This is a genomic window from Methanosarcina sp. MSH10X1, assembly GCF_004099695.1.
Classification (GTDB): domain Archaea; phylum Halobacteriota; class Methanosarcinia; order Methanosarcinales; family Methanosarcinaceae; genus Methanosarcina.
The window spans coordinates 1-49125 of record NZ_SCHL01000022.1 but is presented as its reverse complement, the minus strand read 5'-3'; the positions used below and the strand labels follow the sequence as shown (position 1 = coordinate 49125).

General features: G+C 42.7%; 49 protein-coding genes and 1 pseudogene. 19 read left to right on the top strand and 31 right to left on the bottom strand.

What is annotated here, in order from left to right; genetic code table 11:
- The 3 genes and pseudogenes from EQO05_RS13505 to EQO05_RS13495 form a co-directional block, all read right to left on the bottom strand.
- A partial coding sequence (locus tag EQO05_RS13505; RefSeq protein ID WP_205793824.1) for a DUF169 domain-containing protein occupies nucleotides 1-158 on the bottom strand: 158 nt, incomplete at its 3' end.
- Between the two features lie 33 nt (nucleotides 159-191).
- Nucleotides 192-542, bottom strand: a complete 351-nt coding sequence (locus tag EQO05_RS13500; RefSeq protein ID WP_128507354.1) for a NifB/NifX family molybdenum-iron cluster-binding protein — start codon at nucleotides 540-542, stop codon at nucleotides 192-194.
- Between the two features lie 243 nt (nucleotides 543-785).
- Nucleotides 786-1088: pseudogene (locus EQO05_RS13495) on the bottom strand (DUF134 domain-containing protein); the annotation flags it as partial.
- A 236-nt stretch (nucleotides 1089-1324) separates the two neighbouring features.
- Here EQO05_RS13495 and ftsA point away from each other — a divergent pair.
- Entirely contained in the window at nucleotides 1325-2683 is a 1359-nt protein-coding gene (ftsA, locus tag EQO05_RS13490; RefSeq protein ID WP_128507352.1) for a coenzyme F390 synthetase, read from the top strand.
- Nucleotides 2684-3084: 401 nt separating this feature from the next.
- On the top strand, nucleotides 3085-3507 hold the full coding sequence (gene nikR, locus EQO05_RS13485) for a nickel-responsive transcriptional regulator NikR (protein ID WP_128507350.1): 423 nt from the start codon (nucleotides 3085-3087) through the stop codon (nucleotides 3505-3507).
- A 130-nt stretch (nucleotides 3508-3637) separates the two neighbouring features.
- On the opposite strand, the gene EQO05_RS13480 is transcribed toward nikR, so the two are convergent.
- The 3 genes from EQO05_RS13480 to EQO05_RS13470 form a co-directional block, all read right to left on the bottom strand.
- The gene (locus EQO05_RS13480) at nucleotides 3638-3994 is read right to left on the bottom strand and encodes a helix-turn-helix transcriptional regulator (RefSeq protein ID WP_164888561.1); all 357 of its coding nucleotides are present in this window, start codon (nucleotides 3992-3994) and stop codon (nucleotides 3638-3640) included.
- Nucleotides 3995-4121: 127 nt separating this feature from the next.
- The gene (locus tag EQO05_RS13475; protein WP_128507346.1) at nucleotides 4122-5846 is read right to left on the bottom strand and encodes a flippase-like domain-containing protein; all 1725 of its coding nucleotides are present in this window, start codon (nucleotides 5844-5846) and stop codon (nucleotides 4122-4124) included.
- 125 nt (nucleotides 5847-5971) lie between these two features.
- The gene (locus tag EQO05_RS13470) at nucleotides 5972-8137 is read right to left on the bottom strand and encodes a DUF2298 domain-containing protein (RefSeq protein ID WP_128507344.1); all 2166 of its coding nucleotides are present in this window, start codon (nucleotides 8135-8137) and stop codon (nucleotides 5972-5974) included.
- A gap of 378 nt (nucleotides 8138-8515) precedes the next feature.
- On the opposite strand from EQO05_RS13470, the gene EQO05_RS13465 reads away from it, so the two are divergent.
- Entirely contained in the window at nucleotides 8516-9946 is a 1431-nt protein-coding gene (locus EQO05_RS13465) for an aldehyde dehydrogenase (RefSeq protein WP_240664694.1), read from the top strand.
- 122 nt (nucleotides 9947-10068) lie between these two features.
- On the opposite strand, the gene EQO05_RS13460 is transcribed toward EQO05_RS13465, so the two are convergent.
- Entirely contained in the window at nucleotides 10069-10344 is a 276-nt protein-coding gene (locus EQO05_RS13460; RefSeq protein WP_128507340.1) for a DUF3303 domain-containing protein, read from the bottom strand.
- A gap of 422 nt (nucleotides 10345-10766) precedes the next feature.
- Complete coding sequence (locus EQO05_RS13455) at nucleotides 10767-12101, bottom strand: NAD(P)/FAD-dependent oxidoreductase (RefSeq protein WP_128507338.1); 1335 nt, start codon at nucleotides 12099-12101, stop codon at nucleotides 10767-10769.
- Between the two features lie 221 nt (nucleotides 12102-12322).
- Here EQO05_RS13455 and EQO05_RS13450 point away from each other — a divergent pair, with 221 nt between their 5' ends.
- Entirely contained in the window at nucleotides 12323-15082 is a 2760-nt protein-coding gene (locus tag EQO05_RS13450) for a cation-translocating P-type ATPase (protein WP_305036004.1), read from the top strand.
- Nucleotides 15083-15138: 56 nt separating this feature from the next.
- On the opposite strand, the gene EQO05_RS13445 is transcribed toward EQO05_RS13450, so the two are convergent.
- The 3 genes from EQO05_RS13445 to EQO05_RS13435 all read right to left on the bottom strand — a co-directional run bounded on the left by EQO05_RS13445 (nucleotide 15139) and on the right by EQO05_RS13435 (nucleotide 18648).
- The gene (locus EQO05_RS13445) at nucleotides 15139-16308 is read right to left on the bottom strand and encodes a cation:proton antiporter (protein ID WP_128507336.1); all 1170 of its coding nucleotides are present in this window, start codon (nucleotides 16306-16308) and stop codon (nucleotides 15139-15141) included.
- 86 nt (nucleotides 16309-16394) lie between these two features.
- Nucleotides 16395-16940, bottom strand: coding sequence for an HPP family protein (locus tag EQO05_RS13440; RefSeq protein WP_240664693.1), 546 nt, complete (start codon nucleotides 16938-16940; stop codon nucleotides 16395-16397).
- Nucleotides 16941-17019: 79 nt separating this feature from the next.
- Complete coding sequence (locus tag EQO05_RS13435; RefSeq protein ID WP_128507334.1) at nucleotides 17020-18648, bottom strand: flippase activity-associated protein Agl23; 1629 nt, start codon at nucleotides 18646-18648, stop codon at nucleotides 17020-17022.
- Nucleotides 18649-18728: 80 nt separating this feature from the next.
- Here EQO05_RS13435 and EQO05_RS13430 point away from each other — a divergent pair, with 80 nt between their 5' ends.
- The 4 genes from EQO05_RS13430 (at nucleotide 18729) to crcB (EQO05_RS13415) (ending at nucleotide 21259) form a co-directional block, all read left to right on the top strand.
- On the top strand, nucleotides 18729-19019 hold the full coding sequence (locus tag EQO05_RS13430) for a ubiquitin-like small modifier protein 1 (RefSeq protein WP_128507332.1): 291 nt from the start codon (nucleotides 18729-18731) through the stop codon (nucleotides 19017-19019).
- Nucleotides 19020-19042: 23 nt separating this feature from the next.
- A complete protein-coding gene (glp, locus tag EQO05_RS13425) occupies nucleotides 19043-20236 on the top strand; it encodes a gephyrin-like molybdotransferase Glp (protein ID WP_128507330.1) in 1194 nt (397 codons plus the stop codon).
- 264 nt (nucleotides 20237-20500) lie between these two features.
- Complete coding sequence (gene crcB, locus EQO05_RS13420; protein WP_128507356.1) at nucleotides 20501-20881, top strand: fluoride efflux transporter CrcB; 381 nt, start codon at nucleotides 20501-20503, stop codon at nucleotides 20879-20881.
- A 21-nt stretch (nucleotides 20882-20902) separates the two neighbouring features.
- Nucleotides 20903-21259 carry a fluoride efflux transporter CrcB gene (crcB, locus tag EQO05_RS13415; RefSeq protein WP_370273835.1) on the top strand — a complete coding sequence of 119 codons (357 nt, stop codon included), beginning with the start codon at nucleotides 20903-20905 and terminating at the stop codon, nucleotides 21257-21259.
- 177 nt (nucleotides 21260-21436) lie between these two features.
- On the opposite strand, the gene EQO05_RS15640 is transcribed toward crcB (EQO05_RS13415), so the two are convergent.
- On the bottom strand, nucleotides 21437-21610 hold the full coding sequence (locus tag EQO05_RS15640) for a DUF5350 domain-containing protein (protein ID WP_164888560.1): 174 nt from the start codon (nucleotides 21608-21610) through the stop codon (nucleotides 21437-21439).
- A gap of 459 nt (nucleotides 21611-22069) precedes the next feature.
- On the opposite strand from EQO05_RS15640, the gene EQO05_RS13410 reads away from it, so the two are divergent.
- The gene (locus EQO05_RS13410) at nucleotides 22070-22786 is read left to right on the top strand and encodes a YkgJ family cysteine cluster protein (RefSeq protein ID WP_128507326.1); all 717 of its coding nucleotides are present in this window, start codon (nucleotides 22070-22072) and stop codon (nucleotides 22784-22786) included.
- A 220-nt stretch (nucleotides 22787-23006) separates the two neighbouring features.
- Here EQO05_RS13410 and EQO05_RS13405 read toward each other — a convergent pair whose 3' ends face one another.
- From EQO05_RS13405 to EQO05_RS13390, 4 genes are all read right to left on the bottom strand, one after another.
- Nucleotides 23007-23696 (bottom strand): 2,5-diamino-6-(ribosylamino)-4(3H)-pyrimidinone 5'-phosphate reductase, encoded by a 690-nt coding sequence (locus tag EQO05_RS13405; protein WP_128507324.1) that lies wholly within the window; start codon nucleotides 23694-23696, stop codon nucleotides 23007-23009.
- 176 nt (nucleotides 23697-23872) lie between these two features.
- Nucleotides 23873-24727: a CBS domain-containing protein gene (locus EQO05_RS13400; protein ID WP_128507322.1), complete on the bottom strand. Its 855-nt coding sequence runs from the start codon at nucleotides 24725-24727 to the stop codon at nucleotides 23873-23875.
- A gap of 85 nt (nucleotides 24728-24812) precedes the next feature.
- Nucleotides 24813-25265 carry a universal stress protein gene (locus tag EQO05_RS13395; protein ID WP_128507320.1) on the bottom strand — a complete coding sequence of 151 codons (453 nt, stop codon included), beginning with the start codon at nucleotides 25263-25265 and terminating at the stop codon, nucleotides 24813-24815.
- Nucleotides 25266-25283: 18 nt separating this feature from the next.
- On the bottom strand, nucleotides 25284-26393 hold the full coding sequence (locus EQO05_RS13390) for an amidohydrolase family protein (protein ID WP_128507319.1): 1110 nt from the start codon (nucleotides 26391-26393) through the stop codon (nucleotides 25284-25286).
- A gap of 757 nt (nucleotides 26394-27150) precedes the next feature.
- On the opposite strand from EQO05_RS13390, the gene EQO05_RS13385 reads away from it, so the two are divergent.
- Both EQO05_RS13385 and EQO05_RS13380 read left to right on the top strand, forming a co-directional pair.
- A complete protein-coding gene (locus EQO05_RS13385) occupies nucleotides 27151-27468 on the top strand; it encodes a DUF167 domain-containing protein (RefSeq protein ID WP_128507317.1) in 318 nt (105 codons plus the stop codon).
- Nucleotides 27469-27619: 151 nt separating this feature from the next.
- Nucleotides 27620-28048 (top strand): toprim domain-containing protein, encoded by a 429-nt coding sequence (locus EQO05_RS13380; RefSeq protein WP_128507315.1) that lies wholly within the window; start codon nucleotides 27620-27622, stop codon nucleotides 28046-28048.
- Nucleotides 28049-28154: 106 nt separating this feature from the next.
- On the opposite strand, the gene EQO05_RS13375 is transcribed toward EQO05_RS13380, so the two are convergent.
- Nucleotides 28155-28571: a DUF356 domain-containing protein gene (locus EQO05_RS13375; RefSeq protein WP_128507313.1), complete on the bottom strand. Its 417-nt coding sequence runs from the start codon at nucleotides 28569-28571 to the stop codon at nucleotides 28155-28157.
- Nucleotides 28572-29738: 1167 nt separating this feature from the next.
- On the opposite strand from EQO05_RS13375, the gene EQO05_RS13370 reads away from it, so the two are divergent.
- The 3 genes from EQO05_RS13370 (at nucleotide 29739) to proC (ending at nucleotide 33544) form a co-directional block, all read left to right on the top strand.
- A complete protein-coding gene (locus EQO05_RS13370; protein ID WP_128507311.1) occupies nucleotides 29739-31127 on the top strand; it encodes a glutamate-5-semialdehyde dehydrogenase in 1389 nt (462 codons plus the stop codon).
- A gap of 137 nt (nucleotides 31128-31264) precedes the next feature.
- The gene (proB, locus tag EQO05_RS13365; protein ID WP_128507309.1) at nucleotides 31265-32422 is read left to right on the top strand and encodes a glutamate 5-kinase; all 1158 of its coding nucleotides are present in this window, start codon (nucleotides 31265-31267) and stop codon (nucleotides 32420-32422) included.
- A gap of 303 nt (nucleotides 32423-32725) precedes the next feature.
- Nucleotides 32726-33544: a pyrroline-5-carboxylate reductase gene (gene proC / locus EQO05_RS13360; RefSeq protein ID WP_128507307.1), complete on the top strand. Its 819-nt coding sequence runs from the start codon at nucleotides 32726-32728 to the stop codon at nucleotides 33542-33544.
- A 374-nt stretch (nucleotides 33545-33918) separates the two neighbouring features.
- On the opposite strand, the gene EQO05_RS13355 is transcribed toward proC, so the two are convergent.
- A complete protein-coding gene (locus EQO05_RS13355; protein ID WP_128507305.1) occupies nucleotides 33919-34608 on the bottom strand; it encodes a peroxiredoxin in 690 nt (229 codons plus the stop codon).
- Between the two features lie 358 nt (nucleotides 34609-34966).
- Nucleotides 34967-35653, bottom strand: a complete 687-nt coding sequence (locus EQO05_RS13350; protein ID WP_128507303.1) for a peroxiredoxin — start codon at nucleotides 35651-35653, stop codon at nucleotides 34967-34969.
- A 444-nt stretch (nucleotides 35654-36097) separates the two neighbouring features.
- Between EQO05_RS13350 and EQO05_RS13345 the strand changes: the two genes are divergently transcribed.
- The 3 genes from EQO05_RS13345 (at nucleotide 36098) to EQO05_RS13335 (ending at nucleotide 38643) form a co-directional block, all read left to right on the top strand.
- Complete coding sequence (locus EQO05_RS13345) at nucleotides 36098-37081, top strand: DUF523 and DUF1722 domain-containing protein (protein WP_128507301.1); 984 nt, start codon at nucleotides 36098-36100, stop codon at nucleotides 37079-37081.
- Nucleotides 37082-37117: 36 nt separating this feature from the next.
- Complete coding sequence (locus EQO05_RS13340) at nucleotides 37118-38209, top strand: hypothetical protein (protein ID WP_128507300.1); 1092 nt, start codon at nucleotides 37118-37120, stop codon at nucleotides 38207-38209.
- A gap of 245 nt (nucleotides 38210-38454) precedes the next feature.
- On the top strand, nucleotides 38455-38643 hold the full coding sequence (locus tag EQO05_RS13335; RefSeq protein ID WP_128507298.1) for a PspC domain-containing protein: 189 nt from the start codon (nucleotides 38455-38457) through the stop codon (nucleotides 38641-38643).
- Nucleotides 38644-38789: 146 nt separating this feature from the next.
- On the opposite strand, the gene ftsY is transcribed toward EQO05_RS13335, so the two are convergent.
- The 9 genes from ftsY to EQO05_RS13290 form a co-directional block, all read right to left on the bottom strand.
- A complete protein-coding gene (gene ftsY, locus EQO05_RS13330) occupies nucleotides 38790-40058 on the bottom strand; it encodes a signal recognition particle-docking protein FtsY (RefSeq protein ID WP_128507296.1) in 1269 nt (422 codons plus the stop codon).
- Nucleotides 40059-40171: 113 nt separating this feature from the next.
- On the bottom strand, nucleotides 40172-40603 hold the full coding sequence (gene pfdA / locus EQO05_RS13325) for a prefoldin subunit alpha (RefSeq protein ID WP_128507294.1): 432 nt from the start codon (nucleotides 40601-40603) through the stop codon (nucleotides 40172-40174).
- Nucleotides 40604-40608: 5 nt separating this feature from the next.
- A complete protein-coding gene (rpl18a, locus tag EQO05_RS13320; protein WP_048109172.1) occupies nucleotides 40609-40785 on the bottom strand; it encodes a 50S ribosomal protein L18Ae in 177 nt (58 codons plus the stop codon).
- Between the two features lie 52 nt (nucleotides 40786-40837).
- Complete coding sequence (locus EQO05_RS13315) at nucleotides 40838-41497, bottom strand: translation initiation factor IF-6 (RefSeq protein ID WP_128507292.1); 660 nt, start codon at nucleotides 41495-41497, stop codon at nucleotides 40838-40840.
- Between the two features lie 31 nt (nucleotides 41498-41528).
- Complete coding sequence (locus tag EQO05_RS13310) at nucleotides 41529-41798, bottom strand: 50S ribosomal protein L31e (RefSeq protein WP_128507290.1); 270 nt, start codon at nucleotides 41796-41798, stop codon at nucleotides 41529-41531.
- An 18-nt stretch (nucleotides 41799-41816) separates the two neighbouring features.
- Nucleotides 41817-41972, bottom strand: a complete 156-nt coding sequence (locus EQO05_RS13305) for a 50S ribosomal protein L39e (protein ID WP_082086800.1) — start codon at nucleotides 41970-41972, stop codon at nucleotides 41817-41819.
- A 273-nt stretch (nucleotides 41973-42245) separates the two neighbouring features.
- Nucleotides 42246-42848 (bottom strand): asparagine synthase-related protein, encoded by a 603-nt coding sequence (locus tag EQO05_RS13300; RefSeq protein ID WP_128507289.1) that lies wholly within the window; start codon nucleotides 42846-42848, stop codon nucleotides 42246-42248.
- A 5-nt stretch (nucleotides 42849-42853) separates the two neighbouring features.
- Nucleotides 42854-43222 (bottom strand): DNA-binding protein, encoded by a 369-nt coding sequence (locus EQO05_RS13295; RefSeq protein ID WP_128507287.1) that lies wholly within the window; start codon nucleotides 43220-43222, stop codon nucleotides 42854-42856.
- 96 nt (nucleotides 43223-43318) lie between these two features.
- Nucleotides 43319-43768 carry a 30S ribosomal protein S19e gene (locus EQO05_RS13290; RefSeq protein ID WP_128507285.1) on the bottom strand — a complete coding sequence of 150 codons (450 nt, stop codon included), beginning with the start codon at nucleotides 43766-43768 and terminating at the stop codon, nucleotides 43319-43321.
- A gap of 655 nt (nucleotides 43769-44423) precedes the next feature.
- Between EQO05_RS13290 and EQO05_RS13285 the strand changes: the two genes are divergently transcribed.
- Nucleotides 44424-45104, top strand: a complete 681-nt coding sequence (locus tag EQO05_RS13285) for a phosphoribosylanthranilate isomerase (protein ID WP_240664690.1) — start codon at nucleotides 44424-44426, stop codon at nucleotides 45102-45104.
- 815 nt (nucleotides 45105-45919) lie between these two features.
- Here EQO05_RS13285 and EQO05_RS13280 read toward each other — a convergent pair.
- A complete protein-coding gene (locus EQO05_RS13280) occupies nucleotides 45920-46297 on the bottom strand; it encodes a hypothetical protein (protein ID WP_128507283.1) in 378 nt (125 codons plus the stop codon).
- 619 nt (nucleotides 46298-46916) lie between these two features.
- On the opposite strand from EQO05_RS13280, the gene EQO05_RS13275 reads away from it, so the two are divergent.
- Nucleotides 46917-47198: a helix-turn-helix domain-containing protein gene (locus EQO05_RS13275; protein WP_128507280.1), complete on the top strand. Its 282-nt coding sequence runs from the start codon at nucleotides 46917-46919 to the stop codon at nucleotides 47196-47198.
- A gap of 316 nt (nucleotides 47199-47514) precedes the next feature.
- Here EQO05_RS13275 and EQO05_RS13270 read toward each other — a convergent pair whose 3' ends face one another.
- Nucleotides 47515-47907, bottom strand: a complete 393-nt coding sequence (locus EQO05_RS13270) for a VOC family protein (protein ID WP_128507278.1) — start codon at nucleotides 47905-47907, stop codon at nucleotides 47515-47517.
- A 25-nt stretch (nucleotides 47908-47932) separates the two neighbouring features.
- Nucleotides 47933-48142, bottom strand: coding sequence for a hypothetical protein (locus tag EQO05_RS13265; RefSeq protein ID WP_128507277.1), 210 nt, complete (start codon nucleotides 48140-48142; stop codon nucleotides 47933-47935).
- Nucleotides 48143-49125: the final 983 nt, after the last annotated feature.

Genomic DNA, 49125 nt, shown 5'->3' with positions numbered 1-49125 from the left:
TCAACCAGCTGGCAGTGTCTCATAGCCTCATCTACCCTGTTAATCCCTTCCGGAATTTCTCCTCCTTTAGGAATCAGCTTTACTGCAACCGGAGAAGTCGTGAGTTTAAGGCACTCTACTATTTCCTGTCCATATTTGTTTATCTCTTTTATATCCATATTATCAACTCCAGTTCTCAATTATCACTCACTTCAGTGATGAGAGCAGCTGCAAGTCCCGTTAGTAGATAACTGCTGCAGCAACCCGCTGTTGTAATCCTGAACCGCATCGGATACCTTACCCGTAGCGCCTGCAAATACCTTTATCTCCTTTTCCACCAGTGATATTAATGGTCTTCCCCCGATGCCTGAAACGAGAACAGTATCAACATTATGTGATTTAAGAATTATCGAAGGTGCAGTGCAGTTATGCTCGCCGTCAGGTGATAGGTTGCTTATCGCCTTAACGCCTGCAATAGTTTTTTCCTGTATGTCTACAATGGTAAAATATTCGCATGAGCCAAAGTGAAAACAAACATCGGATTCCAGTCCACTGTTATTCATTGATGGTATAGCAATTTTTGTCACTTTCTACACGTCCTGCTTCAGGGTTTTAGTGCCGCTTTTCCCTTGCTTTTGGGGCAGCAGTAATTGTTCTCGATGAGCCTCTATCCTCTCCCGCCATTGCCGATTCGGTAAATTGCCTCATAATCGCATATCGGACAGCTGGTGGGGCTTTACTCGTTGTGTTGTAATTCCCAACGAATGCTCGCATCCTTTACAATGGAACCCAACTCTACACTCACCGCTATTCAAATATTCTCCTGCGGAGATCTTGATTCCTTTGCCGTTGACAGGGGCACTAACCACTTTCTGTCGGGTTTTTTGCAGGTCGTTCCAGAAGGTTTCTCTGGAAATGCCCATCATATCTGCGGCCTCGTCCTGCTCAACACAAAGGAGATCGCAAAGGCGGATAGCCTCAAGCTCTTCTACGGACAAGTCAATAATTTCAAGGTCACAAAGAGGAACCTCCCTGGGCTTGTAATATGTGGCTTCTGGGAGGCACGATACCCTGCGCTTAACTCTGTGACCAGTAATTAAATTACACATATGAGATATATTATATATAGCTTGTTAATTCTGCATACAGGATATGAGATATTTTCACACTAATGCTGGTCAAGTTCCTGACAAATACTTAGATGGAAAACCCTGGCTATGATATTGCTCCTTCTTATGCCGGAAAAAGGTTGAAAATCACGATTTTCCCAAAAACGTTTCATGTTTAAAATCAATAGATAACAGGCTTTTGGTATGTCTTAATACTCTAGGCGGCGGTGTTTCATATGGACAACTCAGGAACCTATTTTAACCCGGAAATAGAAACTATGGACAGGGGAGAACTTGATGCTCTGATAGAGGAGCGGGTGCGGTATACGGTAAAATATGCGGCAGAAAATTCTCCCTTCTACAGAAAATGGTTTGAGAAACAGGGCGTCGACCCGGCTGAGATAAAAAACCATGAAGATCTTCTGGATCTTCCCATAATTTCGGGTAACACTATTCGCGAAAATCAGCCTCCGGAGATGAAGGAATTTATGTTCCGTAGTGTTGCCTGGGAGAATGTTTTCACAGTTCATGAAACCAGCGGAACCAGCGGAACTCCTAAAAGCTTTTTCCTTACGTGGGAAGACTGGGAACGATACTCTGAAAAATACGCCCGGATTTTCAGGTCACAGGGTTTCGGCCAGGGAGACAGGGTTGTTGTCTGTGCTTCTTACGGGATGAATGTAGGGGCAAATACTATGACCCTTGCGGCCAGGCAGCTTGGTATGAGCATTATTCCTGAAGGAAAATGCACATTTCCCCTGCGTGTTATCGAAGCCTACAGGCCTACAGGCATAGTAGGCAGTGTCTTCAAGCTCCTGAACCTTGCCAGAAGGATACGAGCCGAAGGTTCTGACCCACAGGAATCAGGCATAAATAAACTGGTCGTAGGAGGCGAAGCCTTTGCTGAAGAGTCCAGGAATTACCTTTCTGAAATCTGGGGCTGTCCCGTGTACAACACTTATGGGAGCACGGAAGGCACTATGTGCGGGGAATGTAATGAGATCTCCGGGTTGCACGTGCCTGAAGATTTTGTCCATCTTGACGTTTATGATCCTCACATAGAGAATTATGTACCTGAGGGAGAATGCGGAAGGGTTATCCTGAGTACGCTGCTGCCTGTTGGGGCAAAAGCAGGAAACCTTTTATTAAACTATGATACCGAAGACACCACTGTAGTGCTAACACGTAAACAATGCCCCTGCGGAAGAACTCACATGAAAATTATGACTCCTCAGCGGGAAGCTGAAACGGTATGGGTGGAAGGAGCTCCCTTTAACCGCGTAGATGTTGAAAAGGGTGTTTTCCAGCGTGAAAATATGGACTACCTGACAGGAGAATATGAGGCTTTCCTTTATGGCGAGGAGGACGAGGGAGAGACCATACTCAGGGTCAGTATGGAATGCATAAATCCTGATACGTGCGACCGGGATCTTATAAAAGAAAACTTTATCCGGGCTTTTCTGCGGTATAAGCCTCCACTTTCCAGGGCTCATGGAGAAGGCACTTTCAAAATCTTATTCAACTTCACAGGCCCTATGGGGCTCGAGTTGCACAGGATAAAGGGCAGGCCTAAAAGGCTTGTAGACAGGCGATAACAGCGCAACGACACCATGTACAGGACTATTTCCGTGTCTGGATTATATTCTCAATGGAGACCTCGTATAAGTCCAAAAATTGCGTCTATGCTGCGAAATATACACGTGTCAGGAACGTGTGTTCAGTACAATTTTGGAAAAGTCTTGTTTAAAAAAAAGCCTGTTAAGCCTTTCTTTTCACCTTTTCTATATTTTTATATTATTTCTTCCCAATGAGAGAATCCATTCATTTTCCTTATGGCAAGTGTAAATCATTCACAAAGATTAATATTACTGAAGAATAATTATTTGTTAACCAACTCTTTTATATTAGTGGTTAAGTGAAAAAAACATATATAGTGCTACTTACAATAAGCTAAAGTATTATCTTGTAGATAAATCCAAGATTACCTGGTGATACGATGGAAACAGAACTTATGAGGATAGGGGTTTCCCTTCCCGATACCCTTCTGGGTAAATTTGATGAGATTATTGAAAAAAGAGGTTATTCTTCCCGTTCGGAAGGCATAAGGGACGCCATCAGGAGTTATATTTCCTATTACGAATGGATGGGTGACATTAAAGGCCACCGTGTGGGAACAGTCGCAGTCATTTATGACCATACGAAAAGAGGACTTTCAAATGCCCTTGCAGATATCCAGCACCACTATTCTCACCTGATAAAGTCTTCAGTGCATATCCACCTTGATCACGACAACTGCTTTGAAGTAGTCGTTCTGGATGGAGACGGCGAAGAGATTAAGGAACTTGCCGAAGCTATAATGGCGCTCAAAGGGGTAAAATTCTCAAAGCTAACCACTGTAGCCTCAAACGAAAGAATCTGATCTTCCCCTGCAGGGCTAACTTAAGAAAGTAAAGGAAATCAAACTGGATAAAAGAAGCTTTCCGGAGAGGATAGAGTTCTAAAGGGGAAAGAATCTCAAAGAGAGAAAAAACTTCCCCATTTTCCTGGATTTAAGTTTTTTCAAAGTGATTTTCAATATGCCTCAGGAGTAAACTCCCGAACTCCGTGAGGTAGTAAATCTGGAAACTGCGCTCTCTTCTCGAGTCTACCAGACTTGCTTCTTTTAACAGCTTAAGATGATATGAAAGAGCTGAGTGCTTCTGATCCGTGCATTCTACAAGGACACAGACGCAGAGGCTCTGGACTTCTAAAGCTTTGAGAATCCTGAGCCTGGTAGGATCTGCAAGCACCTTGAACAGGCTGACAATTTCTTCCACATCTTCCTTCATTGCCGTATTAACGGACTCAAGCACATCTTCCGGAAGACAATATGCATCCTTTACCTCTATTATTTTTTTCTCAGATATTTCTTCCACTTGACCACCAGTTCGAATAAAGCATGTAGTTATTACTTTAATTCTTTGCGTTAAAGTTTCCAGTTATCTTTCGAATTCCCGGTCTAAGAATCTCAGCCTTAATTTCTATTATTCTGGATTATCCTTTCAAAATATCCTTATCCGTGCAAAGTACTTCCTTCCACCTTAATCCGAGACCTGAAAGGGCAAAGCCGCCTCCGATTAAAGTAATTGAGTTTTTTATAATATGATCAAGCACTGCAACCGTAAACCCTATCTCCGGTTCGATTCCCCCAAGTGCGAAGACTGCAGTAAGGGCAACTTCATATGTTCCTATGGCTCCAGGCGTTACAGGAAAGATTTTTGCAATATTTCCGAGAGCTACAGCCAGGAAAATCAGGGATATCATATACGTGGATGAGAGACTTACCCCTACTGCCTGAAATGATTTAAGGACCAGGAAGCAGGTGAAAATATCTATTCCCCATATAAGAAGAGAAGATGCGGTCACGGCCAGAAATGAGCTCGGACGTACGGCAACAACGCTCATCTGGTGGAGAAATGTGGATGTGAAGCCTTTTATCTTGCCAGAGAGCCCGTTTTGGAGTTTTTCTCTTTCCAGTGTTGTTTTAGTGTGGCTCTCCCGGAGCGATGCAATAAACAGAATTGAGAAGAAAAGCACTACTGCAAGTCCGGACAGCTTTATCAGAGAATCCATCCAGGGAGCAAGCTCAAAATGGGAAGCTGCGCCTGAAGATGCAAGTATTGCTATGGAAGTAATTGCAACTATATCAAAGACCCTTTCTACGGTCAGCGAGGAGAAACTCGTTGTAAGGGAAAGGTCTTTGCTTTTTTTCAGGATATACATCCTGCTCAGATCTCCTATGCGTGCCGGAAGGATTACATTTGCAGACTGGCTGATAAAGATACTGCCTGTAAGAAATCCGAGCCCGTACTGGTTTCCGAGTCTTTTAAGGATCTGCTGGAAGCGCATTCCCCTCAAAGGCCAGGAAATACAGTACACCAGAGAAGCAAGCACCAGAGTCCTGAAGGACGCATGCTTTATATTTTCCAGAATGTCGGATGTACCAAGGAAGGTTGCAACAAATGCAAGGATCAGGATTGCAAGTCCGGTTGTGAAAAAGATTTTCCCTCTTCCTGAAACAAAAAGAGGAAATGAAAGTTCCCTCCAGAGCCGGAATATTTCTGACCCCATTCCTTTAACATCTTTTGCCAGATTAACCTTGCTTGATCCCCCATGCCTCCAGTAAACCGGAAACTCTATAACTTTGTATCCTCTGTGCTGGGCTCTTACTAGTACTTCAGTATCCCAGAACCAGTGCTCGTTTTCTATCTCGTCGAGAAGTTCAAAAAGAGCTTCTCTTCTGAAAGCCTTAAAACCGCACTGATGATCACAGAGCTTTGAACGCAAAAAAAGCCTCACCAGAAAATTATATCCCCTGCTTGCGAATTCCCGCTTGAAAGGTCTTTTTGCATCGCTCTCACACATCATTCTCGAGCCTGTGGCAAAATCATAGCCCTCAGTGCTCACAGCCCTGACCAGTTTTTCCAGATATTTCATATCCGTTGCGAGATCCACATCAATATAGCAGAGGACTTCTCCTGAGGCAGATTTAAAAGCCCTGCTTAGAGCTTTTCCCCTGCCCTGCCTTTTATCCGAATGCATGTGAACAACATAAGCATACTGTTCCGAGAGCCTGGAAGCTATCCGGTCTGTACCGTCCGTGCTGCCATCTTCTGCTATAATTATCTCGAAATGGTCAGTTATTTTATAAAGTGTTTCCGCTGTGACAAAGACAGCTTTTTCGAGATTCGCTGCCTCATTATAAGCTGGTAAAACCACCGAAACGCTGGTAATGGATAAAACCCCTCAATCTTCATTCCAGTATTAGGAGCGAATTTACGATTTTTATAAATTGAGTTTTATACGAATCCGAGTTTAAGGTCCCCCCTAAAAACCGAAAACCCTCAGAATTCATTTTTTACTTTATAAATCCGGACTGAGCCCTGGTAAACCGGTTCAAAATAAGTTTCGTCCTCGAACTTATCCGTCTTTATATAGTACATCTGCCTTTCAAGTTGACCGATATAAACATAGCTTACGTTATATTTATTCATGAGCTCAAGAGCTTTTTTTTTACTGCCGGTACTGTATATAGAATTTACGTCTTCAAGTCTCGTCATAATTTCTTCATGATCCCTTCCCCAGAACCTTTCATGCCTTGCCCACCCAACAACCGTTGGAAGCCCGGTATTTGCCGAGACACGCGAGATATAGCTATAACTGCTGTCATCTGAGGAAGCTTCAAGAATTACCGGAGTCCCTTTGATATTTTTCTGAATCCACCTTATGGCATCGTAATCTCCCCTATCCAGTCCTTTCATGTATTCCATGCCGTCAAGAGCAGGTTTCGCATTCATATCCTCAATTCTCGTAAAGGTTGCTACTACAGGAAAAACGCTGCACGAGAGAACCAGGAGTAAAAGCGCGACCATCCAGAATTTTTTCCCATAACCCCTGTTCGAAGGAAAGTGACTCACTGACCGAGCCCCGTAACGGTGGTAGAGCTGAGAGTATGAATAGGAAGCTGCAATAGCCAGGAAAACCCATAAATGCATGTAAAATTTGAAAACCGTATTCATACGGGCAAAATTCCCTGAAATGGGATCATCAAGGAAGATAACTTCACAGAGAAGTGCTGCAACTACAGCGGCTGTTATAAGAAGAGATACGAATCCTGCACTGCTCCTTTCCGGAAGGTCTTTCAGGAATGAATAAAGTGAAAGGGCAAGTAAGGGGAGAAGGATTACAAGTAGGGGAATTGACCATTCTCTGGCGAGGAATGCAGAGATTCCTATCCACAGAATAAAATATTGTATTTTTCGTCTGGATTCCAGCCGGGTCATAAGGAACGAAAAGGTAAGAAAGAGAAAAAGGCTGAACAGGATCAAGAATTCCTTAATTGTTGTCCGTATTTCCGGCGGAACAAAGTCAAATCCACCAGCTGCTTGCGGTTTAAATGATAAGTAGAAGGGCAAATACGGAAGAAGGCTGAGAATGGAAACCAGAAAAATTGTTCCCAAAAAGCCTGTAACGGAGCCAGGTACGCTCTTATTGCGGATATAATGCCCGTAGTAAAAAGCAAAAACAACCGCAAACGTCAGGCTGAGATACACCGGGAAATCCCAGGAATTCAAAGGGAATAAAAAGCCGAATGATACTGAAAATATCAGAAGTTCAGGTACACTTTCAAAGACCCGTTTGCTGTCTTTCCTTAAATATATATTTAGCAACAAGGTAAGTACCAGTAGCTGGAACGGAATTGCAAGCACATGGGAATGCAGGTCCCCGTGTATGAAACTGAAATAAGGAAATTCATTTATTGTATAGGGGATGACTCTCGAACTGCTCCAGTAGTATCCCCTTGAAACCGTCTCGTTGATGAAATATACGGATATGAACTCTCTAAGTCCCTGCAAGTTTCCGAGCAGGATCACGGACAGGGCAGTCAGAATTCCGTACCTGGCTTTTCCATGAGTAAGATTATATCCGAATCCGAAAAGAAGATTGACTGAAAGTGCAAAAGTGAGTGCAATGGCCAGATTGAAAAGCATTGAAGGCTCGACAGAAAATAATTTTCCGGGAACTCCCACAGAAAAATAGCCCAAATAATAATAAAAGTCAAGGGACCCACCCGCAAACCAGGGATCTGCCGGGGGAAAAGAAGAAGTCCCCATCACCGCGTTTAGAAAAGCAAAGTCCATAAATTTCTCATGCCCGTAGATCTCAGGGAGATACATGCGTATAAACAGGAAGAAAAAAAATCCTGCCGCGAATACGAGCTCGTTTGATAGCAGGACCTTTTTTTCTGGTAAAATCCTTTGTTTTCGATAGACGATTCCCGAAATAAGGCAAAGCATGAGTACTGAAAGCAGGACTGTGCTCCGGCTAAAACCCCATATGTATGAAAAAAGCCAGGCCATGTAGGTAATAAGCACTATTCCCAGAGACCTGGCTGCAGAATACCCTCTGTCAACAAGCTTGTTTCCAGCTATTCCGGCAAGAGGAATGGAGATCAAGCCCAGAATTTCGATAAAAGCAAACCAGAAAATCACGTGAAGATACTCTAACACAGCTCTCTTCCCTTCAAAATCGATTATTTAATAAGCACATTCCAGAGCCCCGCTCTCTTGAAGTGTACTTTCTATGCATAAAACCTGTACTCGGAGCCAGGTTTTATAATTCCGAAAGGTTACGACGGTTCCTGCTGGTTCCTGAAGGTTATTAAACTCCTTCGAAAATTCCCCGCAGCCAGCACTCCTGCGACCTCAATTTTTATTTGGCTGACAGAAGTATCGATAATATGTATTTTGTAAATACGTTTATATTTTTATCGTATGAAAAAATTACTTCACTCTCACTTTCATTTCACCTTTCACTGAATTTTAGATTATTGTTTCCAGGGCATTGGCTTGTTATCTTAAAATAGAGCTTTGCAGATAGTGATAAATATGAAAATGCAGATTGGCGGAAAAGCTGTGGATGCATGCAGTGGTGAGTTTTCCGATATTATAAACCCGGCAACAGGTGAGCTTATTGACAGGGTTCCAAGAGGGACTGAGGATGATGCGGCAATGGCCGTTGAAGCTGCATCGTCAGCCTTTAGTGGCTGGGCAGCCACATCTCCCCAGCGGAGAGCCGGGATTCTTTACAGGGCTGCGGGGACTGTAAGGCAGAAAAAGGATGAGCTTGCTGTCTTGCTGACCAGGGAGCAGGGGAAACCTCTTACCGAGGCTAAAAATGAGATAGAAGGTTTTGCAAATGTCCTTGAATATTATTGCGGGCTTGCGAGCAGTTTCCACGGAGATTTCATTCCGGTCCCTCAGAACGGATACGCTTTTACTATAAAAAAACCGCTAGGAGTCTGCACAGCCATAATTCCCTGGAACATGCCCGCTCTTATTATGGCATGGAAGATAGGGCCTGCCCTGGTCTCCGGAAACACGCTCGTTCTGAAACCTGCAAGCAGTACTCCCCTTACTAATTTAACTCTAGCTTCTGTCCTGAGTGATGCAGGTCTGCCTGCGGGTACGCTCAATATCGTCACAGGCCCTGGTGAGATTGTGGGGGAATCGCTGGTTAAAAACTCTAAGGTAAAAAGGATTTCCTTTACCGGAGAAGCCGGGACCGGGAAGCGGGTAGCGGAACTTGCAGCCAGCGGGATGAAAAAAGTAACCCTTGAGCTTGGAGGAAGTGATCCTATGCTGGTCTGTGATGATGCTAACCTTGAAGCCGCAGTTGCAGGAGCCCTTAGAGGAAGATTTTACAATTGCGGACAGACCTGTACTGCCGTAAAAAGGCTACTTGTTTTTGAATCTATAGCTGAAGAGTTCATAAAAAAACTTGAAGCAAGAGTACGGAACTTAAGAGTTGGAAACGGAATGCATGAAAATATTGATATGGGACCACTTAACAACCGCAGGCAATGGGAGTATATAAAAGAGCTTATCGCAGGCATTGAAGAAAAGGAGGAAGGAAAGATAGTTACAGGGGGCAGAGTTCCAGAGGGTAGCGCCTGTAGCAGGGGATATTTCTTCGAGCCCACGCTTGTTGCAGATGTACCAGAAGAGTCCAGGCTTTTGAAAGAAGAAGTATTTGGTCCGGTGCTGCCTGTTGTCAGGGTAAAAGATCTTGATGAAGCAATCGAAGAAGCAAACAATACCTGTTATGGCCTCGGAGCATCTATCTGGACAAACAGTATTGACAGGGCGCGTATAGGGTTCGAGCAGCTAAACGCAGGAATTATATGGCTAAACCAGCATCTTAAGGTCGCTCCTGAGGTTCCTTTCGGCGGTACAGGGGAAAGCGGAATCGGAAGGGAGAACGGACCTGATGCTCTTTCCGAATATCTTGATCTGAAAACAGTAATGATAAAAACCTGATGCACTGAGTAAAAATAAGGTATGGGAAATCCCTGAGATTTAAGAATGATAAAATAAAGATTTTTCGATGAGCCAGTTAATTTGCAGCTCATCGGCAGTTTTTATAATGCCTTGCAGATAGTTCAGACCTTCTTTTGATATTTCGGCAGAAGCTGCATGAATTCGGAAGCTTCCATAACTGGCACGCTGTCAATTACGCAGACATCCGACCAGGGCAGATTGAAAGCTCCGTAGGCTTCGGCACTTTCGGCTTCATAAAGGATATAATAGCGGTTTCCTGAAAGATCAACCCACTGGTTAATGACATCGATCCCGTCTGGAATCTCCAGTTTCTTAAAATGCTCAAGGATTCTATCGCGGTTCGAAGGGTCCCAGGTACTAACATCCATGAATAACATCTTTTACCACTCCTCTTTATTTCTACGCTGCCAACACCCCTTCCCGGAAGCCAGGGCAGCTTTTTTAAGAGCATCCGGGATCTCTTTTTGAGGGTCAAGCCTTAAGGGAAAACATATCTATCCTCAGCTATCATCTCCGCAGATGCGGGTTTGACCAGCATGCCCCCAAAATGCCGACTAACGGCAGAAGTCCAGATTTTTTAGATTTTCACTATCTCTTCCTTTTTCATCATTGCTAAAATCCCCATGAATGAGAAATCCGGAAGGACAGGTATCATGCAGAACTTATTTCTGCATGTAGCTACAGACAGTATATTATCATCCCTTAGGCTATATAATAGTTCGTCCTGAAAGACTATATTAAGTCAGGTAACTTCTTCAGGTGTACAAAAACTTTAATGAAAATACAGGATACGGTTTTCTCAGTCGAGCCAGCAGACATCACATTTTTCTTCTTTTTTCGTGAAAAAATCTGCAGATTCAAACCCGGCTTTTACAGAGCCGTTCATGCTTCTTTCCGGGTAATTGGTTGAGGAAAACATTCCTGCCAGGTAAAGTCCCGACGGGCCCGGAGCAAACGGCAGAACCTTTTGAAGATACCCCTGTTCATACACAGGCGCAGTATCCATTCTGCGGAAGAGTTTCGCCCAGCGTATATCGGTCCTTTTGAAATCAGGAAACATCTTTTCCAGACCCTTCAGGTAAGAATCCAGGACTTCTTCTTCCTTTTTCACCCAGCGGGAATCATTTTCATTCTGAAAATAAGAAGTTATATAAACCAGGTGTTCTCCGTAATCCTCGAAAGGCATGAAATTGGTGTGCTCAATTACAGCCCCAAAAGGCACTTCAGCTTTTATATTCAGCCAGTAGTTCCCATCTTCCATAAGCCTTTTTTTAAGCCCTATCAGAGCACATGCTGTCCCCTGGTAACGGATGCTTCGAAGGGTCTCGTGAAGAGCTCCAAGCTTGCCTTTAGTGAGTGTATCCAGTTCCCTGGGCTCAATAGTTGAAATCACGGCATCACAGGGTATAAATTCCCCGTCAGCAACCACTCCCTGTACTGCGTTATCTTCAATTACGATTTCCGTTATCGCTTTATTTTGCAGGATCCTGCCTCCCTGTGCAGTGATTTCTCTTGCCAGAGCCTCTATCAGGGAGTTGAACCCTCCTCTCAGGTACCCCAGTTTCTCCCCTTCTTTTCCTCTATCTGATCTTATTTTCACACGCCCTATAAGCCAGGCTGCAGAAACATTTTCGGCATTCTCACCGAATTTGCTTTTCATGAGAGGAGCAAAAAAGTTTTCATACACGGATTTTCCAGCAGTATCAAGAATCCAGTCTTTCGCTTTTATTCTGTCATAGGAAGTCGTATCGTTTATCAGCTTAATTCTGAACACCAGCAGCCCAAGTTTTACCAGGTCCGTAAAAGAAAGCGGATCAAACCTTAGAATTTCTGCAGGAGTATTCATAGGATAGTTTTTACCCTCTACGAAATAGGCATTTTTTCCCTTAAGCCACAGCATCCGATCTTCAAGCCCCAGCTCCCCTATCAGGTCAAGAAGTTCCGAATCACTCCTGAATATATGGTGGTAATACTTTTCTATAAAATACTTCTTTCCGTCACAGTCCTGGCAATAACTTGCAGCCATTCCCCCTATTTCCGGATCTTTTTCAAAAATAACGATCTCATTTGATTTGCAGAGCTTATATCCGGCTGTAAGTCCTGCAACCCCACTTCCTATTATTATGATTTTCATACCCAATTTTCCCTTACCTGTTTTAGTTTTTAATCAGAAGCTTATTACCCCTTAATATTTCAAACCCCGATCTTGATATAAAAAAAGCTTAAGTCTTATATCTCTTTTTCCACAAAGGTACGTTATATAATCGATATCCTCAAAATCTCCTGACATATCGGTTTGCTGACTGCATTACACATGCCTTGAACTAACTTATATTGGAGAAGCGAATATATTAATTGAGGGATACAGGGGTGTATTACGACCAGGAAATTAACTCCGTTTTTAAAGAGCTTGGGGTGTCAGAAGCGGGTTTAAGCTCTGAGGAAGCTGAAAAGAGACTTAAAGAGTATGGCGTAAACGAACTTAAAGAAAAAGAAAAAGCCTCCGCTCTTCGGCTCTTTGTCTCACAGTTTAGAAGTGTATTGATTCTCATCCTGATAACCGCCTCTATTATTTCAGCCCTGCTCGGGGAGCTGATTGATGCGGCAGTGATTCTTTTTACGGTTTTTCTTGCAGGTGTTCTGAGTTTTGTGCAGGAATACCGAGCCGAAAAAGCAATTGAACTTCTAAGATCCCTTACCTCACCGGAAGCTACTGTTATAAGGGAAGGAGCCGAAAAAAAAATTCCCTCAAAAGAGCTCGTCCCAGGAGACCTTATTCTTATCCAGACAGGAGACCGTATTCCTGCCGATGCCAGGATTATTAAAGAATTCAATCTCAAAACTGACGAGTCTTCCCTTACAGGAGAATCTCTTCCTGTTAAGAAAAGCTCCGAAGCCCTGCCCTCCGAGACTCCTGAGGCTGACAGGACGAACATGGTCTATACAGGAACTGCAGTTGCTTATGGAAGAGGCTGTGCCGTTGTCACGGCAACCGGAATGGAAACGGCTTTTGGAGAACTTGCAGGGCTCCTCGGAACGATAGAGAGATCCAGAACTCCCCTGCAGGAAAGTCTTGATAAATTCGGCCGATGGATTGGGATTGCAACTCTTATAATCGTGGCTTTTGTCGCAATGCTTGGGGTTCTTTATGGCTTTCCTCTTTTCGATATGTTCCTCTGGGGAGTAGCCCTTGCAGTCGCTGCCATTCCTGAAGCCCTTCCCGCAGTTGTTACAGTAGGGCTTGGGCTTGGGGTAAGACGTATGGTCAAGAGACATGCCCTGGTAAGAAAACTGCCATCCGTAGAAACTCTTGGAGTCACAAACGTTATCTGTTCGGACAAAACAGGCACACTTACGCAGAATAAAATGACGGTTGAGAAACTCTGTGTCAATGAACAGGTTTTAAAAGTTACGGGGGTTGGATATTCCCCTGAAGGAAATTTTTTTAAAGGAGAAACAAAAGTTTCGGTCGACGATGTTCATCTTCAGGCTCTCCTGCTGGGGGCGGTGCTCTGCAACGATGCTGGTATTTTTAAAGAGGATGAGAAATGGGAGATTAAAGGAGACCCTACCGAGGCAGCTCTTATGGTTGCTGCCGCAAAGGCAGGACTTCATAAAACCGAGCTTGATAAAGAGTATCCACGGCTTGCGGAAATCCCCTTCTCCTCTGAAAGAAAAAGAATGACTACCCTCAACAAAGTGGAAGCTGATGCCGACAACTTTCCTTTAAATGGACTCGTTGCTTTCTCAAAAGGCGCCCCTGAAGTTATTCTCGGCTCGTGTACGAAAATTTTTCTTGACGGTGAAATAAAAACTTTATCCCCTGAAATAAAACAGTTGATTTCAGGGAAAGTGAGGGAAATGGCTGACCAGGCTCTGAGGGTCATAGCCCTTTCATTCCGCTCCCTGGCTGAGGATATCTCCCCTGAAAAAGTCTCTTCCGGAGGGCGCCCTGCAGAGGAAATTGAGGAAGATATGGTTTTTTCAGGCTTAATGGGCATGAGAGATCCACCCAGGGAAGAAGTAAAAACTGCAATTCAGAAGTGTGCAGATGCAGGTATTAAAACCGTAATGATAACAGGGGATCATAAGATTACGGCGTCTGCAATTGCAAAGGAACTGGGGATTTTAAAGGAAAATGATCTCACTCTTACAGGATCGGAACTTGATAGCCTTGGAGATGCGGAGTTTGAAGATAAGGTTGAAAGGATTTCGGTTTATGCCAGGGTCTATCCTATCCATAAATTGAGGGTAATAGATGCTTTTAAGAAAAAGGGCTATGTCGTGGCAATGACCGGTGACGGGGTAAATGACGCCCCTGCCCTCAAAGCTGCAGATATGGGAATAGCTATGGGAATCACAGGCACGGATGTCAGCAAAGAAGCCTCAAGCATGATTCTCACGGATGATAATTTTGCGTCCATTGTTGCAGCGGTTGAAGAAGGGAGAAATATATTCAAAAACATTAGAAACTTTATCACTTACGGGCTCTCAGCTCATATCGGCGAGGTACTCATAGTCCTTATTGCGATCCTGGGATGGCGAATCCTGCCTCTTCTTGCGGTTCAAATCCTCTGGATTAACCTGATTACAGACGGGCTTCCTCCAATGGCCCTGTCAGTCGAGCCCCCTGACAGCGGTGTCATGAGGCAGAAGCCAAGAAATGTCGAGGAAGGAATCGTCACCCGCAGGGAAATTGCAGCCGGGCTTGGAATAGGAGGGCTGATTGCTCTTCAGGCTCTCATTATTTTAACCTGGGCTCTTGATAGAGGCTTCTCCATTGAGAAATTGCAGACTCTCATTTTTACGTTAGTGGTATTCTCAGAAATGTTCAATGCCTTCAACTGGCGTTCTGACAGGTACTCGATCTTTTCCCTGGGGCTCTTTACAAACAAACCCCTGGTTTATGCAGTCCTGACAACGATAATCCTGCAATTGATAGTAATTTATGTCCCTCTTTTCCAGACTGCATTCAGGACCGTCCCGCTTTCTCTTTCGGAATGGGGAGTAGTACTGGCGCTTGCTTCGACAACGCTTATCTCCATGGAGCTTGTAAAATATTTCTCAGGGAGAAGTCACAAGAAAAAAGGTTACGGAAAAATAAATTCTGGCTGAGTTAAGGGTTTTAAGACAGGTTTAATTTTCTGATCTATTTTTAATTCCCGGACCCATCACTGCCTCCCAGCCTTTCGTTGCCTTACCTGAATAGCCCATTTCATACATGCGGGTGAAATAAGGATAGATATAACCACCATCAAGACCATTGCCGAAAATATCTCCTGGTTGATTATCTGCAGTTCCCTTCCTATAGTAAGTATCACAAGTTCGATCCCTGCCCTTGGCATAACCCCTAAGCCAAAGATCAGGCTTTCGTAAAAGTCAAAGCCTATAGCTCTTGATCCGACAAAGCCTCCTGCTAATTTTCCTGAAAGCGCTGCAAGGATAACCAGGAGAGTAAAACTGCCTGCGTTTCTCAGCGCATACGGATCAATTAAAAATCCTATAAATGCGAAAAAAAGGGGAATCAAAATTCCGTTAGCCAGCCCATTGACTTTGCTCTGGATATCCGGGAGCTTGGCAAGAGGGATTTCCGAAACCAGTACGCCTCCAGCAAATGCCCCTATTGTCGAATGCAGTTCGAATCTCTCCGCAAGATAAGCTGAGAGGAGAGCTATTACAACTACCAGGGAAAATACGGCTTCTTTTGTATGCATTTTTTCGGCATAAGTAAAAAGTTTCGGAAACAGATACTTTCCAGAAACGTACATTATCAGCAAAAAAAGCAAAATTTTTCCTGCGATAATCAGAATTGTCTGAGCCGGGGGGATACGGTTAAAACGGGCAAAAGTAACGACGACGGAAAGGAGAAAGAGCGCTATAATGTCATCAAGAACCGCAGACGAGAGCATTGCCGTTCCGGGCCTGCTGGATAGGTAATTAAGGTCTATGAGGGTTCTGAGCACCACTCCGATGCCTGTGGGGCTGAATGCTACCCCCATGAAAAGGCTTTGAAGAATACTAAATTCGAAAATTCTTCCAAGCGCGAAACCGAAGGCAAAAGCAAATGCTATCTGGGAGAGTGTGGGAATAAGTGCGGGAATCGATTCGGACTTGAGACTCCTGAGGCTCACATCTTTATATCCGGCAGTGAATAGCAGGAAAATCGATCCCAGCTCGGCAAAGAAGATTATTATGTCGGTTTCTAAATCATGAAAAAATACTATGAGTGAAGCCCCAGCCAGGATTTCTCCCATAACTGAGGGAATACCGATTCGTTCTGCGGCTTCCCCGAGAATCTTGACACTAAATATCAAGAACAGTAGCTGAAGTAAAGCACTCACTACTGCTAGCCCCCACATTTGCTTTTTAATACTCTTTTTCCCGGAAAGTTACAGCTCAGTTCCTGTTTTACAGGACAACCCGGATTTTAATCGGTTTTTTCTTTCAGTTTTTCCTTCTTTCTTCTTCTGCAAATTTCTTCTACCAGGTCTCTTTTGGATACTGTTCCTGCCAGTTTTCCATTTTCAATAACACATATATGGTCAAGCCTGTACTTCATCATGAGGTCAGAAGCATCTTTAAGTGTGGCGTTCAGAGAGATTGTTACGGGATGGGGAATCATAATCTCTCTTGCAGTTGATCCAAGCGACCGGATTGCAGTAAGCGGGGTATATTTTTCCCTGGGTACCAGGCACAAAAGCAGTATTTCAAGAACAATGTCGAGATCGATAATACCCACAAGCTTGTTTTTGCTATCCACTACAGGCAGGGTATAAAAGTGATATTTGCCATAGAGCGAAAAAACTTCCTCTACAGGTGTGTTCTCCTGCACTGTTACGACATCTCTGGTCATGAGTTCGTCAATTGTCATCCAGAGACACGTCTCAGGTCTATCATCTCCTGGTTCGGAAGGAGGACCGGATTCGGGAGAATCCTGGTACTTGCCAGACCGTTTTCCTATCATTCTGTCCATATAAATTCCACTTAAAAATTACTCCCTTTACATACTATTATTTCCCTGGTATTAAAATGCGGATCCCTTTCCCGGCTTATCACTCGCCTTTTTCAAGGGTTTTGTCGTAATAAAGGGTAAGCTTCTTTCCGGGACGCAGGGAAAAATTATATGAGGCGTACCGTTCCTCCGGAATTGCATTATACATCCGGTACGCCGCAGGCACGATTATTGCGTCGTATTTCTCGTTCCCGGGAGGAGATATATAGTATTCTGCTTTTTCATAGTCCCTGAAGTACCACGGCAGGGGCCAGTAAAGATTTTCGGGGTCTACAACCGCTATTCTCAGGTTTTCAGAGTCGTGATCGAATCCATCTATTTTCTCCATAAGTTCCCTGATATCCTGAGGAGACTGCGAATACGTCATCAATTCGTCATGTTCCATGCTCCTGTAAAAGTTTATGGAAATGCACTGAGCCAGCGATATTATCAGGGTAAGTGCCAGAATCCCCGTTACAAGGGTATGGGTACTGGAACGTCTCATCCCGGAAACGGATTTTCTCTCGGTTTCGAAGCTCACATCTCCCGCTCCAGGAGAATTCTCCTGTTCTCTGCCAGATGATCTGGAGAGAAAATTCCCTAGATAAGCCCCTGCCAGAATTCCGAAAGGCAGGATAATGTGCACAACAAGCCAGGGGACTTTTTCTTGAAGATAGGAATAGAGCAGCAAACTTGCAATCGCCCAGTAGGAGACAAACAGGAAAAAGGAAAAATTTTTGCCTTTCTTTCTAAGGAAATGGACAATACCTGCAGTCCCAAAGATCAGAACAGGGCTTTCATACACAAGAAGGATAGGAATATAAAAATAAAAAGGACCCCCAATGCGTTCAGTTCTGTGCATAGCCATCCAGTGTGAGAAAGCTCTCTCTACAATTGAAAAAGGGGTTTCCTGGAACCTGAAAAAGCTTGTGTAGAATAGCATTACAATAAAAATAAAAAGTAAGCCTGATAGCAGTACTTCGGGAAGAAACGGAGAAATAGCCGCGACTTTAAGTGAGAGAGTCTTCTTAAGGCTCAGTCTTTCTCTTTTCCAGCTGGAATAAAGTCTGTATAGAGAGTAAAACCCTGCATAGGCTCCGAACATGAGAATGATAAGATAGGCATTTTCTTTCGAGGATACGGCAAGGGCAAGGGAGGAAGCAGCAAGGATAAGATAAGGATATCTCTTTGGGCTGTGGAGGTTCTCATGGTAGCGGATCACCCCTATAACGGCAGCCAGGGTACAGAAAACAATGATCAGATCATTCCTGAAAAATCTTGAGAAATATACCATGCTCGGAGAAAAAGCAAGCAAGAACGCCGTCCAGAGTACACCTCTTTTCCCGAGCTCCTTCTTGAGCAAAAAGACCAGCAGGATTGTGGCTACTCCGAAGAAGACAGGAATCAGGCGTGCAGTAGTGTCGTTTATTCCCAGGAAGTGAAAGACCGCAGCCGTAGAGTGGAAAAGAAAAGGGCCGTGATAAGCTGGATTATACCTGTATTCCCCGGCTTCCAGAAGCCTTAGAGTGAAACTGGCATGCACGCTTTCGTCATGATGAAAAACTCGTTCTCCCAGGTCAAACAGTCTTATTAAGAGGGCAAAAAGAATAATCAGAATTCCTGATGTCTTATATTTTTTCTCAGAAAGCCCTGGTGAGTTTTCTATAGTGTAATCCTGAACCTGCTGCATTATTCCCCAAACCTTCCAGCATAGCTGTTTCTTAATAAGGCATAGGTATATTTAAGGAATAGGATGAAATACTCTCTCTCATGGCTGAGGTAAAAATCAAGTTATTTGCAAATTTGCGTGAAAAGGCAGGCATCTCGGAACTGCAATTATCGGGAGAAAATGTTCTTGATGCTCTTTTATCCCTTACTGAAAAATATCCCGATTTAAAGTCTCTTATTTTTGAGAAACCTGAAGAAAGTGAAACTCCTGTTATGTGCAGCTCAATTAATGTTCTTATAAACGGAAACAATGTCCGGCATCTTGAGGGACTTGATACGCTTCTTTCGGATACCGATGAGCTTGCAGTCCTACCTCCTGTTTCAGGAGGATAATTCTCTTTTCAGGAAGGTAGACAATGGGCAGAATATTCAAAGAGCGAACTCCGGTCGATGAAGCTTTAAGACTTTTTCTTGAGAATATTTCCACTCTGAAGAAAACAGAGGAAATCCCACTCGAAGCCTGCGCAGGCAGAGTGCTGGCAGAGGCTGTAACTTCGGAAAGGGATGTGCCTCACTACCGGCGTGCTGCTATGGACGGGTATGCGGTAAGGGCCTCTGATACTCTGGGAGCTTCCCCTGCGAATCCCGTAATGCTGCAGCTGTCTGACCGGATAGAGGAAGGGAGCTCGGGCTGGGTCCACACCGGAGCCGCGGTGCCGGAAGAAGCCGATGCTGTCGTAATGGTCGAGGATACAGCTACTGCAGGAAATTTTGTTGAGATCAGGGCTCAGGTCTACCCGAGCAGGAATGTTGGACAGGTCGGAGAGGACATAAGAAAAGGAGATCTTGTTTTTGAAAAAGGTCACCTGCTTCGCCCGTGCGATGCAGCCGTACTGGCATCCCTCGGGTCTGGCAGCGTGAGAGTTTTCAAAAAGCCTGTTGTTGCAGTTATTCCTACAGGAGACGAGCTTGTAAGCCGTAAGAAAAGCGCGGACGTACCTCCTCCGGGCAAAGTGCTTGAAACCAATGGGCTGATGACGGCTCTTTATGTGAATAAATGGGGTGGGATTCCCCGATGTACTGAAATCGTACCCGATAATCCTGAAAGCATCAAAAATGCCGTAGAAACAAATCTGGACGCCGATATGATCCTTCTTTCAGGCGGAACTTCGGTAGGAAAAAGGGACCATGCCCCTGAGGTCGTGGCAACCCTGGGAAAACTGCTCGTACACGGTATAGGAGCCAGTCCCGGAAAACCGGCAGCCCTTGGGATTATAAATCACATTCCTGTCGTCTGCCTGCCCGGCTACCCTGTTGCCGGACTCGTTGCTCTCTATTTCTTTGTCCGGCCCGGAATCAGGAAACTGGCGGCAACTCCGGAAATTCCCGAACTTATTCTTAAAAGGCGATTGGCTGCGAAGATCAGTTCGAAGATAGGATACATTAATTTTATCCGTGTAGTTTTTGAGGGGGATAAAGTTCGCCCACTTACAGGAGCCGGAGCAGGGGTACTTAGTTCGGTTGCAAAGGCTGACGGGTATGTGCTTGTGCCCGAAGATATTGAAGGGTATGATGAAGGAGAAGAGGTGGATGTCTTCTTAATAGAATGACAGTCCCATATTCTCCCAAAATGCCTTTTTTTTAAACATATTTTTAACTAAAAAATGCTGCAGTAAGCTTATTTTACTTCTTTTAAGCGAGCAGGGGGTAAATGCTATCCTTCTGTATCCTCCGGAATCGAGGAAGATGTCTTCCCACCTTATGAGATATAATTTTATACTTCGAGAGCTAATCAGGTTGAGAACCCAGAGCTAAATTCTTAATAATAAACTCCAAAATCATATAAATTTTAAATTGATCTCAAAGTGAAAACAATGCCTTCCGGATATAACGATATGGACAAAATCTTTCTCATAGGAGCCGGTGGGTTCCTGGGAGCTATTTCCCGGTTTTTACTCTGTGAGCCTCTGGAAGCGCATCTCGGCACTCTCTCGGTAAATGTGCTTGGGAGTTTTATGCTCGGGCTGATAATGTACGATACTGAATACCTCGGATTTATAGGCCCAAAAGGAAAGCTCGCATTCGGAACCGGATTTATGGGAGCATTTACAACATTTTCGACATTTGCAGTCCAGTCTTTCACCATGCCGCTTTTCCCTGCCCTGGGAAATATCAGTGCCAACCTGTTTCTTACCCTGGTCGGCGTGTTTATGGGCAGGAGTGTAATAAAGGCCCTTTCAGATAAGGAGGAATAAACGATATTTCCTTTTCCGGATATGGGAAAACTCTTTTTGATAGGTGCAGGCGGTTTTATAGGGGCATGCCTCAGGTATACGGTTTCAAGCCGGGTTCCCAGAATTAAAAGTATCCCAGCAGGCACGCTTACGGTAAACCTTTTAGGGACTGTTGCACTTGCCCTTCTTACTTTTTCTTCTGAGCCCGAATCCTTGATTTATCTGGTAAATATAGGAATTTTAGGCTCCTTTACCACGTTCTCTACCTTTGCATATGAAACCTTCAAATTGCTTGAGGAAGGCCAGAACCTCCACTTTTTCCTGAATATCTTCCTAAATGTTGCACTCTGCCTGGCAGGGATAAGCATTGCATATCTTGCCCTGAATTTACGGGCTTGAAACCGCCCTGACTCGCTAGGGAATCCCTGAGTATGCACGGTAAGCCGTATCTAAAAGAATGCCTGAAAGAAGAAACCATGTTCAAAAATGGCTGTCTGACGGATGAAATCAAAGTTAAAAATAGATTTCTGATTACTTAAAAATAGATTAAAAAAGTTAATTAAAAAGCCCTTAGAATCACTTCACAAGGGCTTTTGCAGATCTTCTGATGAAGCGCCTCTTGTGTCCTGAAGAAGTGAAGCGCTGCGCAGGTCCTGGGTGTGCTTTTTGAGCCTGTGATTTCTGGACCTTGATTACTTTGCCTTTTCTGCCTTTTACCTTTACCCAATCAATGCTACCGGTTTTGCCCATTATCATTCCTCGTTAAGTTTTAATTTTAATTTTAATTTTTCTCTGAATTTATTTCTGATTTATCACGTGGTATATCCAAGTATTCGCTTATTGCTGGATACTGCCGGTTGCCGCGGATTTTTCTCTCCCCGGCAGCATCCCAATAAACAGGTATTCAAACAGGAATTCCCTTACTCGTTAAGGTTTAATCTATAATTCTCGATGATATTGATAAATATCTGATATTCCTTGAAGCCTGAACGTGCGAAATTATAAATGTCATCAAGCCTTGGGTTTATCATAAAGAGAAATGCTAGTAGTTAAATGTTACGGACATTGGATTAGAATAAGACGAAAGTTGTAATTAAACCATTCGCCGTCTTATCATGCCTGATAGAGGCTTTGGTCAAGCTTTCCGTCGGAAAGGTTGCGGTCAAGCCCTCTTTTAAAAAGGTTTGTGAAAGGCTTGTTTCTTAAAAGGTGATTAGCGTAAAAAAGGATAATATTGAAGCAAAACTCGCAGACGCAAGAGAAGAACTTGCGGGCGTAAAGAGATTTCCGAATCCTGAATTCGCAGGTATAATTAAGGAACTGGGGTTCAGGTGTGAAATGTGTGCACGTTGCTGCACTAAAGAGTTTAACGACCACGTTTTCCTGCTAGATGCAGACCTGGACATTATAAGGGAGATAGATCCGGACTCGATTACTCCGGCTCCCTACTACGAGTTCTGCGATCAGAAGGGCAGGTTTTATGTTTCAGGCTACGCCCTGAAAACAAAGCCTGACGGTTCCTGTGTTTTCCTTGAGAATAAGCGCTGCAAAATTTATGGCAGCCGCCCTTCAATCTGCAGGGTCTACCCTCATATGCTCCATAGGGAAGCCGACGATTCTGGCAGGGTTGACTGGCGCCAGATTAGCGGCTTAAATGAGCATGGTAGTTACAATTCCAAACTTGACAATTCTGAATGTGAAGCAGTTGCGCGGGAAACCCGAGCTTACGAAGAGGCTTACCTTACGCAGATGATAGGTTTTTTTGAAGGTGTAAAGGCTCACTTCAGAAAAAACAGCCTGAAACATGTCCAGAGTATATATGACCGCAAGATGCGGGAGTTCCTTAAAGGCAAGTGCGAACTCGAAATCCTTGTATATTATCAAGGTGGATTTGAAAAATGTACTCTCAAGCCCGATGCCGATTAACAATGCGGTCAAATCCGACTGGCAATCCTATAAAGCGATAAAATCGGAAAAAATAAAAATAAGTAAAAGTAACAATAAGTAAAAGTAACAATAAGTAAAAGTAACAATAAGTATGGTAAAATTGATTAAAAGTAACAATAAGTAAAAGTAAAAATCAGGAAAAGTAAAGATTGGGTCAGCTGTTTACGGAAAAAGGAAATACGAACGGCCGTTTAGTTTTTTATCTTGTTTTTTCGTCTCTGACCTTCCATTTAAGAAGTACTCCATCTTCAATTTTTTCGGCCGAGAACAGTTCAAGTTTGAGGATATCAGCCTCCGAGAATCCTTCCCCGTCAGCAAAAGTTGGGGATATAGCGCCGCCTATAATAAGATTTCCTACAAAAGTATAGATCTCATCAACAAGATCTGCGGAGAGCATACCCCAGTTGAGGGTTGCCCCTCCTTCTACCATGAGCGTGTTTATGCCCATTTCCTTTAATTTTCTTACAAGCTCCGGAAGGTCAACTTTCTCGGTGCCTGTCCTGATAACAACAGCTTTTCGTTCCAGCTTCTCTACTTTTTCGGCAGGCGCAGATTTTGAAACCGCAATAATTCTTATTCCTTCCCCTTTTTTAAAAACATCAGCATCCAGCGGAGTCCTTGCTGAACTGTCCACAATAACTCTTGCCGGGTTCTCGGTTTTTCCGGCGGCTTTCCTGGCTGCCTTTCTCTCAGGAGACTTTACGGTTAAGCTTGGGTCGTCTGAGAGGACAGTCCCTATCCCTACCATAATTGCATCTGATCGGGCTCGGAGCTCATCTACTCTCTCAAAATCAAGTTTTCCGGAGATCCTGACCTGTTTCCTTTCCTTTGTTGAAAGTTTGCCGTCGGCTGACATAGCAGAATTAATAAAAATAAATGGCCTGTCCATTTTTCTGGCTCCTTAAAAAAGTATTTATTGGAGGCATTTTTCGGGAGAGTGCCTCCTGAAGGAAAAATTTCTGAGAAATTTAATGTCTCTTAATTCCTTTTTCGCTTATGTTAAAAGGTTTAACGGTTACGTTAAAAGATTTAACAATTTTTCAGAAGCGGGTTGTTAAATTGAGTTTACTCGATTTCTATCAGAGGTTTAAGAAGATCATGATCCCTCAAAAGCCCCTGAAGCTTGCGGTTTGAGTTGATAATTGGAATCTGATCAATCCTGTTTCGCTTCATCTTTCGTGCACAGTCACTGACAGATGCAATATATGTGGCTGTGATTGGCTCTCGGATCATTATATCGCTTCCGATCAGGTTGGGAACCTTTATCCTTGACACACTGTAATAGATGCTCATGGTGTCTCGCATTGATTCCCAGGTCCAGGCATCGTCATCCAGACCTGAAGACATGTCTGACATCTCTACACTGTCTTCAATTATGCTAGCAGCTATAACGTCTCTATCCGAGATTATTCCTACGAGCTCAAGGCCCGCATCAAGTACAGGGACAGCTTTGACGGCTGAAAGCTCCATAATCCTGGCGACAACAGGCAGGGGGGTCTCACTGTAAATCGCAACGACTTCCTTCTCTACATAGTCCTTTATCGGAATATCGATGTTCATGTCTGCGATCGTGCCCACAACATCTGCCACGGTAACAAGCCCTACAAGCTTTCCGTCATCTACTACAGGAAGCCTTCTGATGCCGTGTTCAAGAAGCAGTCTTGCTGCGGTTTGCAAATCCGATCCGGAAGATATTGTTATCGGATCCCGTGTCATTAGAAGAGCCAGTTGTTCTTCTTCAGGGTTCTGTAAGAGGTTTGTCCTGGTTACGATTCCTACTACTTTGGAATCTTTAAGTACCGGAACTCCTGAGATGTGTTTGTTCTTAAGAATTTTAAGAACCTCGTCCCTTGAACCTGGAAGGGTTGCACTTGCTACGTCCCTTACCATGATATCTTCAATAAAGATGTTTTTTGGCATGCTATCTACACCTTTGTATATTCTGAATCCTGGTTTTCTTTCTCTATATCTCTATTCTCAAAAGGCTTCCAGTTGACAGAAAGTCTTAACTCTGTTTTTCACTCCGGACTACCAGGACCGGGACTTTTGAGCCTCTTACTACTTTCTCTGCAACGCTTCCCATCAGAAATCTGTCGAGCCCTGTTTTACCGAGGGTGCCTACAACTATCAGGTCAGCACTATTGTTCTCTGCAAAATCTGTAATCTCATTGCTTGGATGGCCTTCCAGTAGAACTTCTCTTACTTCAACCCCTGAGACCTCTCCGCGTTTCTTAACCTCGGAGATGGCTTTCTCCCCCTCCCTTCTCAGGGTTTCATACATTGCTTCCCAGCCCGCATCCATAGGTATTGAGGAAAAAGAAGTTGTATCTACTACGTAAAGAGCGTGAACCGTGGCTCCGCTGAGTTTAGCAATCTCAATACCGTAAGATACAGCTCTCTGGCTGTTCTCGGATCCGTCTGTTGCAATCACTATATTCCGGTAAAATTCGCTCACCATATTTGTTCTCCATTTGCTTTACGAATGAAGTACCGATAGTATATCATCGGGTCTTGCCCGCCTTGTGATTCCACTTATGGGGTTCTTTATCCCTGCAAGATTATTTGAATTTCCATTCAGGATCATGATATTAGCTTTATTCCCCTTTTGTATCGAACCAGTAGAATCAGGCCCCATTACAAAAGAACCATTAAGTGTGCAAATTTTAAATACTTGCCTATCATCAATAGAGAAAATCTTTGACATAAATTCCATTTCAGCAAACATATTTACAGAATTTAACATTACATTATCCGTGCCTGCCGCAACTCTTATTCCGGTTTCCAGCATCTCGGCAATAGGCGGCATTCCGGCTCCTGTAATAAGGTTAGATCTGGGACAGACAACAACCGGAATCTTTGCATCAGCCACGTACTCAAGATCCCTTTTCGTAGCATTTGTCAAATGAATCAGGAGATCAGGTTTGAGCGATAATGCTTTTTCTATATCGCTAGTATCTTTTTCTCCGGCATGTATTGCGAAGAATTTTTTATACTGCCGTGTGCAGGCAGCAATATTTTCCAGTAGTCCGAGATCAAGGTCGTTCGTCCCGCTCATTCCGAGTCCATTTGAATGCAGAAGAGTTCTTCTTACTTCAGCCAGTACTACCTGAAGAGGCAGTTCAGGCTCAGCAGGTCTACCCAGTACCATGGAATGAAGTTTAAGTCCTTCAAGAGCTTTATTCAGGGCTGCTACTCCCACAACCCCCCCTTCCCTGAAATCCGCAAAGGCACAAGTTCCGGTTTCTATCATATCCAGTAGAGACCTTCTCATGCATTCTATCAGGGTTTTGTATGGCGTTTCTCTTAGAATTCTGTGCTTTAATCCATCAGGAGGTTTTACAAGTGCATCCAGGTCTCTTTGAGTCCGATATCCGGAAACTTTTCCCAGAGGAGGATCCTTGAATACCGAATCTCCGAGGTGGGTGTGAGCATTGACAAAACAGGGAGCTATTATGTTGGTAGAATGTGTACGCTCCTCTCCAACCTCCGTAATTACTCCTCTCTTTATGCATACATAACCTTCGACAGGTTCCAGCTCGGAGCCTGCGATAATTGTCCCGGAAATTATCTGTTCAGTGCCGTACATAATACGCACCTCTGGTATTCGCTAAATGCCTGTGCTCAGTTTGCGGAAGAGCAAACATAAACATAGTATATAAGTTTTTAAGTTTTCCTTCAGATTTTATTATTTAAACAATTTGTTTGAAGATGTAGTCTTTTTGAAGATAAGATTACTGAGGCATTTTTTCATTTTTGAATCCTTTTTAATGAATGAGCAACAGATTCTGTAATTTTGCAATCAGCCCTGTATTTTCTCCAGGTCACCTTTCCGTACTCCCATGCCGTATCTATTGCGGTTACAGTAGAAATCATTTTTTCTTAAGAGAAATGAGTTTTTACTATAAATGTATCTTATAATTATTTATGCAGTAGAGTGAATCTATTGCTCTCCGATATTTTTATATATTAGTATGTATATAATATGGCTTCGTCGCATTGTATAGGTCCTTGCACGAGATAATGGAAAATCCTGACTGTGAGTGTATAGACAACCCCAATGCGGTACATCAATAGTGTGATACTGCCCGGCACGAGGGTAACTGAAAGTGACTGCGGATAACCAGAGGATGAACTTTCGGAGTTAGTGCGCCCGGGCTACAGCACTATTCTCTGCTGATTTTAAAACTCTTGTTTACATATTCTTTGAACAATTAATCTATATTTTGTCTTAAATCCTATTGGAAATTTTTTATTCCATCTTATAAACTTCTCATTTCCTATTCTTTGCTTTTGCAGGTCGATTAGTTATTGATTTATAGAATACTTCCAGAAAGGTAAAACATATGTCTTTTGAAGAGGCAATCAAAGATCTGGGTTCTGGTATAATTATTGATATCGAAGTCACTCCCGGTTCCAGGTCAGTCTCGGTTCCGAGCGGTTATAACGAATGGCGCAAAAGAATTGAAGTAAAACTAACAAAAAATGCCCAGAAAGGAAAGGCAAACGAGCAGTTGGTTGAATGCCTTGCCGAACTCTTCGGAATTAGCAGTTCTGATATTCTTATAAATAGCGGGGCAACGAACAGTAAGAAATCATTGTTGTTAAAAGGAGTCTCATATCAACAGGCGATTTCAATTTTTGGAGCCCGTTTAAAGAAATAAAACAGGAATTTAAGTACCCAGAATTTTAATAAAGGATTTGAGTAAGAACCGGATTTTAAAAGTAAATTTTTCCTCTCCTGAAAGGTAAACTGCAGTTTTTCCAAAAGTGCAGTTCTTTAAAATCCAAATTAATAACAGGGTTGCAGACAACGTGACTGATATTGAAATCTACAGAAAAAGGCTTGAAAGAATTGAAGAACTGCTCTCCGAGCTCTCTGAATATTCATTAAGAGGAGCAATTATCATTGTTGAAGGAAAAAGAGATGTTCTTTCACTGAAAAGGCTTGGAATTGAAGGCAATTTTGAACTTGCAACCCGGCATTCTCTTTTCAATTTCTCAGAGAGGATTTCCCAGCTTGGCTGCGAGGTAGTTATATTAACTGACTGGGACCGACGGGGCGACCTGCTGGCTGTAAAGCTTTCAGGATATTTCGAGAGTTTTGGTCTGAAGCCCGAGCTTGAGATCCGAAACAAACTCAGGCTGATCTCTCAGAAAGAAATTAAAGATGTAGAAAGCCTGTATACCTATGTTTCGAGACTTAGATTAAAGACCGGTTCCTGCTCAAAGCAGGATTTTTAATAAACCTGTATTAAAAAAAGTTTTAAGGTTAACTTTGAAGGTTAACTTTAAAAACAAAAATAGATATTCCTCTCAAAGTTATTATTGATAATTGGCAAAGTTGCTTTCACTCTTTATGCATCGGATTGGAAGGTTCTCCTTTCTCCTGAATAATCTCCATATTTTGTGGACCCTTCTGATGGTTAAATGTTCGGTCAAATTCCGGATATTTTGGAAACTTGCCAGCCAGTTCTTCAAACATTTTGTGTCTTGGACTGATAATGATTATATGGGCAGGAGGATGGATTTTCTTCAGCCTGCTAATTGCTGCCCCTGCATGATTATTCAGCTCCACCAGTGCCGCAGAGTTACATTTTGACTTGAGGGATACGCCCATTACACTAACAAGAAGCTCATCAGCATAGTTTGGTTCTATGCATTTTGGAGTAGCTGAAAATTGAATATGTCCGTATCGTTCTAAATCATGTAAGACTATTTTTACTTTATCCGAGTCGTCTGCCCGGACTAATGCGAATGATTTCATTTTTTACACACCACCAATATACTGAAGTTATCCCCATTTCGATATAGATGTACCCCTATAATAATCTTTGTGTATGAGAGATGCTGAACAGCCAGGCTTTTCGGGTATTTCCTGTCTCTTACGGCCTTTTAATCACTTTTAAGGCGCTGTAAATGCTTTGGCCCCTGGACTGCAAAATCTGATCTCTCTTCTGCAAGAGAACTTAAAAAATTATAAGGGTGCTCTGCAATTTCTTTTTTCAGATGTAGTATGCGCTTCCAGATAATAGAATCGCGTATTCTATAGTTATATTCATCGTATATATATTCGTTTTGAAATAATATCTATCATTAAGAAAGCTTTTTGAGTCTCACTTTTGCCGGGCTTTTTACAAATTCTGTTCTCCTTTTAACATAAACTGGAGGAGTGAATTCTGTAAGATGGCATCATTAGTTTCCCGCTCCAACAAAATTAATGTAAGACTAACTTTATCCAGTATATTGGGCCAATAAAAGTTAATGTGTATTTTTTATATGGTTAAATCTAAGATTTAATAAGCTAAGACCATTTTTTACATAACCTGATAAAAACATTCTATAAATTACGCTTCATGAATAAATCATTAGATAAAAATTTGCGATTAAACCTTCTCAGTTATTAGTAACGTAACTACCAGTTACTTGATAAGACGGTATCTTTTATTTAGAACCTGACTTTATCTTATATCGAAGCAGTGTACAGAAAGTTATTAAAAAATATTAAGAGATGTTTTCCTTCTTTTCTTTCATGCTTATTTCTGGTGCAGCGGGAAGAATTAATTCATCTTTAAATTATGAATGTACCCTCAAGGTTAAATGAAAAAATTAGCTTTAGTTTAATTCAAATTCAGTCTAAATTCAGTACTTAATCCTCCAATACCTGACCCAATACTTATCATTCAATAATAGGATTATTATCATTCAATAGTAGGATTATTATAATTCAATAATAGGATTATTATCATTCAATAGTAGGATTATTATAATTCAATAATAGGATTATTATAATTCAATAGTAAGATCCATTACCCGCAATTTAATAACGAGCTTCATTACTTATATACGGTATCAAATAATACTGAATCTCCCTATTTAAATGTTGAATCCTCTCTGCAAATTTTGGCATAACTAACAATTTGGCTGCCCGGTTATCAAACCGTGGCATTCAAAAGTCGTCATATCAGACGGTGATCATATGGCTGAAGATATCAAAACCAAAGTAATTCAAGCAAAAAAAGCGTCAATTGAACTTTCCAGTGTAAGTACCGAAGTAAAAAACCGAGCGCTTGAAGCCATGGCTCAGGCTCTGGATGATGAAAGGAAAACTATTCTGGATGCGAACTCAAAAGATCTTGAATATGCAGCGGAACTGAAAAATAAAGGAAAGCTAACTCAAGCCCTTGTAGACCGGCTTAAAGTAAATGACTCAAAGATTGATGGGATGATCACAGGGATCAGAGATGTAATTAAGCTCCAGGACCCGGTAGGGGATACCCTATCAACTCTTGAACTGGACAAAGACCTCATCCTTTACCAGGTGAGCTGCCCAATAGGGCTTATAGGGGTTATCTTTGAATCCAGGCCTGATGTGGTGCCTCAGGTTATGTCTCTGTGCCTTAAGAGCGGAAACGCGACCATTTTCAAAGGCGGAAGCGAAGCCAGGGAGTCCAACCGCACTATTTTCCAGATTCTTGTAAAAGCCATAGAATCTACAGACGGCATGCCAGCAGGCGCATTCCAGCTTATGGAGACCAGAGAGGAAATAATGGATCTTTTAAGCCTTGACGCCTACGTAGACCTCCTCATCCCCAGGGGTTCAAATGAGTTTGTCAAGTTTATTCAGGAAAATACGAAAATTCCGGTACTCGGGCACACAAGCGGAATCTGCCATATCTACGTGGATGAGTATGCAGACCTCAATACAGCCTGGAAGGTTTGCTTCGATGCCAAGGTTCAGTATCCTGCAGTCTGCAATGCCATTGAAACCCTTCTGGTAAACCGTAAGCTTGCTGAATCCTTCCTTCCGAGGATGGCAGAAATGTATCTTGGGGCAGGGGTTGAACTGCGCTGTGATCAGGACAGTTATGCCCTGCTTAAAAAAGAAGGACTTTCTCCTCTTTTAAAGGCTAAGGAAGAGGACTGGAGCCTTGAATATAATGATCTCGTTCTTTCGATGAAGTTTGTTGATACTATAAAGGAAGCCATTGACCACATAAACACCTTCGGTTCTCACCATACCGATGGGATAATAACCGAGGATGCCTCAAGAAGAAAAGAATTCACAGGGCTTGTTGATTCTTCGAGTGTTATGGTAAACGCCTCAACCCGTTTTGCAGACGGTTATCGTTACGGGAAAGGGGCTGAGGTCGGAATCAGCACAAACAAAATTCATTCCCGCGGGCCTGTAGGCATGGAGGGCCTCCTGATCTACAAATATGTCTTGCTCGGGAAAGGGCAGGTCGTTGCAGACTATGCAGGAGAGAATGCAAAGCCCTATACGCACAGGAAACTTGACCTTAAATTTGAAGATGTAAACTAAAACCTGTTGACATTTGTGATATATTTATATATCTAAACTGAGATACCAGCGCAAATTGAGTGCAAGCGATGGAAGTTCGGATTGCGGCTGCGGCTTATTCCAGCTGAACTTCCAAAATACTTTATGAGGCCTTGTGATTGACAGACAGAAACGAATTTCTCAATGAAGTTAATAAAATCGTTATCAAAATCGGTACTTCCTCAATTACAAAACAAAACTGTGATAGTAAAAAAGAAAATTGCAGTATTGATCCTACCTTTATGGAAAATATTGCAGCCCAGGTCTCCGAGCTTCGAAGGCGTGGAAAAGAAGTAATTGTGGTAAGTTCAGGGGCAATAGGTGTAGGGCTCTATGAACTGGGCATTGCCCCAAAACCTCGTGAAATCCCCATAAGGCAGGCAGCGGCAGCTGTGGGACAGAGTATCCTGATGCAGTACTGGAGCGAAGCCTTTTCAAAGTATGGGATAAAAGTCGCTCAGATCCTTCTTACTTATGAATTCTATTCTGACCGGGTATCCTACCTGAACCTGAGGAACAGTATATCTACACTTCTGGAATATGGGGTAGTTCCCATAATAAACGAAAACGACTGTACGTGTACGAATGAGATTGAAGCCATCTTTGGAGATAATGACAAGCTCTCCGCAATGGTCGCAAGCAAAATTGATGCTGATCTCCTCATTATCCTTTCGGATATCGACGGTCTTTTTGACAGGAATCCCAAGACACACAGTGACGCCAGACTCATTCCTCTTGTGGAAAAAATTACACCTGAAATCGAAAGTTATGGGGGCGACCCTACAAGCTTTAAGGGTGTAGGAGGGATGAGAACCAAGATAAAAGCTGCAAAGATCTGCAGCATGGCAGGCTGTTATGTCCTGATTGCCAGTAGTGAAATTAATGATGTGCTTCTCAAAGCTCTTTCCGGGGAAGAAATAGGAACCCTTTTCCTGGCTGAAAGGCACATCCAGAAGAACCGCGCCCGCTGGATCATTCTTGCAAGGGCTTCAGGCACTGTCCGCGTGGACGCAGGGGCAAAAGCTGCAGTTCTGGGGAAAAACAGCCTCCTTCCGGCAGGAATTGTGGAAGTCGAAGGAACTTTTGACCGGGGAGATGTGGTGAGACTCGAGTGTGAAGGCAGGATTTTTGCGAAAGGAATCACGGATTACACCTCTCAGGAACTTACTAAAATTAAAGGAGCCCACACCGATGAAATTGAGGGTATTCTGGGATATAATAATTACAGCAACGTCATAAAAAAAGAAAATATCGGCATACTGGAAGAATTAAATTGAATTTACGGTAATACAGAGGATTAAAATGGATTTTCCGGAGTTCTAAGGCTTAAATTAATTTCTTCCGGTCTGGAGTCCTTATCAGTCTATTAAGTTCCTTTAAATACTAAATTCTTTTAAATACTAAGTTCTTAATACTAAATTCCTTTAAATACTAAGTTCCTGTAAATTATTGGGCTGATTGAGATTACCAGGTTCCTTTAAACTACTGAACTCTTGAGATTACTCAATATTAACTGTACGTAAGTTTTAAGACAATCGCCTCAATGTTTACATTTATCTCGAAAATAGGAGAAATAACATATGACAGTTCAGAACCGAAAGATAGGATTTATCGGAGCAGGAAAGATGGGCTCTGCTCTCATGCAGGGAATCATAAAGGCTGAAATTGTAAAACCTGAAAATCTTGGCGCAAGCGATGTATACGAACCTTTTTTGAATGAACTGAATGCACAGCTTGGCATCAACGTATCAACAGACAATGCTGTTATTGCCCGGGAATCTGATATTCTTATCCTTGCGGTGAAACCTCAAACCTTGAGTTTTGTGCTCGAAAACCTTAAACCTTACATAAGTAACGATAAACTTATCATCTCAATTGCAGCCGGTGTGCCTCTTGCCACTTACGAAAACATTCTTCCTGAAGGTACGAGAGTTGTCCGGGTGATGCCAAATATTGCAGCCACAGTTTCCGAAGCCGCCTCAGGAATTTCTCCCGGCAAAAGTGCTACCTCCGAAGACCTGAAAGCTGCGCTTGAGATTTTTTCTGCGGTCGGCACTGCAGTTCAGCTGCCTGAGTCCCTTATGGACGCCGTCACAGGCCTTTCCGGCAGCGGACCTGCATTTATCTTCCCGGTGATCGAAGCAATGGCTGATGGGGCTGTGCTTGAAGGAATGGACCGGAAAAGCGCCCTCACACTCGCAGCCCAGACTGTACTTGGAGCTGCACGAATGGTGCTGGAAACAGGTCTGCATCCCGGAGAACTCAAGGATATGGTTACCTCTCCTGCCGGGACTACCATTCAGGGTGTTCATGCCCTTGAAGAAGCAGGAATCAGAGCTGCATTCATGAATGCAGTTATAAAGGCAAGCGAACGCTCAAAAGAACTCGGAAAGAAGTAAATTTTTCTACTACATTTATTATTTTCTTTTTCCTTTTCCTATATTTAATGATCATTTATTACAAATATGAGTAAATTTTATATAGCAGTTCTTCGTATATTATTTTGAGCATTATTAACTCGACCACACAAAAAAGGAGGTATAGGGGGTCATTATTTAACCTTTTCAGCTTTTATTTCAACCCTTTAACTTTTACATCTCTTCTTACGATGAATTCGGGTGAAACGGAGTTTTAGACCTTCTTCGATTCACCAGAGGATCTCTTTCCCCGTAAGAGATCCTCCCTTACTACCATAATTTTGAATTAATTCCTCTCACTAACCTGCCGTATCCGCTCCCAACCTCTGGAAGCTCTTTAATTCAGGTTTTCAGGATTATTTTTTGCTTTGTTTCTTGAGGCATATAAACCAATCAAGGCAGTAAACCCCATCATCGGCTTCTTCAAGCCTCTCCTCTACCTCCTTCATTGAGCGGGGCGGACGAATTATAACGTCATCACCTGGCTGCCAGTTTGCCGGAGTCGATACCCCTTCGGCGTAGTTCTTCTGCATGGCAGTAATTAGCCTCTTGAATTCCTGCATGTTCCTGCCATTTGGCACAGGATAGTAGATCATTGCCCTGATTTTTGACTCGGGATCTATAACAAATGTCGCTCTTGCAGTCTGGATTCTTGAACCCTTTAACTGAACCATGCCGTACTTTTTGGCAACATCCATTTTCAGGTCAGCTATTACGGGGAAACCGACCTTTACATTTTTCATTCCTTTATACTCGATCTTCTCCTCAATTCTCTTAAGCCATGCAATATGGGAAAAAATGCTATCTATAGAAATCCCAATGAGCTCTGTATTCATTTCTTTGAATTCTTCCTGCATGCTGGCAAACGTCATAAATTCGGTAGTGCACACGGGTGTGAAATCGGCAGGATGGCTGAAGAGAATAACCCATTTGCCTTTATAATCTTCAGGGAAGTTGATTGGTCCCTGAGTCGTCACGGCTTCAAATGAGGGGGCACCTTCCCCAATTAATGGTATATATATTTTCTCGTACTCGGTTTCTACCATACTCTCACCTGCACTTTCGCTTCAGGAGTTCCTGTATATGGAAACTGACTTCGAGTTACCGGGAGTGAACATTAAAAATTCTACTTTTCCCCCGCCCCCAAAAGCAATTTTATATATATTTTCATTCTTATAAATCCCTTCTCAAACGCCGAATAAAAGCTTCCCCCACCGGGAGTTTCAAAATCTCATCTTTAATTCGACAGTACCCGGCATTAAAAAAGATGAAGACCGCCCCGGTTAAAAATCAGGCTCCTGGGTCAGTTTCCCAGGAGTTTTCTCTATTAACAAAGCAAAAAAGGTTGTATAAAGTTTTTAAAAATCTTTATACTCATCTGTGTATTTATCCCTGTATATTATCTTATTTGCTGTCTTTTTTCAGGCATAAATACCAGTCAAGACAGTACGTGTTCTCTTCGGGCGTGCCAAGTCTTTCTTTTACGGCTTTCATCGAACTTGGAGCCGGAATAATGACATCCTCTCCAGGCTGCCAGTTAGCTGGTGTTGCAACTTTTTCAGCTGCATTTTTCTGAAGGGCGATAACTATCCTCTTAATCTCCTGCATATTCCTTCCGGTTGACTGCGGATAGTAAAGTATTGTCCTGATCTTTGCTTCAGGGTCTATTATAAATACGGCTCTTACAGCCTGTGTAGTCGAGGCTTTTGGCTGGATCATACCATATTTTTTCGCAACATCCATCTTCAGGTCTTCTATTACCGGGAACTTGATCTCGAGATTTTTCATTCCTTTATATTCGATTTTTTCTTCAATCCTCTTAAGCCAGGCAATATGGGAAAATACACTGTCTATAGAAAGTCCTATAAGTTCGGTATTCATTTCCCTGAATTCTTCCTGCATGCTGGCAAAAGTCATGAATTCGGTAGTGCACACGGGTGTGAAATCGGCAGGATGGCTGAAGAGAATGACCCATTTGCCTTTGTAGTCATCCGGGAAATTCATTGGTCCCTCAGTTGTCACGGCTTTAAACGCGGGTGCATCGTCTCCTATAAGCGGCATACGTATCTGTTCATACTCGGCTTGTACCATATCTTCACCTTATAATTTTTAAAGTACACCGTTTTTTGGGATCTTGAGACTGACCTCGATTTTTCGGGAACTTAACCCCTAAAAACACTGCCCTTTCCCTGGTCCCCTTAATAGGTTATATCCTATAATTATTTTTGTTACTATAAATCTATTTCCGGAATAAGTAAGGGTGCCTCCATTAATGGAAAAACTAGCTTTTATAAAGCCACTTTTTTCAAAAATCTCTCTTCCTGGACATATGTTATGCGGCGATTCTTGTTAAATTTTTGATTTATTTTTAAACCATTTATTCCTTCTAACTTACTATTTTTATGCAATAACTGATTTAAAACCTTTTCAGAAAGATCCTTACTTTCTAACTTACTATTTTTAAAAAAGAAGTCTCTTGCGACCTTCTTCTGGAAAGTAATTTATGCTGGAAATCCTTTCTTATATGGGGTTTAAATGAGGGAGTTTGTTCGGCCAAAGGTCGTGGTTAGTAGGTGCCTTGAGTTTGATCGATGTAGATATAACGGGGATGTAATAAGCAGTCCCATAGTGGCAAACCTTGTGGAATATGTCGATTTCCTGCCTGTTTGTCCGGAAGTGGAAATAGGGCTCGGTGTTCCCAGAAATCCGATAAGGATAATTCTTGAAAATGGGAAACAGCGGCTTGTACAGTCCGCAAGCGGCAGGGATCTAACTGAAGTTATGGAGGCATTTTGCACTGATTTCCTAAATTCTGCAGGAGACATTGACGGTTTTATTCTGAAATACCGGTCTCCTTCCTGTGGCATTAAGGACGTGAAAGTTTACTCAACTGCAGCACTCAGGTCAGGAGCAATCGGGAAGACTTCAGGGTTTTTCGGGGGAATAGTCCTGAGAAGATTTCCTTATCTTGCCATCGAGGATGAAGGCAGGCTAAGGAATTCCCGCATAAAAGAGCATTTCATGACCAAGCTCTTTGTACTTGCCGCTTTCCGAAAAATAAAATCCGAAGGCCGCATGAGAGACCTTATTGCATTCCATACCGAAAACAAGTACCTTCTCATGGCATACAGCCAGGCGGAACTCCGGCAACTCGGAAATATTGTTGCAAATAAAGAGGGGAGAACTTTTCAGGAACTGATCTTTGATTACGAGCAGCATCTTTACAACGCCCTATCAAAACCTCCGAAATATACAGCGAATATTAATGTGCTCATGCACGCTTTCGGATATTTCTCAGAGAAGCTCTCGGCTCAGGAAAAAGCGCTATTTTTTGATTTAATCCAGAAATACAGGGACGGAAAGACCTCACTTTGCCCTGCAATTAATACCATCAGAGCCTGGGCTGTGCGCTTTGGGGATCAGTACCTTATGGATCAGTCCTTTTTTGAGCCCTATCCGGAAGGCCTGCTGGAAGTCGAATATGTAGACTCCCATCTCAGAGAAGACCTCTGGAAATGAGTTAGAGACTATGCAATTCTGGATGGGGGGTAATTTATGAAAAGCGCAGCCACTCTGCTTTATCTTTTCCTGTTCATTTATCTGGCCGAGTTTCTCTTAACCTGGCCCTGCCCTGAGACTTCCGTATACTCCGGCATAGGCGATGCCGGCGAGAATCCTGTAGGAGTAAACATTATAAACTGCGAGCCTTGCAATGCTTCGATTGCGGAAGGATCAGTAACTGCCGGAATGCCATCCCGAACTTACTCATGGGAATACGAAGGCCGTCGCTGGCAGCTTACCCTGCCTCTTGACGATGCACTATATGAAACATATAAAGACAGGACTCGAAACAGGGATTATGATCTATTCGCCTCGGACCCATACGATGACTTGTTAATTAAGGAGATTACAAACGCTTTATTTTCCCTTTCGAAAGCTTATGGGTTTGAGGAAAGCGAAATCCCGGAATTTTGTGCTTCATTTGTTCAGTCCTTTAACTATACCTCGGACCTCCAGAGTTCAGGTTACGACCAGTACCCTCGTTTTCCTTATGAAACTCTTTATGAGAATGGGGGGGACTGTGAAGATACCTCAATTCTCTCCGTAGCAATTCTCCAGGAAATGGGATGCGACGCTGTCCTTCTGGAACTACCTGAACATATGGCTCTGGGGATAAAATGCAATCCTGGGCAGAAAGGCAGGAGTTTCGAGTACGAAGGTAGCAATTACTACTATCTGGAAACCACAGGTAGTGACTGGCAGATAGGAGAAATTCCCGAAGAATATGCAGACCAGCCTGTACGTGTTGTCCCTGTTTATAGAAGACCAATGATTAATCTTGATTTCAAAGCGCTGTGCGAATACTCAAAAAAAGAAGGAGTTGTCGATGTCAGGGTTTCTGCAACTAATGTAGGCTCAGAAAGGGCTGAAAATATGACTGTTTACGTGGCCCTTCAGGGTGAAGATGAGCTCTCTCTCTGGGATGAGATCGAAAGTTCTCAGGTTACGATTGAGCCTGAAGGCGTTTACAATTACACTGCGAATGGGCTTAAGGTCCCTGGAGGTGGAAATTTCAGGGTATATGTGCAGGCATCCGGGGAGAACTTTTTATCTGAAAATATAACCAGTGAGTGGGCCAAAATTTGAGAATCTGGTTTTCTGCCATGTCTTTGTGAAAGGAAATCGTGAATAGGAATGTAGCTTAAAAATTAGCCTGTACCGTCAAGTGTAAGGGAACTCCTGATGAACGTTTTAGCCCGGAGTTACTTATAAATCGAATCTAAGCAATCTATTATTACAATCATTTTAAAAAGGATTGATAGAAAACTGACTTACAGCGCGAATGCCAGCAATCTGTTATTAGCTTATTTAAGCATAATAAGGGTGGTCAAATGAATAGGTTGTACAGGTCGAAGAGGAACAGGATTATTGCAGGGGTATGTGGCGGGATTGGTGAATACTTTAAGCTTGACCCTACGCTTATAAGGCTTCTATGGCTGCTTATTTCCATAGTGAGCGCGGGAGCAGGCGGTCTGGTTGCCTATATAATAGCATGGATTATTATTCCTGAGGAGCCCTGAGATTCTCGGTTAAAATCCAAACTCTCCTCCGGGAAATCCAGAGTCTTAGAAATCTAAGATTCTCCATATTAGTCCTGCAGCAGAATTCGCGAAATAGTGCTCCCGAAGGAGTTCGGGAGATTTACTATTCCCTGATAGCTCAAAGCTTAAACGGTCTGGTTGAAAAGCTGGTCTATAAACCACTCGGGATCAAACTTTTTTAAATCCTCATAACCCTGACCTACCCCGAAAAAGAGAATGGGTTTGCCTGTGATATAGGCAATGGATATCGCTGCTCCTCCTTTGGCATCAGCATCTATTTTTGTCAGGATAGACCCATCAATCGGCACAGCTTCATTGAACTGCGCAGCCCTCTCAACGGCATCATTTCCTGCTACAGCTTCATCCACAAAAATTATGAGATCCGGAGTGCTTACCCTGCAGATTTTTTCCATCTGCGACATAAGGTTGAGATTGGTATGCATACGGCCTGCCGTATCCGAAAGCACGAAATCAATTTTATGGGCTTTTGCATACTGCACCGCGTCATAAATAACTGCCGCAGGGTCGGCTCCGGGCTGATGCTTAATCATTTTTACTCCGAGCCTGTCGGCATGAATCCCGAGCTGGTCAATTGCACCTGCCCTGAAGGTATCTCCTGCAGCAAGAACCACAGAGTAATCTGATTTGAGCAGCCTGTGCGTCATTTTTGCAATGGACGTTGTTTTCCCTGTTCCGTTGATTCCAACAAAGACAATATGTACAGGCTTTTCCCTGTTCCGTACATACTCGTCAAAATCAAAAGTATTGGCGGAAACCACGTCATAGATAGCTTTTTCCAGGGCTGCCTCTACAATCTCTCCCGTATTGCTTCCGATACGTTTTGTGGTACCTGTGAGCTGTTTTTTCACGGATTCCACAATTGCCTCGGAAACCGAAAGGGCAAGGTCGCTCTCAAGAAGTCCCATTTCAAGTTCCCAGAGAGGTTCTTCAAGGTCTTTACTATCCAGATAGACCTCTCTGTTAAAGACCAGCGCCTTTGCTTTTTGTGTAAATCCTACCTTCGAGGAGAATTTTTTAAAGAAGGATTTCTTTTCTTCAGGCACTTCTTCTTCCAAAGGTTTGCTCTCTGCAACCTTTTTCCGGTCCTCAAGTTTTTTCCTGTATTCTGCCTTTTTCAAGTCTTCGATCCCGACCTTTGGAGATGCAGTCTTTACAGGTTTGTCTTCGGCGGGCTCGATTTCGTACTCTTCCTCCTCTTCCAGGGGTGTTTCGTACTCTTCTTCCTCTGGAATGGGCTCGATCTCCTCTTCAAAGCCCTCTTCGGACTCAGGCACAGGTTCGACTACCGGTTCGATTTCTACCGCTTTGTCATCAATGGTTCTGCTTAGTGCCTTCTTAAAATTCCCAAGTTTTTCTTTGAATTTGTTGAACACAGGATCCCATCCCAAAGAAATTCAATAAAAAATAGATAGTTAATTCGAAATAAAAGGCTTCGTTCTCAAATAGGGATTTTGAGTTTTATCCTTTTTGTCTGAGCCAGGTCTTTTCAGGCCTGGCCAGGTTGCTGAAGCTTTGCAGCCTCAGTTTCCAGGGCCTGCATGCCCTGTAAATAATTAGTCAGTGAAGTATTCATCTGTTCGAGGATTTTCGTAAGCTGCTCTTTGCGGCGGTTAAGAGTTTCAATAGCTTCATCTGCAGTTTTTTCTGCACTGAAGCCCGATCCAAGGTCCACAATAACCTTATCTGCATTTTTTATTTCGGCATGAACGAATGAACCAAAACCTACGGGGACCATCGTTTCGGCAATCTTCCCTTCCGCTGAAGCGGTCTTAAGCTCGTTGATGGTTATTATTGTCTGGTCACAGCTTGTAATGGAAGCCTGAACCATATTCATCTGCTGCCTTAAGGCTTCTGCCTGTCTCTGGAATTCCTGATGCCTGGCTGCCAGATTTCTGATATCTTCACTGACTCCTGCCATATCCTTCACTCCTCAGCAATGCTTTCGATCTGGATCTGGCTTCTCTTAATACCGTGCTTGCTTCCGAAGACAGAATAGACCTTATCCGTTGCGTTCTTTTCATTCTGACTTTCGATCTGCTTTGTGAATTTTTCCCAGGAATTTCCTGCTTTGAATTTGCCTTTTACAATAAAGTTCTTCATCTTGGTCACCACTCTTGCTGTAGCTTTATTCCGGAACAGATGGATGATTGTCTCACTCTATGAATCCGAGGGCTTCCTCGATTCTCCCGAGTTCGGGTCCTGTAGTGTCTGAACCTGCCAGATAGTTCTTTGAGTTTGCAAGCAGGCCTGAGCCAAGCATCTGAGTCCCAAAGTTCGTAGTCCCTATGTATACCGGAAGCTCGAAGATCTTTTCCAGAATCTCTTTTTCTGAACCTGTCACTTTGGGGTGTACAAGAAGCCCTTTGTCAGTAACAACTCCTGCCATCCCTACATTCTTTATCCCGGCAATCGTTCCTCTGTAAACTTCAACCTGGAGGGTACTGGCTATTGTCTCAATAGCCCTGTCTGACAGTTCAGGATGGACAAGTGCTGCAAAATCGTTTGCAAGCACAATGTTTCCTACTGCATTCAGTCTGCCTGGAAGGATTTCGGCCTTAACTCCTGTCAGTGCCTGCATTTCCCTTGTGTCGGTCCCGTGAGAAAAAAGGAAGCCGTTTGAGTTTCCTCTGGAAAGGGCTCCGATCACAACGCTTCCGTTTACAAGAGTCTCAATAACCCTTACATCCAGCGAATCCTCAAGTATGGCACAGGTTTCAGGCTTTGTCTGAGGAGGGACAAGAACAATATCCTCTGTGCAGGTTGCAAAGACCCCGATCATCGGGGTGTCGTAGATATCCACTGTTCGAATCATATTCTTTGAAGCTTCGCGTTTTCTGGTATCCTTACTGGGCGAGTTCTGCCTGTACCTCGCCATCTGCGAATTTTACAGCTCTGACCCTGATGGAGAGAGGAGGCTTCTCACAGCCTTTTTCCCATAGGCGCTCATTGATTGATTTGTCCAGTTTGACCTGCAAAGAATCAACTTTCATGTGCCTTACAAGGTAAGCTCTCACTTCAGTAATTGCCCTGTTTGCTCTTTTCCATGCAGGTACGGTCTTTATAACCCTGAGAGGGATTGTATAAATCTGTTCTTTTACCATGTCGTCTGCCATTTTTCCCACCTTCCTCGCTTACTTTACATCCAGGCTTCTTCTTCTCCAGTGCCTGCGTCTGGGATGACTCACGACCTTCCGGTTAGTTTTCACAATAACCCACACTGGAACGCGTGTGTTCTGCTTGTGCGCCTTTGCCAGGCGCCTCTTCTGTCCTTTCATGTTATGACTCAAGTGGATCACACCTGTTGACCTGTAAATAATTTAATTCTGTTAACTTCCGGTTATATCCGATAATTAGCTGATTGTAATTGTAACCCTTGCATAATTGAGGTTTTACCCTGCCAGCTTTAATGGCAATTCTTAAAACCATATCCGGTAAATTCTATGAGGGTTCTGGTTAATCTGCAGCAGTATAAGGGTTGAATATAACTCGATTATCGTATAAATCTTTATTCCAGAATTTTCCCCTTCTGGAAGACTTCCCAATTTCGGGGAATCTCTTCTTCAGGGCAGTCCTTTCCTGGAAAGCACATGGGACTGGATATGGGCAGGGAACAGTTCCTTTATTTTCTCTTCACCGTCTCTCTGCCTGATTAACTCCCTGAGCTCGGTTTCATAGTCCGCTTTCGGAATACTCTCACTCGGTCCCTCTTCAATTCTCAGATAGCGTTCTACAAGAATACTCACGGTTTTTCTGCCATATCCCTTCAAAGGACAGATATACTGAACTCCCAGCCGGTCTTCGATACTTCGTATCTGTGAGATTGAGAGCACAGGAACTCTATCATCCCTTCGGGTTCCGTCAGCAATGAATTTGACGTCGGGGTCCGAAGCAAGAGTTTCTACGGCTTTTTCATGAATATAATTAATAGCGCTTTTCGGGAAACCGTCTTTCAGTACTTTCTCGTAAGCCTTTTCAAGGATTTCCCGTTCCAGAGTGAGAACCCTGTGTGGAAACCCCAGCTCTTTTGCAGTCTTTGCAGCCAGCTCTCCGTTGGGGAGCAGGCCGAAGCTGCAGGTTACGAGTTCTATCTCAAAAAGCGGTTCCATCAAAAGGACAGAGAGCGAACTATCCTTGCCTCCGCTAAAGAGGACCGAAATTTTCATTGTTTTTAAACCCGGGTTATGGATGTCTTACGCTTTTTAGGCTGCATCTTCATCAGGAGTTTTTTAAGCTGTTCGTCGTCGATTTGAGACGGTAGCCTTCCACTCTGAGCAAGCGAGATCAGCTGCATTTCGAGCTGTTCTCCAAGAGCCGGCCTTGACATTTTTAGGGTTGTAAGGCGTTCTCTGGCTTCAGGAGTCAGGATTTGCCTCAGGATGGCCTGTTTTTGAGCTTCCATCTCAGCTCTGGCCTGTTCCTGCTGGTAAGCTGCCTGGATATCAGACGGCTGGTTCTGCGCCTGCTGTTTCTGGATCTCTGCAAGCCGTCTCTTTCGGATTTCGTTAAGTTCGTCATCCATTGTAGACATGGCAATCACCCAAAAAAACCGGTTTTCCGGAGCAATCTGGATTAAGTTTAATAATATTTGTAAGGGAATCCCGGAAAATTTTCAGGTTCCCCTCGGATTGGGCTCTCAGTATTTTGCAAGTTCAGGGATCTTTTCAAGAAGTTCCTGCCTGAGCTCATTGGCTGCATTGTCAAGCATGGAACGACCCTTTGCAGATACTGTTCTTCCGTCCTTTACTTTTTGCAGGTAGCCTGCAGCCTCAAGCTGCTGTACTGCCTTTCTGGCAATCGAACCGCTGCCTTTTGCTTTGTGGCCTGGCTTTGATCCGTTGTCCTTCTTTCCACCATATACTGATCTGAGCCTTTCAATTCCAACAGGCCCGTCGGTATAGATTTTTCTCAGGACTGCGGCGGTTCTGATATACCACCAGTCGTCATTGCTCGGAGGAAGCTCCTTGTGAACCCCGGTCTTTACGTTCTTTGCCCACTCAGGGGGAACGACATTATCGTTTTCTTTAAGTATGCCCGCAACCTTCTCAATAAGTTCCATTGCAGGGACATCAAATACTGTTGTCATGCTGCCACCTTTCCTAATTAGGTTATCTTTGCGCCGGGAAGATAGCGCCGATTCTTCTCCCCTGGCTGCCAGAAATATGCTTTTCCCGAAACGAGGTAACTCTTCTCTTTCGGGAGGTCCTTTCCATTCTTTGTAGCTGGATTTTATGGACTCTAATGCTATGGGCTTTGAAGCCCGATAAGCCGGTGAATATGATTTTAGTTTAAACTGGAAGGATGTTGATACATTTATAAATTACTGTATTTAAATATTCATATACAATCGATCAGGCGATTTATAGTATGAAAAACTTCAAACTGAAAAACGATCTAATTGTATAGAGCTGGCTCCTGTCAATTGACGCAAGTGCCAACATCCAGCGTAATTACCTTCAAGCTATAAAAGCATTGTGCGAGTTCATATATAAACGCTTAATGAACATATTCTGGAAGCTGAATATAAAGATAAATCTGGTTTGTTGATGAGGCAGAGGGGGATTAAAATATATCTTATTGGTTTCAAGAAGTTTCTGTTTTGGCAGGACTGTCCCTTAATCAGATGACCAATTTTATAATGCGATTGATTAAGGAACTATAATATTCTTTTCGATTTTGAATTTAATTATGGCAGCCTGTAAAATATCTAAAGCCCTACGAAGACTTTTCAGGGGAGAACAATGAGAATAAAAATTTGTGGTATTAAAAGAGTCGAAGACGCTATTATGGCTGCATATTGCGGAGCCGATGCGATTGGATTAGTAGTGGGACAAAAACATAATTCCGATGACTTTATTGACAAAGATTTAGCTCAAAAAATAGTGAAAGAATGCCCACCTTATATTTCTCCAGTTCTAGTTACAGAACTGGATGATGCTGAAGAAATCTCTAATCTAGCGCATAAAATAGGCGTTACTTCTATCCAGCTACACTCTGATTGTACGGTTGATAGTATCATATCACTGCGTAAAATACTCCCTCACATAAAAATAATCAAAAACTTTCATGTTAACGGGTTTGAAGTTATTCAAGCTATGAAACCCTTTGAATCTGTCGTAGATGCTTTCATCCTGGATACTCTTGATTTAGCCAATGATAAAGTAGGTGGGACAGGTTTGGTCCATGACTGGAATATTAGTAGAAGCATTGTTAAAAAGATATCAAAACCAGTTCTCTTGGCAGGAGGCCTGACTCCTGAAAATGTTGGGGAGGCTATACGGTTTGTAAAACCATTTGGCGTAGACGCCAGCTCCGGGCTTAAAGATTGTGATGGTTTCAAAGATGAAATAAAATTAATTAATTTCATATGTAGCGCAAAATATGAATTTTTTAAGGTTCGAGATCCATCTCTAAAAAACTAAACCCGGGTTTTTAGAGGCAAACACAGAATAGAGGGAAAAAGTAAGCCAGATAATTTTAGCTTTTTCTGGATGACCTCAAAAATATTGCTGGGTTCCTTGCATGGGTTTTTTCAGAGTTCTTTCCATGAATTCTGTCAGATTTCTTTCTATGATTATCTTAAACTATTGAGCGCGTGTTATCGAATTCGGCTATTCTGGCAGATACGGCTTTTCTGGAAAGTACTACAAAAATAACAAAAATAGATGAAAATGCTCACATTGCATTAGAGGTTCTATGGCTAAAAAAGTAACAGTTTTTGAAGAACTATACTATCACTTACCTAAATACATGTAAAAAAGCACTTTGAAATGATTAGAAAAAGCCTGGAAGATCCCTGTTCTTTTTACTGTAGCCCCTGATACAGTAACCCGGAAAATATCCCCCAATATTTGTCTGGATTAGAACTTCTTCCAGGCATTTCTTTGCTCACATATCCTACCAGTCACTTTTCCCATTTGTGTTCCCATTTGTGTTGATCCATTGGTTTTTTAACTCACGTAGAGGTTGATCTGTTCGCTTTGATCTGTTCTCTTCAGTTTACAAGCTATAATAATTCATAAATTTATTTATAATTAATTATATGAAAAATTGGTTATGGACGAATAATATCCCCGCATAAAATGTTTTTTTAGTAAACAATATTTAAATGTTTATTAAGATTTTATTATTGGTAACCTTTCCTAAAAAGTTCTCGATATTTGCTGATGGTGGTTATCTGTTAAGAATCGAATATTCTGAGAAGTACTCAGGTAGTCCTGTTAGCAGAGGACAATCTTCAGTCTTGAAGATTATCATAACATTCTTGACACCAGTTCCTCCCAAGCGCCTGTTTCAATTGATTTTCACCTACAAATTTGCCGCACTGCCGGCATCTTCCCCTGCTGTTTATCTCATCTTCTCCCTCTTTTTGTATGATCCATTTAACAAGCTCGAAAGCATCCTTTAAACTTAAATAGTAGTACTTTGGAGTTGATTCACTAAACCGGACAAATCCAAATTTACCTTTGATGGGGTCAAAGACTTCAGTTCCCATATTTTTGATTAACCAGCGGTCTCCACCAAGGAACAGGCTTTTCTCTATACTGAGTCTCAAATTTTTCGCTGGCGGGAATTCAAACTTCGTTGCATATGTTAGCATTTCTTCAGGCTTCATTTTCTCACATCCAGGGCAGTGCTCCTTGACAATGACAAAAGTTTATCTCTTTCCCGTATGACTCTTAAATATATAATTACAGCAGAAAAATCTCCCGCGATTCCCGTTGTGTGGATTCAGCACAAAGGCTGGTAATATTTCTGAGTCCTCTACTCCCGTTTTTTGAGTTTCTCCTGAGCCCTTAGCCCTATGGCTTCCAGAGTCAAAGCAGACTTTCTAATTAAAAAATTTTTCAAAATGACAATAATATATTGATAGATAATAAAGCTAGCTATTAAATAATAAAACTCTAAGTTATATAGAAAATATATAAAATATATCAATAGAATAGCCCATATAAGGAAGAAGTAACAAATAGATCCTCGTACATCATCTTAGCCGATGAGTATCTGCATAGCCAGGGTTGATATAATTGCATCCTTCGAGAATCAAGGATGGTATCTGCAACTTCATCCACCTTAACCTTGGATCTCGATGAGTAGGATATGCCCGGAATAGCTATTGTTATTCAATAGTTATTCTCGCAAAGAATTACACATAGAAAAGAGAGGAGCTCTTTGAGCATCTTCTAATAATTAGTTTTTGATTCTTTCTGGAATAGCCACATAAGATGATATCAATGGATCAAATAGAAAGAATATTTGGAAAAACGGCACAGATGAAAGTACTTATGAACCTGATCGAAAGACCGAATGAAGCAACCTACCTTGCAGGGATTGCTGAAGAAACTGGATTGTCTCATTCCAGCGTATCAAGGGTTATTACCCCTCTGATCGCATTAGGTATTGTCATAGAAAAACCCCTGGGAAAGAACATGCGAATTTTCCAGTTGAACACGGAAAGTGAGATAACGGGTGCTATACTGAATTTCTGCAGCAAAATTGATCAGATAAAAGGTTAAGTACGAGCAGAATATGGGATATTAAAATCCCCAACTAAATTTTTGAGTATTGCTCATTCTTATAAATATATCATACAATTAGAAAATATATCCTCATTATCATTTTAGAACCGATCCTGTCAGGCTGCTCCGGAAAAAGCACGAATTCCCGGAAAGTGCTTACTCTGAAAAACCTGAACCATAATCTTCCCATGTAAGCAGAAATATTCTGGTATGAGATTGTTCTCTCCTGCAGGCTTCAATCTCTTTATAGCTGTTTTCCCGGGAGCTCGGGAATCTTTTTATATCAGGCTTCCTGCCAGCTCGTATCTCAGATTTACCAGGGTTTGTCTTTCCATTCCCGCAATTCTATGGTCAAGCCATCTGGATCGGTAATCTCGGCGCGGATAGATACGCCCAGGTCTATCGGTCCCCAGGTGACCGCAATACCATGATCATGCAAGTAAGCGATCGCAGCTTCCATTGATTCAACCTCAAGGGCAATCGCACGGTAGCCCACAGACATCGGAGAAGACATCGGGGCGGGATTTTCCATATGCAGTAATTCAATGACGGTGTCGCCCAGCTGAAGGTAGGCAATTTCTTTCAGCGATCCGGCCTCAACTGGCATCCGAGAAACCAGACGAAACTCCAGTACATCCTGATAGAACGCCATCGATCTGCCGAAATCACCCGGTAGAATCTCCACGTGGTCAATACGTGTAAACATCACTTATTCCTCCGCTTTCTAAAAGTCACTCTTTCTGACAGTTGTTCTTATTATCCTCTTTCTTTTTTACACTTAATACGTTGTCCTGGCAGATTTTTGTAAAGTCACTGGCGGTAATACACTTCTCTGATATTTCTTGAACTAGTTTTTCTCTTTCTTCTCTTATCCTTTTCATATCCTCCTCAAATGAATCCGAAAGAGGAACACGTAAACTCTGTATGGGGTTTTGTCTCATAGTTTTTCCTCCCTGTTTATATCCATGATTTTTCCTTATTAATATTTTCTAAAAAAATATAATTTCGCCAGAATAATCTTTCAAAATGTTCAAACGAAAAAGGACAGAACAGAAGTCGGTTTTAATGTTTTCGTTGAATGTCGCGGTTACAGGCCAAAAGCGATGTATTCCTGTATCCGTGGAATGACTGGTGCATAAAACATCAGTATAAATTATTGAATAAAATTAAACTTTTGATGTAGTTTCCAGAGTTTTTAGATCTTCAATTCTAGCCTTTTATAGCCAGCTACACACAAAAGATTAGCAGATTGAAAGGCTGAATTAAAATATACTCAAGCAAATAACCCACATCCAAACTTTGACCCAGGTGAATATTCTCACACCTGCGTTCCGGGCTAATCATCATATTTCAGTTTCTTATACGCAAATAAGTTTGGATGGGTACAGATGAACAAACTAAATTAAAAATAAAATATCAACGAGTTAATAGGAAGACATTCTATTTTAAAAAGAAGAAAATAGGTTTAGAGGTAAAACCTATTAACCTATGTTTTGTTTCATTGATGTGACTCTTAAAAAGTTTCCACTTTGTATTGCTCTATTGAAGTCTGTACGATAATCAACATGCGGATTAACGTGAGACCACGGGCCATGTATAGGAGGCCACGGGCCATGTATAGGAGGCCACGGACCATCTATATGAGGGCGCGATAACACAGTTTCATTGAAATGCTTTTGGAGAGCAGCTTTCTGCTCATCTGTCAGTGTCATTATTATGCCATTGGCACTAACTGGTGAAGGTGTCAGTATCGCTACGTCATCGTCATCAATTGCTGGAGCTATTCGTACCGCTACGTCATCGGCACTAACTGCCGAAGCTGTCAGTGTCGCTACAAACAAGACAGCAAATCAAATTGCGGGCGGCCACCCCACCCTAAAGGATGGGGTATGCTTCGGGCCGCCCGCCCGGTTGTTCTGGTAGT

What these genes read in the sequence shown, in the direction of transcription:
- nikR (WP_128507350.1), top strand. Translation starts at nt 3,085, where the DNA reads ATGGAAACAGAACTTATGAGGATAGGGGTTTCCCTTCCCGATACCCTT.
- EQO05_RS13300 (WP_128507289.1), bottom strand. Translation starts at nt 42,848, where the DNA reads ATGAAAATTTCGGTCCTCTTTAGCGGAGGCAAGGATAGTTCGCTCTCT.
- EQO05_RS13335 (WP_128507298.1), top strand. Translation starts at nt 38,455, where the DNA reads ATGAATAGGTTGTACAGGTCGAAGAGGAACAGGATTATTGCAGGGGTA.
- EQO05_RS13500 (WP_128507354.1), bottom strand. Translation starts at nt 542, where the DNA reads ATGAATAACAGTGGACTGGAATCCGATGTTTGTTTTCACTTTGGCTCA.
- EQO05_RS13460 (WP_128507340.1), bottom strand. Translation starts at nt 10,344, where the DNA reads ATGTTATTCATGGATGTTAGTACCTGGGACCCTTCGAACCGCGATAGA.
- EQO05_RS13290 (WP_128507285.1), bottom strand. Translation starts at nt 43,768, where the DNA reads ATGACAACAGTATTTGATGTCCCTGCAATGGAACTTATTGAGAAGGTT.
- EQO05_RS13455 (WP_128507338.1), bottom strand. Translation starts at nt 12,101, where the DNA reads ATGAAAATCATAATAATAGGAAGTGGGGTTGCAGGACTTACAGCCGGA.
- EQO05_RS13265 (WP_128507277.1), bottom strand. Translation starts at nt 48,142, where the DNA reads ATGAGACAAAACCCCATACAGAGTTTACGTGTTCCTCTTTCGGATTCA.
- EQO05_RS13270 (WP_128507278.1), bottom strand. Translation starts at nt 47,907, where the DNA reads ATGTTTACACGTATTGACCACGTGGAGATTCTACCGGGTGATTTCGGC.
- pfdA (WP_128507294.1), bottom strand. Translation starts at nt 40,603, where the DNA reads ATGGCAGGAGTCAGTGAAGATATCAGAAATCTGGCAGCCAGGCATCAG.
- EQO05_RS13340 (WP_128507300.1), top strand. Translation starts at nt 37,118, where the DNA reads ATGAAAAGCGCAGCCACTCTGCTTTATCTTTTCCTGTTCATTTATCTG.
- EQO05_RS13440 (WP_240664693.1), bottom strand. Translation starts at nt 16,940, where the DNA reads ATGGACAGAATGATAGGAAAACGGTCTGGCAAGTACCAGGATTCTCCC.
- EQO05_RS13400 (WP_128507322.1), bottom strand. Translation starts at nt 24,727, where the DNA reads ATGCCAAAAAACATCTTTATTGAAGATATCATGGTAAGGGACGTAGCA.
- EQO05_RS13275 (WP_128507280.1), top strand. Translation starts at nt 46,917, where the DNA reads ATGGATCAAATAGAAAGAATATTTGGAAAAACGGCACAGATGAAAGTA.
- rpl18a (WP_048109172.1), bottom strand. Translation starts at nt 40,785, where the DNA reads ATGAAGAACTTTATTGTAAAAGGCAAATTCAAAGCAGGAAATTCCTGG.
- EQO05_RS15640 (WP_164888560.1), bottom strand. Translation starts at nt 21,610, where the DNA reads ATGGGCAAAACCGGTAGCATTGATTGGGTAAAGGTAAAAGGCAGAAAA.
- EQO05_RS13390 (WP_128507319.1), bottom strand. Translation starts at nt 26,393, where the DNA reads ATGTACGGCACTGAACAGATAATTTCCGGGACAATTATCGCAGGCTCC.
- EQO05_RS13315 (WP_128507292.1), bottom strand. Translation starts at nt 41,497, where the DNA reads ATGATTCGAACAGTGGATATCTACGACACCCCGATGATCGGGGTCTTT.
- EQO05_RS13435 (WP_128507334.1), bottom strand. Translation starts at nt 18,648, where the DNA reads ATGCAGCAGGTTCAGGATTACACTATAGAAAACTCACCAGGGCTTTCT.
- EQO05_RS13395 (WP_128507320.1), bottom strand. Translation starts at nt 25,265, where the DNA reads ATGGTGAGCGAATTTTACCGGAATATAGTGATTGCAACAGACGGATCC.
- EQO05_RS13350 (WP_128507303.1), bottom strand. Translation starts at nt 35,653, where the DNA reads ATGGTACAAGCCGAGTATGAACAGATACGTATGCCGCTTATAGGAGAC.
- ftsA (WP_128507352.1), top strand. Translation starts at nt 1,325, where the DNA reads ATGGACAACTCAGGAACCTATTTTAACCCGGAAATAGAAACTATGGAC.
- EQO05_RS13345 (WP_128507301.1), top strand. Translation starts at nt 36,098, where the DNA reads ATGAGGGAGTTTGTTCGGCCAAAGGTCGTGGTTAGTAGGTGCCTTGAG.
- glp (WP_128507330.1), top strand. Translation starts at nt 19,043, where the DNA reads ATGGGCAGAATATTCAAAGAGCGAACTCCGGTCGATGAAGCTTTAAGA.
- EQO05_RS13465 (WP_240664694.1), top strand. Translation starts at nt 8,516, where the DNA reads ATGAAAATGCAGATTGGCGGAAAAGCTGTGGATGCATGCAGTGGTGAG.
- EQO05_RS13405 (WP_128507324.1), bottom strand. Translation starts at nt 23,696, where the DNA reads ATGGACAGGCCATTTATTTTTATTAATTCTGCTATGTCAGCCGACGGC.
- EQO05_RS13385 (WP_128507317.1), top strand. Translation starts at nt 27,151, where the DNA reads ATGTCTTTTGAAGAGGCAATCAAAGATCTGGGTTCTGGTATAATTATT.
- crcB (WP_128507356.1), top strand. Translation starts at nt 20,501, where the DNA reads ATGCCTTCCGGATATAACGATATGGACAAAATCTTTCTCATAGGAGCC.
- EQO05_RS13280 (WP_128507283.1), bottom strand. Translation starts at nt 46,297, where the DNA reads ATGAAGCCTGAAGAAATGCTAACATATGCAACGAAGTTTGAATTCCCG.
- EQO05_RS13285 (WP_240664690.1), top strand. Translation starts at nt 44,424, where the DNA reads ATGAGAATAAAAATTTGTGGTATTAAAAGAGTCGAAGACGCTATTATG.
- crcB (WP_370273835.1), top strand. Translation starts at nt 20,903, where the DNA reads ATGGGAAAACTCTTTTTGATAGGTGCAGGCGGTTTTATAGGGGCATGC.
- proC (WP_128507307.1), top strand. Translation starts at nt 32,726, where the DNA reads ATGACAGTTCAGAACCGAAAGATAGGATTTATCGGAGCAGGAAAGATG.
- EQO05_RS13430 (WP_128507332.1), top strand. Translation starts at nt 18,729, where the DNA reads ATGGCTGAGGTAAAAATCAAGTTATTTGCAAATTTGCGTGAAAAGGCA.
- EQO05_RS13310 (WP_128507290.1), bottom strand. Translation starts at nt 41,798, where the DNA reads ATGGCAGACGACATGGTAAAAGAACAGATTTATACAATCCCTCTCAGG.
- EQO05_RS13355 (WP_128507305.1), bottom strand. Translation starts at nt 34,608, where the DNA reads ATGGTAGAAACCGAGTACGAGAAAATATATATACCATTAATTGGGGAA.
- EQO05_RS13375 (WP_128507313.1), bottom strand. Translation starts at nt 28,571, where the DNA reads ATGAAATCATTCGCATTAGTCCGGGCAGACGACTCGGATAAAGTAAAA.